Source organism: Phyllobacterium sp. 0TCS1.6A (assembly GCF_026420825.1).
Classification (GTDB): Bacteria; Pseudomonadota; Alphaproteobacteria; order Rhizobiales; family Rhizobiaceae; genus Phyllobacterium.
On record NZ_JAPMAB010000010.1, the window covers coordinates 1 to 55,503 of the forward strand.

The 55,503-nt window shown below is 61.4% G+C and carries 58 protein-coding genes, 1 tRNA gene and 1 riboswitch (1 of these 60 only partly in view); of the genes, 30 read left to right on the plus strand and 29 right to left on the minus strand.

Annotation, left to right across the window (positions count from 1 at the left end; translation table 11 throughout):
- The first annotated feature begins 231 nt into the window (after positions 1–231).
- From OSJ75_RS18910 to OSJ75_RS18925, 4 genes are all read left to right on the plus strand, one after another.
- Complete coding sequence (locus tag OSJ75_RS18910; protein WP_267229106.1) at positions 232–1,422, plus strand: hypothetical protein; 1,191 nt, start codon at positions 232–234, stop codon at positions 1,420–1,422.
- Positions 1,419–2,009, plus strand: coding sequence for a protein-S-isoprenylcysteine O-methyltransferase (locus OSJ75_RS18915; protein WP_267229107.1), 591 nt, complete (start codon positions 1,419–1,421; stop codon positions 2,007–2,009). The genes OSJ75_RS18910 and OSJ75_RS18915 overlap by 4 nt, the downstream gene beginning before the upstream one ends.
- A gap of 24 nt (positions 2,010–2,033) precedes the next feature.
- Positions 2,034–2,708 (plus strand): hypothetical protein, encoded by a 675-nt coding sequence (locus tag OSJ75_RS18920; RefSeq protein ID WP_267229108.1) that lies wholly within the window; start codon positions 2,034–2,036, stop codon positions 2,706–2,708.
- 132 nt (positions 2,709–2,840) lie between these two features.
- A complete protein-coding gene (locus OSJ75_RS18925; RefSeq protein ID WP_250018535.1) occupies positions 2,841–3,227 on the plus strand; it encodes a DUF930 domain-containing protein in 387 nt (128 codons plus the stop codon).
- 80 nt (positions 3,228–3,307) lie between these two features.
- Here the strand turns inward: OSJ75_RS18925 and OSJ75_RS18930 are convergent, their stop codons facing one another.
- Positions 3,308–4,228 carry a cell wall hydrolase gene (locus tag OSJ75_RS18930; RefSeq protein ID WP_267229109.1) on the minus strand — a complete coding sequence of 307 codons (921 nt, stop codon included), beginning with the start codon at positions 4,226–4,228 and terminating at the stop codon, positions 3,308–3,310.
- Positions 4,229–4,510: 282 nt separating this feature from the next.
- On the opposite strand from OSJ75_RS18930, the gene OSJ75_RS18935 reads away from it, so the two are divergent.
- The 3 genes from OSJ75_RS18935 to OSJ75_RS18945 all read left to right on the plus strand — a co-directional run bounded on the left by OSJ75_RS18935 (position 4,511) and on the right by OSJ75_RS18945 (position 6,391).
- Entirely contained in the window at positions 4,511–4,702 is a 192-nt protein-coding gene (locus OSJ75_RS18935) for a hypothetical protein (protein ID WP_250018533.1), read from the plus strand.
- A gap of 94 nt (positions 4,703–4,796) precedes the next feature.
- Positions 4,797–5,576 (plus strand): HugZ family protein, encoded by a 780-nt coding sequence (locus OSJ75_RS18940; RefSeq protein WP_250018532.1) that lies wholly within the window; start codon positions 4,797–4,799, stop codon positions 5,574–5,576.
- A complete protein-coding gene (locus tag OSJ75_RS18945) occupies positions 5,573–6,391 on the plus strand; it encodes a TrmH family RNA methyltransferase (RefSeq protein ID WP_267229110.1) in 819 nt (272 codons plus the stop codon). Before OSJ75_RS18940 ends, OSJ75_RS18945 begins: the two co-directional genes overlap by 4 nt.
- Here OSJ75_RS18945 and OSJ75_RS18950 read toward each other — a convergent pair.
- Positions 6,362–7,402: a hypothetical protein gene (locus OSJ75_RS18950; RefSeq protein ID WP_267229111.1), complete on the minus strand. Its 1,041-nt coding sequence runs from the start codon at positions 7,400–7,402 to the stop codon at positions 6,362–6,364. The genes OSJ75_RS18945 and OSJ75_RS18950 overlap by 30 nt on opposite strands.
- A gap of 125 nt (positions 7,403–7,527) precedes the next feature.
- Positions 7,528–8,109, minus strand: a complete 582-nt coding sequence (locus OSJ75_RS18955; RefSeq protein ID WP_250018529.1) for a DUF1134 domain-containing protein — start codon at positions 8,107–8,109, stop codon at positions 7,528–7,530.
- Between the two features lie 319 nt (positions 8,110–8,428).
- Between OSJ75_RS18955 and chpT the strand changes: the two genes are divergently transcribed.
- The 3 genes from chpT (at position 8,429) to OSJ75_RS18970 (ending at position 10,447) form a co-directional block, all read left to right on the plus strand.
- Positions 8,429–9,058 (plus strand): histidine phosphotransferase ChpT, encoded by a 630-nt coding sequence (chpT, locus tag OSJ75_RS18960; protein WP_250018528.1) that lies wholly within the window; start codon positions 8,429–8,431, stop codon positions 9,056–9,058.
- 131 nt (positions 9,059–9,189) lie between these two features.
- On the plus strand, positions 9,190–10,020 hold the full coding sequence (locus OSJ75_RS18965; RefSeq protein ID WP_267229112.1) for an AraC family transcriptional regulator: 831 nt from the start codon (positions 9,190–9,192) through the stop codon (positions 10,018–10,020).
- A gap of 43 nt (positions 10,021–10,063) precedes the next feature.
- Entirely contained in the window at positions 10,064–10,447 is a 384-nt protein-coding gene (locus OSJ75_RS18970) for a cupin domain-containing protein (protein ID WP_267229113.1), read from the plus strand.
- 56 nt (positions 10,448–10,503) lie between these two features.
- Here the strand turns inward: OSJ75_RS18970 and ctrA are convergent, their stop codons facing one another.
- Entirely contained in the window at positions 10,504–11,205 is a 702-nt protein-coding gene (ctrA, locus tag OSJ75_RS18975) for a response regulator transcription factor CtrA (protein WP_250018525.1), read from the minus strand.
- Between the two features lie 484 nt (positions 11,206–11,689).
- On the opposite strand from ctrA, the gene OSJ75_RS18980 reads away from it, so the two are divergent.
- Complete coding sequence (locus OSJ75_RS18980) at positions 11,690–12,076, plus strand: flagellar export protein FliJ (RefSeq protein WP_267229114.1); 387 nt, start codon at positions 11,690–11,692, stop codon at positions 12,074–12,076.
- Between the two features lie 91 nt (positions 12,077–12,167).
- On the opposite strand, the gene OSJ75_RS18985 is transcribed toward OSJ75_RS18980, so the two are convergent.
- The gene (locus OSJ75_RS18985) at positions 12,168–12,464 is read right to left on the minus strand and encodes a GNAT family N-acetyltransferase (RefSeq protein WP_267229115.1); all 297 of its coding nucleotides are present in this window, start codon (positions 12,462–12,464) and stop codon (positions 12,168–12,170) included.
- Positions 12,465–12,624: 160 nt separating this feature from the next.
- The gene (locus tag OSJ75_RS18990; protein ID WP_091878079.1) at positions 12,625–12,900 is read right to left on the minus strand and encodes a DUF1153 domain-containing protein; all 276 of its coding nucleotides are present in this window, start codon (positions 12,898–12,900) and stop codon (positions 12,625–12,627) included.
- A gap of 292 nt (positions 12,901–13,192) precedes the next feature.
- On the opposite strand from OSJ75_RS18990, the gene mnmA reads away from it, so the two are divergent.
- The gene (gene mnmA, locus OSJ75_RS18995; protein ID WP_267229116.1) at positions 13,193–14,383 is read left to right on the plus strand and encodes a tRNA 2-thiouridine(34) synthase MnmA; all 1,191 of its coding nucleotides are present in this window, start codon (positions 13,193–13,195) and stop codon (positions 14,381–14,383) included.
- Between the two features lie 49 nt (positions 14,384–14,432).
- On the opposite strand, the gene OSJ75_RS19000 is transcribed toward mnmA, so the two are convergent.
- Both OSJ75_RS19000 and OSJ75_RS19005 read right to left on the minus strand, forming a co-directional pair.
- Positions 14,433–15,548 (minus strand): DegT/DnrJ/EryC1/StrS family aminotransferase, encoded by a 1,116-nt coding sequence (locus OSJ75_RS19000; RefSeq protein WP_267229117.1) that lies wholly within the window; start codon positions 15,546–15,548, stop codon positions 14,433–14,435.
- Positions 15,549–15,706: 158 nt separating this feature from the next.
- Complete coding sequence (locus OSJ75_RS19005; protein ID WP_250018572.1) at positions 15,707–16,669, minus strand: Gfo/Idh/MocA family protein; 963 nt, start codon at positions 16,667–16,669, stop codon at positions 15,707–15,709.
- A 298-nt stretch (positions 16,670–16,967) separates the two neighbouring features.
- Between OSJ75_RS19005 and OSJ75_RS19010 the strand changes: the two genes are divergently transcribed.
- Positions 16,968–17,044 (plus strand) — tRNA-Met (locus OSJ75_RS19010).
- A gap of 232 nt (positions 17,045–17,276) precedes the next feature.
- Here the strand turns inward: OSJ75_RS19010 and OSJ75_RS22945 are convergent.
- The gene (locus OSJ75_RS22945; RefSeq protein WP_416362586.1) at positions 17,277–17,519 is read right to left on the minus strand and encodes a phage protease; all 243 of its coding nucleotides are present in this window, start codon (positions 17,517–17,519) and stop codon (positions 17,277–17,279) included.
- Positions 17,520–17,654: 135 nt separating this feature from the next.
- Positions 17,655–17,930, minus strand: coding sequence for a hypothetical protein (locus OSJ75_RS19015; protein ID WP_267229118.1), 276 nt, complete (start codon positions 17,928–17,930; stop codon positions 17,655–17,657).
- A 602-nt stretch (positions 17,931–18,532) separates the two neighbouring features.
- On the opposite strand from OSJ75_RS19015, the gene OSJ75_RS19020 reads away from it, so the two are divergent.
- From OSJ75_RS19020 to OSJ75_RS19030, 3 genes are all read left to right on the plus strand, one after another.
- Positions 18,533–18,709 (plus strand): hypothetical protein, encoded by a 177-nt coding sequence (locus OSJ75_RS19020; RefSeq protein WP_250018521.1) that lies wholly within the window; start codon positions 18,533–18,535, stop codon positions 18,707–18,709.
- Between the two features lie 140 nt (positions 18,710–18,849).
- A complete protein-coding gene (locus tag OSJ75_RS19025; protein ID WP_267229119.1) occupies positions 18,850–18,999 on the plus strand; it encodes a hypothetical protein in 150 nt (49 codons plus the stop codon).
- A 254-nt stretch (positions 19,000–19,253) separates the two neighbouring features.
- Positions 19,254–20,225, plus strand: a complete 972-nt coding sequence (locus OSJ75_RS19030) for a sterol desaturase family protein (protein WP_250018519.1) — start codon at positions 19,254–19,256, stop codon at positions 20,223–20,225.
- Between the two features lie 63 nt (positions 20,226–20,288).
- Here OSJ75_RS19030 and OSJ75_RS19035 read toward each other — a convergent pair whose 3' ends face one another.
- The 5 genes from OSJ75_RS19035 to OSJ75_RS19055 form a co-directional block, all read right to left on the minus strand.
- Positions 20,289–21,320, minus strand: coding sequence for a Tim44 domain-containing protein (locus OSJ75_RS19035; RefSeq protein WP_250018518.1), 1,032 nt, complete (start codon positions 21,318–21,320; stop codon positions 20,289–20,291).
- A gap of 95 nt (positions 21,321–21,415) precedes the next feature.
- Positions 21,416–22,075, minus strand: a complete 660-nt coding sequence (locus tag OSJ75_RS19040) for an HAD family hydrolase (RefSeq protein WP_323748394.1) — start codon at positions 22,073–22,075, stop codon at positions 21,416–21,418.
- A gap of 104 nt (positions 22,076–22,179) precedes the next feature.
- Positions 22,180–22,953: a molybdopterin-binding protein gene (locus tag OSJ75_RS19045; RefSeq protein WP_267229120.1), complete on the minus strand. Its 774-nt coding sequence runs from the start codon at positions 22,951–22,953 to the stop codon at positions 22,180–22,182.
- A complete protein-coding gene (locus tag OSJ75_RS19050) occupies positions 22,943–23,812 on the minus strand; it encodes a cytochrome b/b6 domain-containing protein (protein ID WP_267229121.1) in 870 nt (289 codons plus the stop codon). The genes OSJ75_RS19045 and OSJ75_RS19050 overlap by 11 nt, the downstream gene beginning before the upstream one ends.
- A gap of 65 nt (positions 23,813–23,877) precedes the next feature.
- Complete coding sequence (locus tag OSJ75_RS19055) at positions 23,878–24,171, minus strand: pentapeptide MXKDX repeat protein (protein ID WP_267229122.1); 294 nt, start codon at positions 24,169–24,171, stop codon at positions 23,878–23,880.
- Between the two features lie 247 nt (positions 24,172–24,418).
- Between OSJ75_RS19055 and OSJ75_RS19060 the strand changes: the two genes are divergently transcribed.
- On the plus strand, positions 24,419–24,973 hold the full coding sequence (locus OSJ75_RS19060) for a sigma-70 family RNA polymerase sigma factor (protein ID WP_250018514.1): 555 nt from the start codon (positions 24,419–24,421) through the stop codon (positions 24,971–24,973).
- Positions 24,960–25,601, plus strand: coding sequence for an NrsF family protein (locus OSJ75_RS19065; protein WP_250018513.1), 642 nt, complete (start codon positions 24,960–24,962; stop codon positions 25,599–25,601). Before OSJ75_RS19060 ends, OSJ75_RS19065 begins: the two co-directional genes overlap by 14 nt.
- Before the next feature lie 63 nt (positions 25,602–25,664).
- Here OSJ75_RS19065 and OSJ75_RS19070 read toward each other — a convergent pair whose 3' ends face one another.
- Positions 25,665–26,774 (minus strand): Gfo/Idh/MocA family protein, encoded by a 1,110-nt coding sequence (locus OSJ75_RS19070; protein WP_267229123.1) that lies wholly within the window; start codon positions 26,772–26,774, stop codon positions 25,665–25,667.
- Between the two features lie 125 nt (positions 26,775–26,899).
- On the opposite strand from OSJ75_RS19070, the gene OSJ75_RS19075 reads away from it, so the two are divergent.
- The 6 genes from OSJ75_RS19075 (at position 26,900) to iolB (ending at position 33,736) form a co-directional block, all read left to right on the plus strand.
- Positions 26,900–27,733, plus strand: a complete 834-nt coding sequence (locus tag OSJ75_RS19075) for a MurR/RpiR family transcriptional regulator (protein ID WP_250018511.1) — start codon at positions 26,900–26,902, stop codon at positions 27,731–27,733.
- A gap of 155 nt (positions 27,734–27,888) precedes the next feature.
- On the plus strand, positions 27,889–29,817 hold the full coding sequence (locus tag OSJ75_RS19080; protein ID WP_250018510.1) for a bifunctional 5-dehydro-2-deoxygluconokinase/5-dehydro-2-deoxyphosphogluconate aldolase: 1,929 nt from the start codon (positions 27,889–27,891) through the stop codon (positions 29,815–29,817).
- Between the two features lie 79 nt (positions 29,818–29,896).
- A complete protein-coding gene (gene iolD, locus OSJ75_RS19085; RefSeq protein WP_267229124.1) occupies positions 29,897–31,747 on the plus strand; it encodes a 3D-(3,5/4)-trihydroxycyclohexane-1,2-dione acylhydrolase (decyclizing) in 1,851 nt (616 codons plus the stop codon).
- Between the two features lie 51 nt (positions 31,748–31,798).
- Positions 31,799–32,683, plus strand: coding sequence for a myo-inosose-2 dehydratase (iolE, locus tag OSJ75_RS19090; RefSeq protein ID WP_267229125.1), 885 nt, complete (start codon positions 31,799–31,801; stop codon positions 32,681–32,683).
- 11 nt (positions 32,684–32,694) lie between these two features.
- Positions 32,695–32,937, plus strand: coding sequence for a DUF3329 domain-containing protein (locus OSJ75_RS19095; protein WP_267229126.1), 243 nt, complete (start codon positions 32,695–32,697; stop codon positions 32,935–32,937).
- A 4-nt stretch (positions 32,938–32,941) separates the two neighbouring features.
- Positions 32,942–33,736 (plus strand): 5-deoxy-glucuronate isomerase, encoded by a 795-nt coding sequence (gene iolB / locus OSJ75_RS19100; protein WP_267229127.1) that lies wholly within the window; start codon positions 32,942–32,944, stop codon positions 33,734–33,736.
- 42 nt (positions 33,737–33,778) lie between these two features.
- On the opposite strand, the gene iolG is transcribed toward iolB, so the two are convergent.
- The 9 genes from iolG to OSJ75_RS19145 all read right to left on the minus strand — a co-directional run bounded on the left by iolG (position 33,779) and on the right by OSJ75_RS19145 (position 44,723).
- Positions 33,779–34,768 carry an inositol 2-dehydrogenase gene (gene iolG / locus OSJ75_RS19105; protein ID WP_267229128.1) on the minus strand — a complete coding sequence of 330 codons (990 nt, stop codon included), beginning with the start codon at positions 34,766–34,768 and terminating at the stop codon, positions 33,779–33,781.
- Positions 34,769–34,817: 49 nt separating this feature from the next.
- Entirely contained in the window at positions 34,818–35,831 is a 1,014-nt protein-coding gene (locus OSJ75_RS19110) for an ABC transporter permease (protein ID WP_250018504.1), read from the minus strand.
- Positions 35,832–35,888: 57 nt separating this feature from the next.
- On the minus strand, positions 35,889–37,430 hold the full coding sequence (locus OSJ75_RS19115; protein ID WP_267229129.1) for a sugar ABC transporter ATP-binding protein: 1,542 nt from the start codon (positions 37,428–37,430) through the stop codon (positions 35,889–35,891).
- Positions 37,431–37,486: 56 nt separating this feature from the next.
- Positions 37,487–38,416: a sugar ABC transporter substrate-binding protein gene (locus tag OSJ75_RS19120; protein WP_250018502.1), complete on the minus strand. Its 930-nt coding sequence runs from the start codon at positions 38,414–38,416 to the stop codon at positions 37,487–37,489.
- 357 nt (positions 38,417–38,773) lie between these two features.
- A complete protein-coding gene (locus tag OSJ75_RS19125) occupies positions 38,774–39,874 on the minus strand; it encodes a hybrid-cluster NAD(P)-dependent oxidoreductase (RefSeq protein WP_267229243.1) in 1,101 nt (366 codons plus the stop codon).
- A complete protein-coding gene (locus OSJ75_RS19130; RefSeq protein ID WP_267229130.1) occupies positions 39,874–41,115 on the minus strand; it encodes an aromatic ring-hydroxylating oxygenase subunit alpha in 1,242 nt (413 codons plus the stop codon). Before OSJ75_RS19130 ends, OSJ75_RS19125 begins: the two co-directional genes overlap by 1 nt.
- Positions 41,116–41,225: 110 nt before the next feature.
- Positions 41,226–41,421: riboswitch (cobalamin riboswitch) on the minus strand.
- A 109-nt stretch (positions 41,422–41,530) separates the two neighbouring features.
- Positions 41,531–42,808 carry an L-fuconate dehydratase gene (locus OSJ75_RS19135; protein WP_267229131.1) on the minus strand — a complete coding sequence of 426 codons (1,278 nt, stop codon included), beginning with the start codon at positions 42,806–42,808 and terminating at the stop codon, positions 41,531–41,533.
- Between the two features lie 9 nt (positions 42,809–42,817).
- Complete coding sequence (locus OSJ75_RS19140) at positions 42,818–43,552, minus strand: SDR family oxidoreductase (protein WP_267229132.1); 735 nt, start codon at positions 43,550–43,552, stop codon at positions 42,818–42,820.
- Between the two features lie 61 nt (positions 43,553–43,613).
- On the minus strand, positions 43,614–44,723 hold the full coding sequence (locus OSJ75_RS19145) for a mandelate racemase/muconate lactonizing enzyme family protein (protein WP_267229133.1): 1,110 nt from the start codon (positions 44,721–44,723) through the stop codon (positions 43,614–43,616).
- 172 nt (positions 44,724–44,895) lie between these two features.
- Between OSJ75_RS19145 and OSJ75_RS19150 the strand changes: the two genes are divergently transcribed.
- The 5 genes from OSJ75_RS19150 to OSJ75_RS19170 all read left to right on the plus strand — a co-directional run bounded on the left by OSJ75_RS19150 (position 44,896) and on the right by OSJ75_RS19170 (position 50,903).
- A complete protein-coding gene (locus OSJ75_RS19150) occupies positions 44,896–45,681 on the plus strand; it encodes an IclR family transcriptional regulator (RefSeq protein WP_267229134.1) in 786 nt (261 codons plus the stop codon).
- Between the two features lie 13 nt (positions 45,682–45,694).
- The gene (locus OSJ75_RS19155; RefSeq protein ID WP_267229135.1) at positions 45,695–46,543 is read left to right on the plus strand and encodes an amidohydrolase family protein; all 849 of its coding nucleotides are present in this window, start codon (positions 45,695–45,697) and stop codon (positions 46,541–46,543) included.
- Positions 46,544–46,609: 66 nt separating this feature from the next.
- Complete coding sequence (locus OSJ75_RS19160) at positions 46,610–48,442, plus strand: monovalent cation:proton antiporter-2 (CPA2) family protein (protein WP_250018495.1); 1,833 nt, start codon at positions 46,610–46,612, stop codon at positions 48,440–48,442.
- 8 nt (positions 48,443–48,450) lie between these two features.
- Complete coding sequence (locus tag OSJ75_RS19165) at positions 48,451–49,002, plus strand: DUF924 family protein (protein WP_267229136.1); 552 nt, start codon at positions 48,451–48,453, stop codon at positions 49,000–49,002.
- A 323-nt stretch (positions 49,003–49,325) separates the two neighbouring features.
- Positions 49,326–50,903 (plus strand): TerC family protein, encoded by a 1,578-nt coding sequence (locus OSJ75_RS19170; protein ID WP_267229137.1) that lies wholly within the window; start codon positions 49,326–49,328, stop codon positions 50,901–50,903.
- Positions 50,904–51,087: 184 nt separating this feature from the next.
- On the opposite strand, the gene zigA is transcribed toward OSJ75_RS19170, so the two are convergent.
- From zigA to aztA, 4 genes are all read right to left on the minus strand, one after another.
- The gene (gene zigA, locus OSJ75_RS19175; protein WP_267229244.1) at positions 51,088–52,299 is read right to left on the minus strand and encodes a zinc metallochaperone GTPase ZigA; all 1,212 of its coding nucleotides are present in this window, start codon (positions 52,297–52,299) and stop codon (positions 51,088–51,090) included.
- Between the two features lie 91 nt (positions 52,300–52,390).
- The gene (gene aztC, locus OSJ75_RS19180) at positions 52,391–53,353 is read right to left on the minus strand and encodes a zinc ABC transporter substrate-binding protein AztC (RefSeq protein ID WP_267229138.1); all 963 of its coding nucleotides are present in this window, start codon (positions 53,351–53,353) and stop codon (positions 52,391–52,393) included.
- Positions 53,354–53,376: 23 nt separating this feature from the next.
- On the minus strand, positions 53,377–54,243 hold the full coding sequence (gene aztB, locus OSJ75_RS19185; RefSeq protein ID WP_267229139.1) for a zinc ABC transporter permease AztB: 867 nt from the start codon (positions 54,241–54,243) through the stop codon (positions 53,377–53,379).
- 2 nt (positions 54,244–54,245) lie between these two features.
- A complete protein-coding gene (aztA, locus tag OSJ75_RS19190) occupies positions 54,246–55,073 on the minus strand; it encodes a zinc ABC transporter ATP-binding protein AztA (RefSeq protein WP_267229140.1) in 828 nt (275 codons plus the stop codon).
- Positions 55,074–55,296: 223 nt separating this feature from the next.
- On the opposite strand from aztA, the gene OSJ75_RS19195 reads away from it, so the two are divergent.
- A protein-coding gene (locus OSJ75_RS19195) for a Fur family transcriptional regulator (protein ID WP_250018489.1) crosses the window boundary here: on the plus strand, positions 55,297–55,503 show its 5' portion. The gene runs 192 nt beyond the window's last position; only the first 207 of its 399 coding nucleotides appear in the window; it begins with the start codon at positions 55,297–55,299; its stop codon lies beyond the right edge, outside the window.

Below are 55,503 nucleotides of genomic sequence, written 5' to 3' on the forward strand. Positions count from 1 at the left end.
AGCTCAGGATGAGGGAAATTGGATTGATTGCAAAAAGGGAGGGCGCTGAAATTTGAAACCTCGCAGAACTACCACCCAGCCCCCGGGATTTGCAGGTCACGCGCTCTTTGGGGTAGGAGTGGCGGGAAATCTTGATGGCGTTGGAGTTTTCTATTAACCCAGTTCCACTAAAATCCTCTATAAGGGATTGGATAGGACCTCAACGTCGCCTGGAACTACGGAAGGGATCGGATGTCGACGGTCAAACGCCTGGTGGTACTCTTGCCAGGCTTCGAACATATGCCGGTGGTGGCTCATTATCGCCGCTTCATTCGTGAGGCAGCGAAGACCGCCCCCGTATATGACATGAACCTGAAGGAAACCGCCCCGCTCTCCGTTGCCACGGACGAGGATGGCGTCGCGGTCGGCGACTTCCAGTTCCGGGCCTCCGGCGAAAACTGGGCCGTCGAGACCGATTTCCTGCTCTACGGCCTCGGCGACATCACGCTGTTCTACGCCTCGCGCAACCCGGCGGTCCGCCTGTTCAGCGGCCTGTTCGCCCTCATCGACTTCATCGTCACCGGCACCTTCTTCCGCTTCGTCGCCACGAGCTGGCGCTATGCCCTGTTCTTTCTCTATCCGATCCTGACGATCGCCTGCATCCTGGCGATCAGCCTGTCGCTGGCCTATGCGGGCGCCGTCGTCACCGGCAGCCTGCTTGGCTGGATACTGGCGCCGCTGCTCGCAATATTGCTGTTCCGCCATGCGGCCCGCCACATGCACCTCCTCCTCCTGATGGATGACTGGACTTTCGCGCGGGACATGGCGCGCGGCAAGCGGCCGCAGGTCATGGCGAAGATGGACAAGGTCATTTCCGATGCCGCCGCGCGCATCAGCAGCGCCTCGCCGGAGACGGAGATCATCGTCGCCGCCCATAGTCTCGGCGCCATCTGCGCGCTTCCGATCCTGGCGACGGCGCTGGCAAGGGATCCCCGGCGGCGCTATGGCCTGCTTACCGTCGGCTCAAGCCTGCTGAAGGTCGCTCTCCATCCCGCCGCGTCGAAGCTGCGCGCGGCGGTTGCCGCCGTTGCCTGCAGCAAGTCCGCATGGATCGACGCCCAGTCCCTCACCGACCCGATGAACTTCTATAAATCCGACCCGATACGAAACCTCGCTCTGTCGAGCGGAAAATCGCCGGTGCGCGTCATGGTGCGGTTCCGCAACCAGTTGCGGGAAGAATCCTACCGCACCATTCGCCGCAATTTCTTCCGCGTCCACCGCCAGTTCGTCTTCGGCGTCGACAAGCGCACGCGCTATTCCTGGCATGCGATCCTTTGCGGCCCGCAGCCCTTCGCCGAAATCGCGGCTTGCGGCGGCCTGCCCTGCGACAGCCAGGTCCGGGCCGAACCCGAGATGGAAATCGCGAGAACTGCCGCCACATGATTTCACTTGCACTTGCCGGAAAGACCCTCTGGGTGCTTTTCGTCGTCGGCTGGTATGTGTTGCGGTGGCCATTCGACCGGCGCGCGCGCAAGTCGCGGCTCCAGGTCGATCGCCGCAAGGGTGCCGACACGCTGCGCCTTGCGGTCTCGCTGACCGGACTTGGCATCATCCCGGCGATGTATGTCTTCAGCGGATTTCCCGCCGCCGCCTCCTACCAGCCCAGCCCCGTGGCGCTCGTCCTTGGCGCGGCGACGGGCATCGCCGCCCTCGTCCTGTTCCGCCTCACGCACAAGGCGCTCGGCCGCATGTGGTCGGTTTCGCTGCAGCTGAAGCAGGACCACAAGCTGATCACCACCGGCATCTACCGATATGTGCGCCACCCCATGTATACGGCATTCTGGATGCTGGCATTGACGCAGGCGCTGCTGCTGCCCAATTACATTGCCGGGTTTGCAGGCATCGTGGGTTTCGGTTATCTGTTCTTCGCCCGGATCGGGCCCGAAGAAACAATGATGCAGGAAGCCTTCGCGGACGAATATACGCGTTATCGTGCCCGCACCTGGCGCGTCCTGCCCTATATTTACTGAGTCGAAGACGGAAAGACGGTCAAAGTGTTCAGTTCATCCATCCGTGCCGCTCGCAGCCCGATCGCCATCGCGCTGCTCTCCCTGTCGCTCGCTGCCTGCCAGTCCACCGCGCAGTCGCCGCAGACGGCGGCGATGAACGCCTATGCGCCGGAGATGCCGGACCTCACCTGCGCGCCGCACGGCAATCCGAATGGCGGGGCGGCGAAGCTCACCGCCAATCGTACCAACCCCGGCGACCCGGCCTATATCGAGTTCCGCCAGAGACTGTCGCCGGGCATCCCCAGCGGCCATCTCTACGTCGTGTTCGGGCGGCTGGACGAAAAGGGAAATCCGGTGACGCGCCAGTATAATGGCCTGTTCCCGAAAGGCAGCCTGATCGGCCTTTATGGCGGCGCCATCGTGCCCATGCCCGCCGAATTGAAGCCGAGCTATGCCGATTGTCATTTCACCCCCGGCGCGGCCTATCGCGTGTCGCTGACCGAGAACCAGTACCAGCAATTGCTGGCGAAGGTCCGCGCGAACATGGCCAGGCCGCCGCTGTGGCGCATGTTCGGCTTCAACTGCAACAATTACGCCGCCTCGCTCGGCAGCGTCGCCGGACTGGTCGAGCCTGCAAACACCGCGCAGCCATCCTTCTCCTATATTTACGCCTACATCGCCGCCAATGGCGACAAGGGCCGCAAATCGGCCGGCTCCTGAGCGGCGGGAGCACGGGATTATGCCGACCCTCCATCATTTGGTCCAAATTGAAGCAACATGTGCCGTCGATATCCGGCGAGCGGCTCGCCCCATCCTGAAATACAGCACCTGAAACAGAGCGGAAGTGACGGAATGAAGTTCGCAAGCACTGCAATTCTCTGCCTCGTCCTGACGGGACCGGCTTTCGCCATGGACAATGCCGCCGCGCAGCAATTGCAGAAGCTCGATCCGCAGACGCGGCTTGAGCAACGCTGCGACCTGGAGGCGATGGAGCGCATCCACAAGGACCCGGCCAGGCTCGTGCCGGACGAACTCGTCGCCTACGCCTTCGAGGAACCCAAGATCAAGGGCGACAAGATCCGTTCTCCCGGCGCAGCGTTCCGCAGCAAGGGCGAGTGGTACCATCTCTCCTATAACTGCGCCACCTCGCCGGACCACATGACGATCCTGTCGTTCCAGTATTCGATCGGGTCCGTCGTGCCGCATGACGAATGGCAGCACCATTATCTGGTGCCCTGAAAATCCGGTGTCGTGAAAATCTGCTGCCAAACGAAAACGGCCCGGAAGTCCCGGGCCGTTTTTCATGTCGATAGTCGGGCCTAAAGCGCCGGCCGATCCTGCGCCAGCAGCATCTGCCCTATCGCATCGACGCTTTCGCTGGTTGGGGCCTCATAAGCGAGCATTCCTGCCGGCGCCGATGCGGTCTGGATGTTCTCCTGGCTAGCTTGCGACTGATTGCCAGCCTGCGACTGATTGGCCTGGACTGCCTGGCCCTGTGCCTGCAGCGTATTGGCTTCGGCCGCGCCCTGTGCGGCGGGCCTCTCGGTGGTGAAAGCCATCGGACGCGGATCGATCTCGGCCGAGGCGACCTGCACGGGCTGTTGTTGCTGCTGGACGACCCTTGCGCCTGTCGGCGTCGCTATCGGTCCCGTGTCGGCGCTCGCCACCTGGACGTTCTGCTGGCCGCGCATCCTCAGGCTGGCAATATAGGCATTGGCCACGGCCCGGCTCGCCTCGCGTGATGCGATCACGGCGCTGTGGTTGCGGCTGCGCTTCTCGTAGAAGGCATTGCCGCCGGCGACAACGGTGTAGTGCATGTTCTTGTAGGGAAAGCGCAGGCCCGCAGTATGGAAGAACATGGCGTTCTTGACCTTGGGATTGCGCTGCCCCTTGAGGACCGCATCAGCCGCCGCCTGCACATCCGGCAATGCGGACGACTTCATCTTGCGGGTCAGCACGCCGGGCGCGAACTGGCCCTTCTGGCCGACGACGCCGCAGATCGTATTGCCCCATTTGCCCGAATCGAGCCGGTTCATCACAACCGTGCCGACGGCGATCAGGCCGTCCTTGCTCGAACGGTTGGACTCGAAGAACATTGCCCGCTCAAGGCATTCCTTGTCCCTCGGCGTATAGGCATAGGTCGAAGATCTTGTGCTGGTGGACGCGACGCTCGTACCCGGCTTGCCGCCATTCTGCGCGTTCTGCGTGGTGCAGCCGCTGACGAGGGCCGCCGCCGCCATAATTCCTGCAACAGAGTGGATTTTCCACTTACCGCCGATCACGAAGCAATTCTCATCGCTGTTTTTCCTGCTGGTGAAGTTGAACACAGAATGGTGTGATTTGGGGCCAAACAATGGCAAGATGATCACACTTTAAGACAGCCACACATATCTGGTTGAAATTAAGGCTTTATTTCCGCCCTTGCAACCGCCGAAATTTTCCAATCATGGCGTAATTAAGGATTTGTTTACCCTTATTGGTTAAATTCGGCTGCAATTCAACGAGCTGCGAGGGCGGCAGTGATGCGCATGCAAAACCAGCGTTACGACACCCGCGAATCACTCATGCAGGCGCTGCGTGAGCTCATGGCACTCGAAGTCCCCGCCGAGGATGTGGCGCCGGTCCTTTGCACATTCGGTCCCGTCGATCTCGACCTTCTCGCGGTCTGCATGGACGATGTCGGGCTCAACGAGACCCCGGCGATCGCCGCCTGACGGGCGCCGCAGACAACTCTCCTTCCCTGAGGCCTTGTTCAGCCGCTGCCGAGGCTCTATCAATCATCGACAGAGTGCCGCGGGGTTCAAGGGCTTGACCGACAAAAACGATGTTCTGCGCGATATGGATGACAGCGCCATCCGTCTGGTGCGCCGCCTGATGCGGAGCGCCCGCCACGCGGTCATCGCGACGCTCGAGCCCGGCACGGGCAATCCCATCGCCACGCGCATCGGCATATCCACCGATCATGACGGCACGCCCGTCACCCTCGTCTCGGCGCTGGCGGCGCATACGCCCGCGCTTCGCGCCGATCCCCGCTGCTCCATCCTCGTCGGCGAACTGGGCAAGGGCGATCCGCTGGCCCATCCGCGGATGACCATCAGCGCCCGTGCGCGCGAAATCGCCAGGGACAGCGCCGAACATGCGCGCATCGAATGGCGCTATCTCTCGCACCTGCCCAAGGCGAAGCTCTATTCCGGCCTGAGCGATTTCCGCTTTTTCCGGCTGGAGCCCGGCATCACCAAGCTCAATGGCGGTTTCGGCCGTGCCTACCAGCTCGACGCCGGGGACTGGCTGAGCCTCAGCCCCGTCAACGACGAACTGGCGGCGGCGGAAAAGAACGCGGTGACCCACATGAACGAGGATCATGCCGACGCGATCGCCCTCTACGCCCGCTATTTCGCCCAGGCCCGCGACGGCAACTGGCGCATCACCGGCATAGATTCGGATGGTTTCGATCTCGCCGACGGCGATGAGGTGCTGCGGATATTCTTCGGCGAACCGCTCGCATCGGCCAAGGACATGCACCTCACGCTGGTCCGCATGGCGGGGGAAGCCCGCGAGGGCCTCAACATGGCCAAGCCGGCATCTTGAACGGCTCCGACCGCATCATTCGCATCGATGATCCGCAGGACGAGCGGCTCGCACCCTACAGGGCCGTGCGCGAGCGCGACCTCGTCGGCCGCGACAAGCGTTTCATAGCGGAAGGCAAGGTCGTCCTGAACGTACTGCTTGCCAGCCGCGCCTTCTCGGTGGAATCGCTGCTGATACTGGAAAACAGGCTTGCCGGGCTCGATGAGCAGATCGGCCTCTGCCCGCCCGATGTGCCGGTCTACTGCGTGACGCGCGCAGTGATGGACGCGGTCGCGGGTTTTCCCATCCATCGCGGCATATTGGCGGTGGGTTCGAGACGCGCCCCGCCCTCGCTGCAGACCCTGCTGGAAAACTGCGGCGAAAGCGCCCTCGCCGTCATTCTCTGCGGCATTTCCAACCACGACAATATGGGCTCCATCTTTCGCAACGCCGCCGCCTTCGAGGCGGATTTCGTCGCCATGGACGAAACCAGCTGCGATCCGCTCTACCGCAAGGCCATCCGCGTTTCGGTGGGCGCGGCGCTCAAGGTGCCATGCGCGCGCGAAGGCTCCATCGATGCGATCATCGCTGCGATGCAGGCGGCCGGCTTCGGGATATATGCGCTCAGCCCATCGGGTACGGCGAGCATCAACGCCGTTGAGCCGCAACGGCGAACGGCGCTGCTGCTCGGCACCGAGGGCGCCGGCCTGCCGAAGGCGCTGATGGAGAAGCTCCATACCGTCCGCATCCCGATGTCGGACGGCTTCGACAGCCTGAACGTCGCGACCGCTTCCGGTATCGCCCTGTCAAGGCTTGGCCGTTTTTCCCGCCTTTGACGCCGCCTCCTGCAGCGCGCGTATGCGGTCGGCAAGGCTTGAACCCGCCGCGGCATCGGCAGCGCCATCGGCGCCATTGCCCGCCGCCAGCAAGGCGTTGATCTGCGACTGCGGCCCTTCGAGCGCAGCCACCATCGCCACCACCTGCGAGGCCAGTGTGTTCATCTGCTCGCGCAGCAATTCGTTTTCTTCCGCCTTGGCCATCGCAGCGCGCCCGCGCGCCGGCTGTTCCGCGTTGCCTCCCGCCTTGCGCGCATCGGCAAGCACCTTGCGCAACCTTTCATTGGTCCGCTCGAGATCCTTCTCCCGGCGCGCCAGCCGCGCTTCGGCGTCGGTGAGCTTTCGCAACAACTCGCTGGATTGCTGCTCGGCTTCGGCGCTTCGCTTCGTCTCCTGGTCGAGCTGGTGCTTGAGCGCGGCGAGTTCGGCTTCGGCCTTTCGCCGCGCCTCCTCGCTGTTGCGCCTTTCCTGCCGGGCCGTCTTCAGGTCGTCGGTGAGATTGTCGATGCGCGCCGATTGCGCGACGACCTCGATCTTGAGCCCGTCGGCATTGGTGGCGACGCTCGCCAGGCGCCGGTGCAGAAGTTCGAGCTCGGAGGCCCGCTGTTCCAGCAGCCGCTCGTGGCCATTATTGGTGGCGGAAGATTTCTCGATGCGCTCGTTGAGCGTCGCGAGCTGCCCCTGCAACTCCTCTATCGTCCTGTCGCGCGCCTCGATGTCGCCGGCAAGCCGCTCCAGTTCGCGCTCCTTGTCGCTGAGACCGGCAAGCTGCTGCGCCAGCTTCTGCTTCTGACGATCGATATCCAGTTCGAGACGCCGTTCGGCCATCGCATGTTCGGCGCGAAGACCGTCGCGCTGGGCCTGGATCTCGTTGAGGGTAAGCGGCGTCTCGGCTTCCACCCGCTTGCGCGTCAGATAGGCGGCACGCCGCCATACCGGCGGTGCTATCAGCAGCACCAGAAGCGTGGCGGCCAGAAATCCCAGGGCAAAATATAGCGCAGACTGGATCACACTCGGGTCCTGTTACAAAACATGCGGCACCAACTCTATTACCAGCGAGCGCAGAATATACAAAGACGCGAACATTCACGTTCGCGTCTTGGAAACCGCGATTCGATCGGCTTCAGCCCGATCGATCAGAAAGGATTCCAGGTCGGGGATGTCGTCAGCTTGAGATAGCCCACATTGACGCCCAGCCGCGCGCCGACACCGGTCCTGATCGGCACGATGAGAACCTGGTTGCGCTTCAGGACGTTGAATCCGACGCCCGCGAAGAGATAGGCGGAGCCGGCCACGCCGACGAAACGGCCATAGAGGTTCTGCACGTCGTCGAGATTATAGACCAGCATCATGACCCTGGAGCCCTGGCCGCCGAAGTCCCATCCGATCGACGGCCCCTGCCAGAAAGTCTTGTGATCGCCGGCATTCTTGGTGTAGAGCGAGCCCTCTCCATAGGTCAGGCCACCGATGATCGCACCCGAACCTTCTTCGCCAAGAACGTAGCCATTGGGAAGACCGTAGCTCTGGAATACTTTTTCGACTGCCGTTGCCAGTCCGCCCGAAGTCGAACCGAAAAATCTCTGACCGGAATTTACGATCTCTTCCATCGAATAGGTCTGTTGCTGGGCATGCGCCGACTGCACCTGCAGCAGGGCGAGACAGACGATACTGACGATGAGAAGAAAGCTACGGTTCAAAGACAAGAGTAGAGACGCCATCATAATTCCTTTTGGCTGTTCGCCTCTTCGCTTGACGCCCTGTGTCGCAGATCTGCGTCTGCTTTGTGCGCATATTTAAAACTGGAAACATTGATAAAAGTTTATGAATCGATCTTGGCATTTCAATGGCTTGCGGCGCAGCGGCAAAATACACGCATTTTCAATGCCCTCGCGCCGCCGCCAGCGGCTTCTTGCCGAGGCGCGTCCGTCTCTATATCCAAAAGGGCATCCAGACGAAGTGATTCGCGGCGTTGATTCGCGGATGCTTCATTCGACCAACACAGGGCGACAGCGCCCTGATTTCTTCAGGGAGACCCCAATGACATTGCCCGTCATTCTTTCGGCAGCTGACCTTGGAGCGCTCCTTTCGAGCCGAATCTGCCACGACATCATTTCCCCCGTCGGCGCGATCAACAATGGCCTCGAACTGCTCGAGGAAGGCGGCGCCGACGAAGACGCGATGAACCTCATCAAGTCCAGCGCGCGCAGCGCCTCGGCCCGGCTGCAATTCGCCCGCATCGCCTTCGGCGCGGCCGGTTCCGCCGGCGTCCAGATCGACACGGGCGATGCGCTCAATGTCGCCGAGCAATATATGAAGGGCGAGAAGGCCGAACTGAGCTGGCAGGGTACGCGCGTTCTCCTGCCGAAGAACAAGGTGAAGCTGCTGCTGAACCTCGTGCTGATCGGCAATGCCACGCTGCCGCGCGGCGGCACGCTGGCGGTTGCGCTGGAGACGCCGGAGACGGAACCGCGCTTCGTCGTCACGGCGCGCGGACCGATGCTGCGCGTACCGCCGAAATTCCTCGAACTGCACAGCGGCCAGGCGCCGGAAGAGGCGATCGACGCCCACGCCGTGCAACCCTATTATACGCTGCTGCTCGCACAGGAATCCGGCATGACCATCACGGTCCACGCCACGCCGGAAGAGGTCGTCTTCACCGCGGCCTGAGCCTTCGCACCGGCCTGAAGCGGCTGGCAATTCGCCACGCGCTGCCCTATCTCTCGTCCATGACACAGGGTGCAGGCAGCGCGGGCCATGGGGCCATCCGGCGCCGGACGGACGGCGGCGACTGGATAAGGATGGCCAGCGACACCGGTCCGTTCGAGCGGATGGAAGCCTTTTTCACCGCCCGCGGCTACGAAACCCACCGCCACGACACCTATGCCATCGGCATCACGCTCAATGGCGCGCAGAGCTTTCACTATCGCGGCGCGCTCCGCACCAGCCTGCCGGGCAATGGCACAATGGTGCTGCATCCGGACGAGCCGCATGACGGCCAGGCCGGCGCGGAGGACGGATTTCACTACCGGATGATCTATGTCGAGCCTTCCGCCATCCAGGATGTGCTGCGCGGCCGGCCCCTGCCCTTCATCGACGGCGGGATAAGCGCCGATCCGCGCCTGCGCGCCGCCACCAGCGCCCTCCTGCCCGACACCGGCGACCGGATTGAACGCCTCGAATATGAGGACGGCATTTTCGACCTGGCGCAGGCTCTGGCCACGGCCGGCGCGGCGGTATCGCCGGAGCATCGGCGGCGTTTCATCGATTACACCGCCTGCGAACGGGCCCGCCAATGGCTCGACGCCTATCCGGCGACCAATGTGAGCCTCGAAGAACTGGAGCTTGCGGCGGGCAAGGATCGCTGGGCCCTGTCGCGGGATTTCCGCCGCCTCTACGGCACCAGCCCGCATCGCTATCTGGTGATGCGGCGGCTGGCGCGGGTGCGGCAATCGCTGCGCTGCGGGCATTCGCTTGCGGCTGCGGCGATCGATGCCGGCTTTACCGACCAGAGCCACATGACGCGCCACTTCAAGAAGACCTTCGGCATTTCCCCCGGCCGCTGGCTTGCGACATTGCAGGCGGCGGGCCGCGCACAATCGTACAATACTTCGGCGGCCATTGGTCGTTAGCTTCCTTCTCGCATGCAAGCCCCGCATACCGAAGGAGAAGCCGATGCCCGACACCAATCCGCAAACCTATCGCCCGATCAACTTCGCCGAGAAATACCAGCTGTTCGACGACCGGTGGGCGCCGCGCGTCATCGCGGAACTCAATGACTATCAGTTCAAGATCGTCCGCATCGAAGGCGATTTCGTCTGGCATCACCACGCCGATACGGATGAGGCCTTCATCGTCCTCGACGGTACGCTGCGCATCGATTTTCGCGATGGCGCGGTGACGATCGAGGCTGGCGAGATGTTCGTCGTGCCCAAGGGGGTCGAGCACAAGCCCTTCGCGGCGGAAGAGGTGAAACTGATGCTGATCGAGCCGCGCGGGGTGTTGAACACCGGCGAGGAGCAGAATGAGCGCACCGCCCGGAACGATCTCTGGATATGACCCGAAACGAAAGGCCCCGCGCGAGCGGGGCCGATGATCGACGGAAGCGGGATCGCTCAGGCGATTTCGCGAAGATCCGTCGCGTCCGGTTCGCGCAGCACATAGCCGCGGCCCCAAACCGTCTCGATGTAATTGATGCCGCCCGAAGCATTGTCGAGCTTCTTGCGCAGCTTGCAGATGAACACGTCGATGATCTTGAGCTCGGGCTCGTCCATGCCGCCATAGAGATGGTTGAGGAACATTTCCTTGGTCAGCGTCGTGCCCTTGCGCAGCGAGAGCAGCTCGAGCATCTGGTATTCCTTGCCCGTCAGATGAACCCGCTGGCCGCTGACTTCGACGGTCTTGGCATCGAGATTGACGATGAGGTCGCCCGTGGTGATGACCGACTGGGCGTGACCCTTGGAGCGGCGGACGATCGCATGGATGCGCGCCACCAGCTCGTCCTTGTGGAAGGGCTTCGTCATGTAGTCGTCGGCGCCGAAGCCGAGGCCGCGCACCTTGTCCTCGATGCCGGCCATGCCGGAAAGGATGAGGATCGGCGTCTTGACCTTCGACAGGCGCAATGTCCTCAGCACTTCATAGCCCGACATGTCCGGGAGATTGAGGTCGAGGAGAATAATGTCGTAGTCGTAGAGCTTGCCGAGATCGACACCCTCTTCGCCCAGATCAGTCGTATAGACATTGAAGCTTTCGGATTTCAGCATCAGTTCGATGCTCTGTGCCGTCGCGCTGTCGTCTTCGATTAAAAGAACCCGCATATCATTCCCCTTTTCCCGCCGCTCGATCGGGTTGCCCACCCTGTCGGCAATCCCGAAGCCAGGCCGCGAAACAAGCCGTTTCCATAACGTTAAGATTGCCACCGAATGGTTAACAAAATCTGATTCCGCTTTGCAAGTGCCTTTGACTCTTGCCTTAAAAGTCGCAGGCACCACCTTGATTCAAAACATGAACTCGCCCTTAAAAATCATCAGCTTTCGCCTCAGGATTTCGCCGTAAGCGATTCATTCGACTCATTAAATCCATGACCGCAAAACTTGCCGCCACAATTTACCGAGCTTTAAGTCTTAAGGCGTATGATTAATGCTGAACGTAAAGGAAAGGTTACCAACAGGGCCTGTCCTTAAGTTTTTGTTTCATTTTCCCGAAGTGATTCGGGGGTGAGACGCGCCGGATGGACGCTTTTCTCCCGGGAAAACGCGCCCAGCGTACCGGTTTTGTGCAGCGTGAAGGGGGTTGTGAGCAATGAAGTCGCATGAAGGTTTGGTCCGGTTGAAGCTGTTCCAAGTCAAGGAAAAGCGCCGCCAGCTCGGACAGCTTGATTTGATGATGGGCGAATTCGAACGCATGGCCGCCGAGCTCGATGCACAGATCGTGTCCGAGGAAACCAAGGCCGGCATCACCGACGTCACGCATTTCGCCTATCCGACCTTTGCCAAGGCGGCACGCCAGCGTCGCGACAATCTCTTCGTTTCGATCCGCGACCTGAAGAGCCAGAAGGACGAGGCCGAGGCCGCGCTGGCGGAATCCGAAGCCGAACTTGCAAAGGCGGAAGCGCTGGAACAGCGCGACGGCAAGCCGCGCGATGCGGACGAGGCACCGGCCTTCGACCGCCGCGCCATGATCGGCTGACGCTACGGAGTCCATCGGCTCCGCGACGCATTTCAATCGCCCGGCTCAACCGGGCATTCCTTGTGGTGGGGCCCTCGCGGGACCTGCCCTTTCAGCGCTGCTGGATCACATCCGCCCATTCCTCATGCCGCAGCGATTGCGCCCGCATGAAGGGGCAAAGCGGGATGATCTTCCATCCGCCCTGGCGCGCATCCTCCACCGCATGCAGCGCCAGCGCCTGGCCGACGCCCTTACCGCGCAACGCCTCCGGCACGGCCGTATGGTCGACGATGACGAGCCGCGGGCTGGTGCGCGAGAACGTCATCTCCGCCTCGTGTCCATCGGCCAGCGCGGAATAACGCCCGCCCTTCTCGTCTTCCTGCTTGGTGATCTTGATATTGTCGTTCATCGGCTTCGATTTTCCCTGTCGCTGATTGGCCCGCTGTAACTCGGTCGCTGTGATTTGCCCAATAGATCAGCTTCCGGCCAGGGACGAAACTTCCATTCGCCGCCGAAAAAGGAAAAGGCCGGTCTTTCGACCAGCCTTTCGCCATTCACGGCACCATCATCTAATGACGATATTGCTGTATCCGGGTCGTTCTGAGACCTGCAAGCCCATGATCGGAGATCGAGGACTGCCAGGAAAGGAACTCTTCCACCGTCAATGTATAGCGATGGCAAGCCTCCTCAAGGCTAAGAAGACCACCGCGAACAGCGGCGACCACCTCAGCCTTGCGGCGAATTACCCAGCGCCGCGTATTTGCGGGTGGAAGATCGGCGATGGTCAGCGGGCTGCCATCCGGGCCGATAACGTATTTTACTCTCGGTCGAACAAGATCGGTCATTGTACTCTCTATACTAAACTTCAAGACCTATCGTCGCTGACGTTACATGCAGGGCTTTAATAATTGCCTAAGCGCCCGGTCATTCTCTGGTAACTTCGGTTAATTCTTCCGCGTTGATTTTATTAAACTTAATCGCTTTATCGCGCTGACGCCAAAAACCCCGCGCCAGCCGCCCCGGGATCAAAATAACCGGCTTCGGCCGAGTTCCTGTTGGCAAGGACGGCCAATTTGACCTATATAGGTCGAAAGACAGCCATGCGCCCTTATGTCGCTGGTCAAACGGATATAGCAAATGACACTCAACAGCCTCGATCTGCCGGCCCGGCCGGAAGAGACCCGCATCGTCGTCGCCATGTCGGGCGGCGTGGATTCCTCCGTCGTCGCGGGCATTCTGAAGCAGCAAGGCTATGATGTCGTTGGCGTAACGCTGCAGCTTTACGACCATGGCGCCTCCACCCACCGCGCCGGTTCCTGCTGTGCCGGACAGGACATCGAGGATGCCCGCCGCGTCTCCGAGCGCCTCGGCATTCCGCATTATGTCCTCGATTACGAAGCCCGCTTCCGCGAGGCCGTCATCGATCCGTTCGCCGCGAGCTATGTCAGCGGCGAGACGCCGATCCCCTGCGTTTCCTGCAATCAGACGGTGAAGTTTGCCGATCTGCTGCAGACGGCGCGCGATCTCGGCGCGGACGCACTGGCGACGGGCCATTATATTCGCAGCCGCGCCAATGGCGCGCATCGTGCGCTTTATCGCCCGGTCGATACGGACAAGGACCAGAGCTATTTCCTCTTTGCGACGACGCAGGAGCAGATCGACTATCTGCGCTTCCCGCTCGGCGGAATGACCAAGACCGAGACGCGCGCCATCGCCGAGGAGCTCGGGCTTTCGGTCGCCACCAAGCAGGACAGCCAGGACATCTGCTTCGTGCCGCAGGGCAAATATTCGGACATCATATCGAAATTGAAGCCCGAGGCCGCCAATCCCGGCGATATCGTCCATATAGACGGGCGCATTCTCGGCCGGCATGAGGGCATCGTGCATTATACGATCGGCCAGCGGCGCGGCATCGGCGTCGCCACCGGCGATCCGCTCTATGTCGTGCATCTCGATGCCGGCAATGCGCGCGTCGTCGTCGGCCCGCGTGAAGCGCTCGAAACGCGGAAGGTCTTCCTGCGCGATATCAACTGGCTGGGCGACCAGGCACTGGCAGAGCTGCCGGAAGGCGGCGTCGAAGTCTATGCCAAGGTCCGCTCGACACGGCCGCCTCGCCCGGCGACGCTTCATCACGAAGATGGCGAGACATGGGTGGAACTGGCCGATGGCGAAAGCGGCATAGCGCCGGGCCAGGCCTGCGTGCTCTATTCCGACGACAGCAATACGGCACGCGTCTTCGGTGGCGGCTTCATCGGCCGTTCGGAGCGCGCGCCACAGGCGGAAGCCATGTTGAAGCGCCTCGCCAAGCAGGGCCACGCGGCGGCCTGAACCGCCGCCCCCGGTACTCAGTCAAAGCACCACTCAGTCAACGATGCTGTCAGGCCAGGAAGTTGCGGATCGTATCGACGATGCGGTCCTGGTCGTCCTTGCCGAGATAGGCGTGCATCGGCAGGCACAGAATATCCTTCGGCAGCGCCTCGGACACCGGCAGGCCGCCCGGCGCGCGCATGTAATGCTTGTAGGCATCCTGCAGATGCAGCGGCTTCACATAATAAATCACCGATGGAATGCCGTTTTCCTGCAGATGCGCCTTCAATTCGTCGCGCCGTTCCGTCTGGATGGCATATTGCGCCCAGGCCGAGCGATGCCCGTCCGGAATTGTCGCAACCTTGACCACGTCGCGCAGCCCCTCGGCATAGCGCCTGGCGACGACCTGGCGCGCCTCCATCTCATCCTCGAGAATGGCGAGTTTTTCGATGAGGATCGCCGCCTGGATCGTATCGAGGCGTGAATTCAGGCCGATGCGCACATTGTCATATTGCGTGGCGCCCTTGCCGTGGAACAGCACCGAGCGCAGAATTTCCGCCAGCTCGCCATTATTGGTGAACATCGCGCCGCCATCGCCATAGCAGCCGAGCGGCTTGGCCGGATAGAAGCTGGTGCCGGCGACATCGCCAAAGGCGCCGCACATCGCATTGTCGCGCTTGCCGCCGATCGACTGCGCCGCATCCTCGATGACGAACAGTCCTTCCTGCGCCGCGATGCTGCCGATGGAGGTGTAATCGGCCGCCAGGCCGAACAGGTCGACCGGGATGATCGCCTTCGGCTGCAGCCGGCCCTCGGCGCGCACGGCCTTCACAGCCGCCTTCAACTGCTCCACGTCGATATTGTAGGTGACCGGATCGACATCGACGAATACCGGCTCGGCGCCGACCAGCGCAACGACCTCGGCCGTGGCGGCAAAGGTGAAGCTCGGCACGAAGACCGCATCGCCCGGCCCGATGTTCTTGGCCATCAGCGGAATGAGCAGCGCATCCGTGCCATTGGCGCAGGCCACCACATGTTCGACGCCGGCATATTCGGCCAGCCGCTTTTCGAACTCGGTGACTTCCGGTCCGAGGATATATTTGCCCTCGCGCACGACCTTGGCGATTGCCGCGTCGAGTTTGTCGCTAATCCGTTCACGCTGTGCGCCGAGATCGATGAACTGCATCATTGCTCCGTAATCAAAGCCCCCGCGAATACCGCGAGGCGTCAAGGCAACACTTAGAAGGGCGGAGGAAATGCCGCCAGATGCTGCCGTTCAAAGTTTGTCCGGCCTTGTAACAACGCTTGAAGCCGAGGGCAACAGAAGAGCCGGGGCAAGAGCGATCACTTCACCTTGTTATGCACGACGGTACCGGCGGTCAGGATGCGCAGGACGCGGATCGCCTCCTCGCCATCCGTGCGCGGCTCGTTGCGCGAGCCGATGCAATCGATGAAGTTCTGCAATTCGCGCGTGAGAGGCATGCCATGCGCAACCTTCACATAGCTGGGCTCCTCGGTCGTCGATGCCCATTGGCCTTCATCCTGCCAGATCGAATGCTTGTAGACGGCAAGTTTCCGGTCCCATTGCTCCATGTCGTCGAAGACCGCCATGGCCTTGTTGCCGACGACCGTCAGCCGGCGCTCGCGATAGGGATTGAGGCGTGAGGCGAAAAGATGCCCGCGCACATTATTGGGGAAGCGCAGATGCAGATGGGCGAAATCGCTGAGATGGTCGAGCACCGCCGCCCCCTCGCCGCGCACTTCGAGCGGTTCCGTGCCGGTGATGGCGAGGATCATCGACAGGTCATGCGGCGCAAGATCCCACAGCGCATCGTTCTCCGTATGAAACTTGCCGAGCCCGAGCCGGTGCGAATGGATATAGCTGACATCGCCGAGATCGCCGGCCTTGATCAGTTCAAGCAGCTTCTCGAAGGCCGGATGAAAGCGCAGCACATGCCCGACCATGAAGATGCGGCCATGATCATGGGCAGCCTTGACCGCAGCCTCGGCATCGGGAACCGTCAGCGCGATCGGCTTTTCGACGAGCACGTCCTTGCCGTTGCTCACCGCCCGGATGGCGGATTGCGCATGGAACTGCGGCGGCAGGGCCATGACGATGGCATCGACATCCGGACGGGTGAAAAGATCATCGACGGCAATGGCTTCGACGCCCTGATCGGCCGCGAAGCCGGCAGCGCGATCGCTGTTCTGGTCCGACACGGCATAAAGCGCGCCGAGGCTCTTCAATGTGCGAATGTGATTGCTGCCCCAGTAACCGCAACCCAAGACTGCAATTCGCGGAGGCATCTTTTCAGCTGTGCTCATGGTCGCATGCAATATCTGGACGGCGAAACGAACACAAGAGTTCGCGTTGACCTTTTGGTAATTCCCCCGCACGGGCAGGTGCCATAAACGCCCGCCGCAAGCCGGGCTTCGCAGCATGGCCCCGCCGCCAAAAAGAGGCATGGATTGGCCGCTTTATGCCCAGAAGATTGCTTGACAGCTTCCTGTCATGCACCTATACCCCGCCACGTCCCAGTTGCAATTGGCAAATGGCGCCGCGTTCCGGCCTGACTTTTCACAGGCACACCGGGCGCGCATGTGGGGCGAAGTAGCTCAGTAGGTTAGAGCAGAGGAATCATAATCCTTGTGTCGGGGGTTCGAATCCCTCCTTCGCTACCATTTTTCTTGTCAGTCTGATCTTTGCAGCGCTTCGGGCCTCTCACGGCACCCTGACGCAGCATATCTGCCGTCAGTTTCATGAGAATTCCTACATTTTGTAGACATGGATGTAGCTGGACGCGGGGTTTTGATTTTTTGCCACCAGGTTTTAGAATTTTTGCTTTGATCTTGGGCGGACTTTGAAGAGCGTTTGAAGGCCTTTTATAGCTCGATTATTGAGGCCCCTCCGAACTCACCGCAAGCTTCTGAATGGTCCTCCGCCTCGCGCGTTCAGGCGTGTAATCAGACCGTCTGTTCCGTGCCGAAAATCCGGCGATACGAAGCGGTATTCGCGATCGATGATCTGCCGGGCGGGACGAGCCACCCAGCGGACGCGGCCCCAGACGGCGCCGGCGCGGTCTTCGACGGCTTCGAGCAACCCGGCCGACGGCGCTTCTTTGCCTCGGGAGCGAGATGGGACTGGGCATGTTCCCAATCGCTGGCCCGTCGGGCATTGTTGACGGCGAATGAAGCGATGGGCGGCTTTTCCTTGTCGTCATGCCTGCCAAGCGCCTTGCCGCGCCAGCGATGCCCTGTTTGCGAAGTGTCGGCTGGACTTATCAGCGGCAGATCAATGGCCCAACGCCGCTTCACATTCCTCGAGCCTGGCCATGAAAGTTTCAGCATAGACAGGCTCAATTTTCCTGGGCTCGATTCCCCTCAGGTAGCGGCTGACGCGGGCTGCATATTGATGCAGTTCGGTGCCCGCTTCCACGCAGCTGGCATAGGGCCGATACGGCTCTGAATTGCCTGCAAAGGCGATGTCCATCCAATGTTGGGTTGCCTGGTCCACCGGCTTGACGATCTGTTGGTCGATTGCGGCCAAAGCCGCGTCCGCATCCTTCATCGCAAAGACATCGGCAAAGACGGCGCCGCGCTCGACAAGCGCCGTGTAAAGTTCCCTGCTGTCCTCCCTGGGACCGGCAAGAGCGGGAAATGCGACAAGGCTTGCCGAAACGGCCACAATTAATGAAATACGCACAATATATCCTCATGTTGCAATAGGGATTGTTATGCACCATAATGGGCCGTGGTGCGAGCCAGGTTTCACCAGGACGGTTCGCCGGACCTGTGAGGGGATGACGTCCCTCCGTGCCATACTTTCTCTCCAGCTGACCATCCCGCAGCGCCCGACCGACGGTCCGCAGCGCGTCCCTTTCGGTTTTTCTGTGAAAGCTCACCAGCCACAGGAGAGCAGCTTCAGCCGATCCCCAAGTTCGCGTTGACCTGGCGGGTGCCCCCGTTCAGCTCTTGAGGCCCGACACGCAGGGAAATTCATGCCCAGCCGACCTCCGCAATATTTTGCAACATTCTATTGATTCAAATTTTGAAATATTTCTGAAATACATCTAGGCGCGGCCATAACTTGCTGATAACCATCTTCGTTGGCAAATCTTCGCGGCTCTCTGTGCGGAGGCTGGCCTTTCTCAATTTCACCAGAGCAAAATCATGAACGACTATGAGCAGGGTTACTCTACCCCTACGGAAGACAAGGAAAAGTCGAGCAAATCGGGGAAAATGAAGCGCCTTGAAGAAGAACTAGGCGCCGTCGAGTCCAAAGTATTCAATCTATCAATCATTGTTTTAATGCTGGCGATATTCCTGGCAATCATTGCATTCACATAGTCAGGCCGCCGCGCTAGGCTTCACGGAACACGCCTCGCCTGCAATCTCGTCTTTTCCGAATCTCGAAGTCAAACTACAATCGGCCGCGCTGGCGTTCCGGTTAGTGGAGCGGCGCGGGAATCGATCATGAGGCTGGATAAATGAAAAGACGTATTCTGGGGTTCGTCCTTGTCACCTTGAGCCTGTCGGCTTGCGGAACCTACAATAACTGGACGCCCGACGAGAAACAGCCGCAATCGACCAGACCGTCCTGCACCAATGGCATGCTTGACTGCCACGACCGGAACTAGCTTTCGCACGCGCATCCGACGCAGCACCGACTGGGGTCGCACCGACTGGGACCCCACCGACTGGGCCGCCCCGGCTGGGGCCGCACCGACTGGGGCCGCACCGTCTGTCTGGGGCCGCCCACACTGGGCCGCAAGACAGAATTGATTTGCGCTCGCAGCGGCAAGTGGGTGATATGTCGAGCCTCCCGAAGATGCGGCCGCAATATCCATTGCCACGGGCCGGCGCATCCCCGCTGCAAGAGAGAGTGCCGCCCTTGAGCCAGTCAAGCGATTCCAATGCGATCCGGGTCCTGCAATACCTGTTGTGGCCGGCCATCTTCTTTGGCGGCCTCACCGCCGCTGGCATGGCTTTCGAGGCCGCGCATCCCGTGTTCTGGTTCAATGTGGTCTATCTGACGACGGTGGCGATCATCGCGCTTTTCGAACGCTTGCTGCCCTATGAGACCAGCTGGCTCGAGCCGGATGGCGAGACCTTCAACAATCTGGCCCATACGCTGCTGACGAAGGGACTGGTTCAGGTCGCCGCGAGTCTCGCAGCCTCCGGCCCGATGTTGATCGCCGCCCATGTGCAGCCGATTTCCGCGCGTTTCAGCACTCTATGGCCGGATTTCCTGCCTTTGCCCGTCCAGGTCGTGCTGGCCTTGATCATCGCCGAACTCGGGCTCTATGCGGCGCACAGGATCGCCCATGAGCGCCTTTATTTCTGGCGCTTCCACGCGCTCCACCACAGCGTGACGCGGCTTTGGGTGATCAATACCGGGCGGTTTCATCTCTTCGATTCGCTGTTCAAGATCGCGCTCAGCCAGATACCGCTCTATCTCCTCGGCGCGCCGCTGCCGGTCTTTCTCTGGGTCGCGGCCATCACAGCGATCGCCGGCCTGCTGACCCATTGCAATATCGCCATGCGCACCGGGCTCCTGGACTATATATTCGTGACGCCGCGGTTGCACCGCTGGCACCATTCGCGCAACAGACGCGAGGGCAATACCAATTATTGCGAGAATATCGTGCTGTGGGACCAGGTCTTCGGCAGCTACCATAATCCGGACAGGCCATCGCCCGTCGATATCGGCATCAATGGCAGGGTCGCGCCCGGTTTCCTCGGCCAGCTATTGCAGCCATTTTCCCGGCGCGGGCGGCAGGAACTGATGGGACGCAAACCAGCGCCGCTGCCACCAGTGACGCAGGCTGCGGCGCCGGTCGAGGATCAGGCGGCCCAGATGTAAGGCCGGGAAGGCCTGAGGCCGGGGCGACGCCGGAACCAGGTCCGGCGGCGCCTCTCATGCTGGTCAGGCTGCGTCCTGGATGGCCGCGAGTTTCCACTCCGAGCCGTTTTCGCGGACGAAGGTCCAGACTTCGGTGGTCTGCGACGGCTCGCCCTCATCGCCCTGCACGACGCGGCCGGTCGTGCGGTCGAGCATGGCATCGATGCTGGAATAGCGCATCGCGGTCGTCGCATATTCCTGTGCGCCTTCCGCCCAGGCTTCAGCGATATCCGCCTGCAGCAGCTTGACGTCGGACACGCTGTTGCGCAGCCCGTCCGTGGCGTTCTGGCCGAGCTCCTCGGCGAGATAGGACATGGCTTCCGGCGTCGTCAGCCGCCGCAATGTCGCATAATCCTCCTTGCCATAGGCCGTCTGCACTTCGGTGAGCAGCTGCTCGAACCGGTCGAGATCGGCCTGCGTCAGGCCGATTTCATCGCCGCCCTGGGACGGTGCTGCTGACTGACCGCCGGCGAAGCCGGGCTTCTGCCCACTCTGGGGCTGGCCGGAACCGATTGTCGGTACGCGCAGCGGCGAAGCCTGGTTGTTGGTGTCGCCAGCCATATCGCGCCGGGCGAAGCCGTCACGGCCAAAGCCCTGACCGCCGGCTGTTGCCGTTGCCGGCTGGCGCGAGCGGAAGAAGCGCAAGGCGAGCATTGCGAGGCCGGCAATCAGCGCGATCTGGATCAGCATGCCGAACAGGCCGGCGATACCGCCAAATCCATGGCCGAGCATGGCGCCGATCAGGCCGCCGACGAGAAGACCGCCGAGCAGCGAGCGGCCCATGCCGCCGAACAGACCCGGACGCTGCTGCGCGGCCTGTGGCTGTGCCGTCGTCTGCTGGTTCTGCGGACGCGGCGACATGCTGCGCTCGATAGGAGCAGCATTGTTCGGCGCGGTGCGCGTCGGTGCCGGCGCCTGGAAGGTCCGGGTGCCTCGGCTGCCAAAGCCACCGCCGCCGCGACGGGCGTCGGCCTCGTAGACTGCGCTGAACGTCACCGCCAATCCGATGAGGACAACGGCGGAAATTCGGCTCAAGGCGGAAAAAATGAACGGCATGCAATGCTCCTGTGCGTAGAATTCCCCTTGCATATGGGAAAAGCGCTGGCGGATTAAAAGAAATATCTCGATTTATTTCCTGCCGGAAACCTCGCTCAGGCGAATTCGAGCACGGAAAGCGCACCATCTTCGCCGGTCTCGGCCCGCACCCCCTCATAATCCCGAATGGTCGGGTGCGCCGTCTCGATCGGATGTTGATGGGTTGCGGTGATGACCAGCACGTCGGCGCCCGCGGCATCACCGGCGAGGATTCCCGGCACGGCATCCTCGAAGACGAGGCAGCGGCTTGCGGGCACGCCAAGCCGGGCGGCGCCGATGAGATAGCAATCGGGATTGGGCTTGCCGACCTCGACGTCTTCGGCCGTCACCTGCACGTCCGGCACGGGAATGCCCGCGGCGGCAAGGCGGCGCTTCGCAAGTTCGAGCGGCGAGGACGTCACGATCGCCCATTTGTCCCGGGGCAGGCCGGCAAGAAATTCGAGGGCGCCGGGCAAGGCCACGATACCTTCGACATCGTCTATCTCCGCCCTCGTGATCTTGTCTGCCTCCGCCTGCGGATCGACATCGAGGCCGAGCCTGCGGATCGTATCGACGGCGCGCACGCCATGCATCGTCGGCAGGAAGGTCCTGGCGTCGAGCCCATGCGCCTCGGCCCACCGCCCCCACACCCGTTCGGCGGCCGCCGTCGAGTTCATCAATGTTCCGTCCATGTCGAACAGAAAGCCCGCATAGGTCTTGCCTTGTATCGAAGCCAATTTATCTCTCCTGCCAGTTCTGCCTTCTTATGGCAGAGGATAGCAGCCGGACAAAGACCTATCGTGACACCTTGTGCGTACCGGGCCTGTATGCCCGCATACCGCTATATGCCCGCATACCATTGATAGCCGCGATCTTCCCAGAATCCGCCGCGGCCAGAACCGATATGGGCGAAAGAGTCCACCAGTTCGATCCGCATGAGATATTTCGCGTGCTTGTAGCCGAGCTGGCGCTCGACCCGCAGGCGCAGGGGCGCGCCATGGGCAATTTCGAGATCCCTGCCGTTCATGCTGTAGGAGAGGATGGTCTGCGGATGCCAGGCATCCACGAGATCGATGCTTTCATAATAGCGCCCGCTGCCGTCGAGCGTTTGTTCGTAATCGTCGGCGCAATGGAATACGGCGTAGCGCGCGCCGGGGGCAAGACCGGCCTTCTCCAATACGGCGCCAAGCTGCACGCCCGTCCATTTGCCGATTGCGCTCCATCCCTCGACGCAATCATGGCGGGTAATCTGCGTGCGGGCAGGCATGGCTTTGAGGTCGGCCAGCGACAGGCTGAGGGGGGTGCGCACCCGGCCGTCGACGATCAGGCGCCAATCGGCGAATTGCCCGTCCATCAGCCGCTTATACTCGTCCGTCTCCGGCAATTGCGTGCCATTGGCCTTGAATACGGGCGAAAGGTCCGCCTCCGTATATTCCCGCGCCAGTTGCTGGCCGGACAATAGCAGGCGCTGGGCCTTCAACGACAGCCACTCGCCGGCCTGCAGCACATTGTCGATCGACTTGTTCTCGACCAGCGCATCGCAGCCCGCCAGGAGACTGGTGGAAGCCAGAGTGCCGCCGATGAGAAAGCGGCGCCGTGTCAGATCAATGCTCATCGCCAGTCCTCCTGCCGCCCTCAAGATGCAGCGTGTAATAGCCGGTTATCATCGAGCGCAGATTGTTCCAGACGCCCGACAGCAGCACCATCGCCAGATGAATGACGACGAAGCCGACGGTGAGCGCAGCGACGATGAAATGCAGCGTCCGCGCCGACTGGCGGCCGCCGAACAGGTCGAGCAGCCAGGGAAAGATGGCGTTGAAGCCCGGCGACATGGTCAATCCCGTCAGCACCATCAGCGGCAGCAGCACGAAGCCCACGCCGAGATAGGCCAGTTTCTGCAGCGAATTATAGCGTCGGGCCGCCTCGCCCCTCGGGAATCTCAGCCGCGCATGCTGCGCTATTTCGTGGCCGAGGTGGCGCGGCGTCAGTTCCTCCGCCGCCGGCAGCAGGTCGCGGCGAAAATGACGCGAAACCAGGCCATAAACCAGGTAGACGAGGCCATTGATGACGAAGAACCAGGCAAAGAAGAAGTGCCAACGCCGCCCGGTTCCGAGATCCTGGTAAGACGGGATGGTGAGCCAGGCCGGAAAGGCGCGCGGCGTCAGTTCGCCGCCGCTGTAGGATGCGCCGAGCACGCCGGTCGTCGTCATCGCTATCGGCCCGACACGGGTCACGCCCTTCATGCTGTCGCCATCCGCATAGGCTTCGATGGCGACAAAGGATGCGTCCGGCAGCGCGTCGGAACCATATTCGCCCCAATAGAGGTAGGGATGGGCGTTGAATATCTGCAGCCCGCTCATCAACAGGAAGGTCAGGCAAAGCACATTGAGCCAATGGGTGATGCGCACGGCGAGCGAATGGCGATAGACCTTCACCCATGCCGGCTTGTCGGAACTTGTAGCAACCTGCGTCATCGGCATCTCCATGGCCCCGCCCCGCATGGCGTGATCAGGCGCAGCGCCCGATCACGCCGGATATCCTATTGCTTGGCGGGCGCCATTGCATCCGGCTTCTTCTTCATGGCATCCGCCTTCATCGGGTCTGCCTTCATGGCGTCGGATTTCATGGCATCGGATTTCATGGCGTCCTTTTTCATCGCATCCGGTTTCGCTGGCTTCATCGCATCAGTCTTCATGGCATCGGTCTTCATCGCGTCATGCTTCTTCATCGGATCCGCCTTCATGGCGTCCTCGGCAGCAGCCAGATTGACAGCCGAAAGGCCCGCCGCGGCCACAAATGCCGACAGGATGATCTTCTTGGCCAGGATATTCATATCTGTTCTCCTATGTTGGAGCCGATGGCTTCCAGTTAAAACCTTCGCCTGTGCTCGGGTCACTCTGGCAATACGCGTTGCAGGCGGCGTTGGTTACAATCATCACGCATTGGTGATGAGAAAGGCTGAGAAAAGGCTGGGATGATGAGGAGCGGCTGCCGCATTGACCTTGCACCGCATTCGGGGCCATGTGTAACCCCATGTGTAACCTTTTCCGCCGCTGCTTCGAATAAGATCGAGAACCGGAGTGAATTCAGTCGAACCGCGCTTGAAGGAATTGATGCTGGCGAGCCTTGCGGGCGATGCACGCAGCTATGCCGTGCTGCTGGACGAGGTAGCCCGCCATCTGCGGTCGTATTTCCTGCGCCGCCTCGCGGACGGCCACAGGGGCGATGCCGACGATCTGGTGCAGGATACGCTGATGGCCTTGCATACGCGGCGCGCGACCTACGAGGTGGATCGTCCCTTCACGTCCTGGCTGCATGCCATCGCAAGGTACAAGCTTATCGACCATTTCAGGCGGCACAGGATCCGGGCCACCGTCCCGCTGGACGATGCGCATGATCTGATCGCCTCCGATGATGGCGAAGGGATCGCGGACCGGATGGATGTCGAAAGACTGCTGCAGATTGCGCCGGAGAAGTCACGCGATCTCATCTACCGCACGCGGATCGAAGGTCAATCCATAGCAGAAGTGGCACAAAGCACTGGTCTTTCGGAGTCGTCGGTGAAGGTTACGGTCCATAGAGGGTTAAAGGCGATTGCCGCCCGGCTGAAGGGAGATGGTCATGGCGACAGATGATTTGATCGCTCGCCTCGCCGGCGACCTGAAGCCTGTCCAGCCCGATCAGGTGGGGCGGCGCGTCGCCATTGGCTTCGGCGCGAGCCTGGCCGTATCGTCACTGCTGATGTATTTCTGGCTTGGTCTGCGGCCCGACATGATGTCGGCGGTCTGGACATGGCCGTTCTGGGTCAAGCTCGGCTACACGTTCGCGCTCTCCCTTGCCGGGATATGGGCGGTCAAGCGCATCGCCTATCCCCTCGGGCGCATCCGCCCGCATCTGGTGGCGATCGCAATGGCGGTCACCGCGCTCGTTGCGCTGGCGATCGGCCAATTGTCGATGATGCCGCCGGAGAGCCACATGCCGCTGCTGATGGGAAAGTCCGTCGCCGTCTGCACGCTTTACATCACCACCCTGGCCATGCCGTTCCTCGTCGGGGCATTCTGGATTCTCCGCGGCCTCGCGCCGACGCGCCTGACGCTGGCCGGCGCCGCTGCGGGGCTGGCGGCGGGTGGCCTCGGCTCCCTCGTCTATTCCTTTCATTGCACCGAGGGCGGCATGCCCTTCATAGCGATCTGGTACACGCTCGGCGTCATGGGACCGGCGTTGATCGGCGCGCTCGCCGGGCGCTATCTGCTACGCTGGTAGGCGCGAGAGCTAGTGTGGTGGAATTGAAATACGCCTGACTATAGCGACAGGGGCCGGAGCGTGCTAGCGCACTTCGACCCATCGCTGTTCGGAGAACGAGCGGGCCATGGCATGAACGGTGCGCTCTATCTCGATTCCGTCCGCGAACTCGATGAGCCGGGCCGGCTCGCCCCCGATGCGCTTGATCAGCTCGTGGCATTCGATGATCTTCAGATCATTGAAGCCCAGACCATGACCGGGCGCCGGAATGAACCGGTCATAGGGCTCATGATGCGGCGCCGTGAGGATGGTGCGGTAACCCTGTTCGGTCGGGCGATCCGAAGTCAGATAGATCTGGAATTCATTGGCGCGCTCCTGGTCGAAAAGGATCGAACCGGCGGAGCCGAATATCTGCAATGCGATCCGCCCCTTGCGGCCCCAGGCTGAACGATTGACCTGCAGCGTTCCCGCGACGCCATTCTCCATATGCATCAGCACGCTGGCGCTGTCATGGGTCTCGACGACACGGTCCGACCCCGTTTCCGTCCGGCGCGTGGCGTAGGGCTTGGACATGTCGCACATGACGCGCGCCACGCGGCCGAAAAGTATGAACAGCAACGATAGCGGATGCACCGCAAAATCGTCCAGCGCGCCATAGCCCGACGTGGCGGCATGTTTCCAGTTGAAGGGCGCAGCAGGGTCGGCCATGAAATCCTCATCCATCTCGATGCGCAGATGGTTGATGTCGCCAATGGCATTTTCCGCCAGAAGCCGGCCAATATGGCGAATTGCCGGGCCCTGGATGTAATTATAGCCCAATGCCGCGACACGCCCGACCTTGCCCGCGGCCGCCGCCATAGCCTCGGCATCGGCAAAGGCAGGCGCCATCGGCTTTTCGCACCAGACATGCTTGCCGGCTTCGAGCGCGGCGATCGCCATCTCGGGATGGAACTGGTTGGGCGTGGTGATCGACACGATTTGCACGTCCGGGTCGTCGATCACCGCCCGCCAATCGCCCGAGGCCTTCTCGAAGCCGAATTCGGCAGCACGGCGCTCGGCCAGATCGATATTTGCTTCGCCAAGATGAACGAGGCGGATGGCAGGCACATCGCCGAACACGGCCCGGACCGAGTTCCATGCCAGCGCGTGGCACTTGCCCATGAAGCCGGTGCCGATCAATCCTACTCCGATCATGATGTTCCTCCCGATGGACCGTTGATCGAAGAAGTAGTCGATGAAAACAAAAAATGGAATAAGTAATCCGTTTTGATATAAATATTTTATTCTATGCTATGGCGCAGGCGACGATTCGGGAAAACATGATGGATAATGACGCAAATTTGCCGCGGGATTTCGAAGCATTGCGGGCGCTGATACTGGAACGGCGCGAGCAGTTTCCAAAGCGGCTGGCGCAGGTTGCCGCCTATGCGCTGAGCAATCCCGACGAGATCGCCTTCGGCACCGCGGCCAGCATCGCCCAGACCGCCGATGTGCAGCCCTCGACGCTGATCCGCTTCGCGCAGCATCTGGGCTTCGACGGCTTCACCAGCCTTCAGGCCGTTTTCCGCGAGCGCCTGCGCGAACGCCAGATTTCCTATGAGGAGCGCCTGTCGGCATTGCGCGGCGGCACGCTCGGCCTGTCGAAGAACCGGGCGATTCTCGATGGCTTCCTCACCGCGGCGAGCCATTCCATCGACACGATCTCGCGGCAGGTGGAGGAAGACGTCCTGGAACGGGCGGTCGATATATTGGCGAAGGCGGAAACGATCTACCTCGTGGCGCGCCGCCGGTCCTATCCGATCACCGCCTACATGGCCTATGCTTTCGGCAAGCTCAAGGTGCGTAACCAGCTGGTGGAATCGACATCCGGCATCGACCCGGAAATCCTGTCATTCGCCGGCCCGCGCGATGCGGCAATCGCCATCAGCTTCTCGCCCTATGCCTCGGCGACCATCGAACATGCGGCCCTGCTCGCGGCGCGCGAGGTGCCTGTCATTGCCATCACCGACAGCGCCTTTTCGCCGCTGGCGCAGTCCGCCAAGGTCTGGTTCGAGGCTGCGGAAGGAGATTTCTCCGGCTTTCGCTCTCTTTCCGGCACCATGGCGCTCGCCATGGCGCTGACCGTGAGCGTCGCGGAAAGGCGCCGGAGCTGACGCGAAAACCCATCGATTTCGTGCCTCCTGCGTCAAAAAAGAATATACATTCCATATTGACGATACTGTAGAATTATTATTTCATATGACCCATGCCTGCCCCGTCATTGGCAGAACAGCCTCGGTCGCAGACGCAGGCTCAGGGAGAGGAAGACATGAACGAGACTGCTACCGGCGCGGCGCTTGACGTGATTACGATTGGCCGGTCTTCCGTCGATCTCTATGGCCAGCAGATCGGCTCCCGCCTGGAAGATATTGCCTCATTTGCCAAGTCGGTCGGCGGCTGCCCCGCGAATATTGCCATCGGAACGGCCCGTCTCGGGCTGAAATCGGCGCTGCTGTCGCGTGTCGGCGACGAGCAGCTGGGCCGGTTCATCCGCGAGCAGATGGTTCGCGAGGGCGTGTCCACGCGCGGGCTCATCACCGACCCGGACCGCCTTTCGGCGCTGGTCATCCTCTCCGTCGAGAACGACAGGAGCTTTCCGCTCATCTTCTACCGGGAAAACTGTGCCGATATGGCGCTGGAGGAAGATGATATCGATCCGGAGTTCATCCGCTCCGCCCGCGCCGTGGTGGTGACGGGCACGCATTTTTCGCGCCCCAATACGGATGCGGCCCAGCGCAAGGCCATCCGCCTCATGAAGGAGGCCGGCGGCAAGGTCGTGTTCGACATCGACTACCGCCCCAATCTCTGGGGTCTCGCCGGCCATGCCGCCGGCGACAGCCGCTATATCGCTTCGGAAGCGGTATCCAATCAGCTGAAGACGGTGCTTCCCGACTGCGATCTCATTGTCGGCACCGAAGAGGAAGTGCTGATAGCATCGGGGAAGAGTGAACTCCTTTCCGCACTCAGGACCATTCGTTCCCTGTCCAGCGGAACGATCGTGCTGAAGCGCGGCCCCATGGGCTGCATCGTCTATGACGGCGACATACCGGACGATCTGGAGGACGGCATTGTCGGCAAGGGCTTCCCGATCGAGGTCTTCAACGTGCTTGGTGCCGGTGATGCCTTCATGTCGGGCCTGCTGCGCGGCTGGCTGAGCGGAGAAACGCTGGGCACGGCGGCGACCTGGGCCAATGCCTGCGGCGCCTTCGCCGTGTCGCGCCTGCTATGCGCGCCGGAGATCCCGACCTTCGCGGAGCTTCAGCATTTCCTCGAACATGGCAGCCCGCATCGCGCCCTGCGCAAGGACGAGGCGATCAACCATGTGCATTGGGCGACCACGAGGCGGCGCGACATCCCGTCGATGATGACGTTTGCGATCGATCATCGCGTGCAGCTGGAGGAGCTTGCGAAACGCCTCGGCGCGGATCTGGAACGGGTTGCCGCCTTCAAGATACTGGCCGTCAGGGCTGCGGCGAAAGTCGCGGACGGCCGCCCGGGCTATGGCATGCTCCTCGACGAGAGGTTCGGCCGCGAAGCGATGTTCGAATTGGCGCGCCATCCGTTCGATTGGCTCGGACGGCCGGTGGAACTGCCCGGATCGCGCCCGCTGCGGTTCGAATTCTCGCAGGATATCGGCTCGCAACTGGTCGAATGGCCGGTGGACCACTGCATCAAATGCCTGTGCTTCTACCATCCGGACGATCCGGCGGAACTGAAGCGCGAGCAGCAGGAGAAATTGCGCACGCTGTTCGAAGCCGCGCGCAAGGTGGGGCGCGAACTCCTGCTCGAGATCATCGCCGGCAAGCATGGCGAACTCGGCGACGACACCATTGCCCGTGCCTTGGAGGAACTGTACGCGCTGGGCATAAAGCCCGATTGGTGGAAGCTGGAGCCGCAGGCTTCGGCAACGGCGTGGCAGAAGATCGAAGCCGTGATCGACCGCAACGACCCCTGGTGCCGCGGCGTGGTGCTCCTCGGCCTGGAGGCCCCGCATGACGAGCTGGAGGCGGCCTTCACCGCTTCCGCCGCGACGCCCGTCGTGAAGGGTTTTGCCGTCGGGCGGACGATCTTCATGGATGCGGCGGAGAACTGGCTTGCGGGCAGGATCGGTGACGAAGCGGCCATCGACCAGATGGCGGAACGTTTCGAAAAATTGACCGCCGCGTGGCTTGCCAGCCGCAACCGCCGCGCAGCATAGAATAGATGGCGCCGACAATTCCGGCAGCTTGTGCCTGTTCGCCAAGCGCCGCCGGGTGGGACGCCGGGAGGAGACCGATATGACCAAGACCATCCGCCTGACCATGGCGCAGGCGCTGACGCGCTTTCTTGCCGCCCAGATGACCATGTTCGAGGGCCGCAAGACACCGATCTTCGCCGGCGTATGGGCGATATTCGGCCATGGCAACGTGGCCGCGCTGGGCGAGGCGCTCTATCAGGTGCGCGACGAGCTTCCGACCTATCGCGCCCATAATGAGCAGGCCATGGCCCACGCCGCCATCGCTTTTGCCAAGGCGAGCTTTCGCCAGCGCATGATGGCGGTCACGAGTTCGGTCGGCCCCGGCGCGACGAACATGGTGACGGCCGCGGCGCTTGCCCATGTCAACCGCCTGCCGCTGCTGCTGCTGCCCGGCGACGTGTTCGCCAATCGCGTGCCGGACCCGGTCCTGCAGCAGGTGGAATCATTCGCCGATGGCACCATCTCGGCCAATGACTGCTTCCGCCCCGTTTCGCGCTATTTCGACCGCATCACGCGTCCCGAACAGATCATACCGGCGCTTGCGCGGGCGATGGCGGTTTTGACCGATCCGGCGGAATGCGGTCCCGTCACACTGGCGCTCTGCCAGGATGTTCAGGCCGAAGCATATGATTACCCCGAGACGTTCTTCGAGGAACGCATCTGGACGCAGCGCCGTCCCCGGCCCGACCGGCAGGAACTGTCGGCCGCCGTCGAGGCAATCAAGGGTGCCAGAAAGCCGCTCATCATCGCGGGCGGCGGCGTCATCTATTCGCAGGCCTCGGAGGAACTCGCCAGATTCGCAGAGACGCACGGAATACCGGTCAGCGAGACGCAGGGCGGCAAGTCCTCCCTGCCCGACGATCATCCGCTCAACATGGCGGCCATCGGCGTGACCGGCACCTCGGCTGCGAATCGACTTGCCAGCGAAGCCGATGTCATCATCGCCGTCGGCACGCGCCTGCAGGATTTCACCACCGGTTCCTGGGCATTGTTCCAGGGCGAAGGCAAGACTTTTGTCGGATTGAACGTTCAGCCTTTCGACGCGGCGAAACACAAGGCGCTGCCGCTCGTTGCCGATGCGCGGGAAGGACTTGCCGAGCTTGCGGCCGCCTTGCCGTCATATCGAGCGCCGCAAGGCTGGACCGAGAACGCCAGATCCGGCAAGGGCGAATGGCAACGGGCCGCCGCGAAGGTGACGGCCGCAACCAATGCCCCCCTGCCCTCGGACGCGCAGGTCATCGGCGCCGTCCAGCGCAGCATGGGCAGCGATGCTACGGTGCTCCACGCGGCCGGCGGCCTGCCGGGCGAAATGCACAAATTGTGGCAGGCGGGCAAGCCGGGCTCCTATCACGCCGAATATGGCTTCTCCTGCATGGGATATGAGATAGCCGGCGGCCTTGGCGCCAAGATGGCTCGCCCTGACGACGAGATCGTGGTGATGGTCGGCGATGGATCGTATCTCATGCTCAATTCGGAGATCGCCACATCGGTCATGCTGGGCAAGCGCCTCACGATCGTGCTGCTCGACAACAGGGGCTATGGCTGTATCAACCGGCTGCAGATGAGCACGGGCGGCGCCAGCTTCAACAATCTCCTGAAGGATGCGCGCCACGAGGTTCTCCCCGATATCGACTTTGCCGCCCATGCCCGCAGCCTCGGCGCACTCGCCGAGAAAGTGTCTTCCATTGCCGAGCTGGAGACCGCGCTGGAGCGCGCCAGGACGAATGACAGGACGACCGTCGTCGTCATCGACACCGACCCGCTGGCTTCCACCGAAGAGGGCGGCCATTGGTGGGATGTCGCGGTGCCGCAGGTGAGTTCCCGCCCCCAGGTGGAGGCGGCACGAAAGAATTACGAGCAACAGATCAAGCGCCAGCGCGTCGGAGACTGACACCGTCGCCCGAGCCTGAAACCACGCAAATCGCGAGCTGAGGAAATAGAAATGATCCGTATAGGGGCAAACCCAATCGGCTGGTCCAATGACGACATGCTGGAGATCGGCGGCGATATTTCGCTGGAAACCTGCCTGGAACAGGCAAGGGCGGCGGGATTCACCGGCATGGAGCTTGGCAACAAGTTTCCCCGCCAGGCGGCGCAGTTGCGTCCCATATTGCAGCAATACGGGCATGAGCTGGTGTCGGGCTGGTACTCGACCGAACTGCTGCTGCGCGATGCGGAAGCGGAACTTGCGGCCGTGGCCGGCCATGCGACGCTCCTGAAGGAAATGGGCTGCTCGGTGCTGATCGCCGCCGAGACCTCAAACGCCATCCATTCGCAGAAGGAAACACCGCTTTCGGCGCGCCCTGTCCTGCAGAAGGCGGCATGGAACGTATTCGGTGAGCGCTATACGAAGTTCGCGGAACTTGTGATGGCGCAATACGGTCTTCGGCTGGTCTACCACCATCACATGGGCACGGTCGTGCAATCCGAGGCCGAAATCGACCGTTTCATGGATGTCACCGGCGAAGCGGTGCAATTGCTGCTCGATACCGGCCATGCGACCTGGGGCGGCGGAGATCCCGCCCGCATCGCCCGCCATTACAAGGCGCGCATCGGCCATGTCCACTGCAAGGACATCCGCGAAGATGTGATGTGGCGATCCAACCGGGAAGACTGGTCTTTCCTCGACTCCGTGCTCGCCGGCGTCTACACGGTTCCTGGCGATGGGCTGATCGACTATGTTCGCGTCTTGAAGGAACTGCGCGGCTATAGCGGCTGGATCGTCGTCGAGGCCGAACAGGACCCTGAAAAGGCCGATCCGGCGGTCTATTCCAGCCTGGGACACGCAAATCTGAGCCGTTTCATCGAGGAAGCCGGCCTGAAATAAGGAGAATGCCATTGGCGAGGGACTCGAACCACCCGTTTTTTCGGCCGCTCTGGCGCCGTATCGCCGTGGTCGCCGCCTGCCTGATCTGGGCGATCGTCGAGTTCGTCACCGGCGAGCCGTTCTGGGGTGTCATCGCGCTCGGCTTCGGCGGCTATGGCATCTGGCAATTCTTCGTCATCTACGATCCGTCAGAGCCTGCAGCGCCGGCGACGGCCGATACCACCGACACCACCGACACCACCGATAAGGAGTAACTTCATGTCGAAGCTCTTGCTGAAGGCGATTTCCGGCAATGGCCACGTGGTCGATGTTACGCCCGAAAGCGCCGGCTGGTCCTATGTCGGCTTTGGCCTTCACCGCCTGGAAGCCGGCCAATCCGTCTGCGGCACGGCTGGCGAGCGGGAATTGTGCCTCGTATTCGTCACCGGCAAGGGCAAAGTGAAGGCCAATGGCGAGGAACTCGGCCTACTCGGACAGCGGATGTCGCCTTTCGACGGCAAACCCTGGTCGGTGTACCTGCCGCAGGGTTCCGAATGGTCGTTGACGGCGGAGACGGATGTGGAACTGGCCGTGTGCTCGGCGCCGGGTCTCGGCGGCGGCCTGCCGGTACGCGTCATTGCGCCGGATGAGCTTGGACAGGAAGTGCGCGGCGCGGGAACCAACACGCGCTATGTCACCAACATACTGCCCGAGAACGAGCCTGCGGATTCGCTGCTGGTGGTCGAGGTGATCACGCCGGGCGGCCATACGTCGAGCTATCCGCCGCACAAGCACGACCAGGACAATCTACCGGCCGAATCCTATCTCGAAGAGACCTATTACCATCGCCTGAACCCGCCGCAGGGCTTCGGTTTCCAGCGGGTCTATACCGATGACCGGTCGCTGGACGAGGCGATGGCGATCGAGGATGGCGACGTCGTTCTCGTGCCCAAGGGCTATCATCCCTGCGCCGCCTGCCATGGCTATGACCTCTATTACCTCAACGTCATGGCCGGACCGAAGCGCACATGGAAGTTCCACAATGCCGCTGAACATGAATGGCTGGTGAAATAGCGGAACCGGGGCAAACGCCCCGGCAACATTCCGGCCTGTCGATCAGAGCGTGATCGTCCTGCCCTCTTTCACGGACCGCAGCGCGGCATCGGCAAGGGCAAGCGCCGCGAGACCATCTTCACCGCTCGGCGATGCCCTGGTGCCCTTGGCAATGGTCTCGATGAAGGCAGCGATCTCGTTGGCATAGGCCTCGGTATAGCGCGTCATGAAGAAATCATGCAGCGGCGGGCGCGTATAGCCCTGGCCGTTGGCGATCTCTATGGAAACGGCGCGCTGGTTCTCCGCCGCGACCAGCCCCTTCGAACCGTGCACCTCGATCCTCTGGTCATAACCATAGGTTGCGCGGCGCGAATTCGAGATGAGGCATTGCCTGCCGGATGCTGTCGAAAGGATGACGCTGACGCTGTCATAGTCGCCGAGTTCGCCGATTTTCTTGTCGACCAGCACGGAGGCGTGCGCGGTCACCGCGACCGGCTCTTCTCCGAGGAGGAACCGCGCCATGTCGAAATCATGGATCGTCATGTCGCGGAATATGCCGCCCGAGCGGGTGATGTATTCCGCCGGCGGCGCGCCCGGATCGCGCGAGATGATCGTCACCATCTCGACGTCGCCGACAGCGCCGTCATCGACAGCCTTGCGCACCGCGGCGAAATGCGGGTCGAACCGGCGGTTGAAGCCCACCATGAGCACGGCATTCGTCTCGCTGACGACATTCAGGCAGGCCTTCACCCGCGACAGGTCGAGATCGATCGGCTTTTCGCAGAAGATCGCCTTCCCGGCCCGTGCGAAGCGCTCGATCAGGTCCGCATGCGTATCGGTCGGCGTGCAGATGACCACCGCGTCGATGTCGGACGCCTTCTCGATCTCGTCGATGCTGCGTATCTCGCAGCCATAGTCTGCCGCCAGACTGCTCGCCGCCTGTTCGAAGGCATCGGCAACGGCCACCAGCCTCGCCTGTGCATTGCCGGCGATAGCCTTGGCATGAACCTTGCCGATGCGGCCAGCGCCCAGCAGGCCAAAACGTACTGTCATTTCATTTCCTCTTGAACGAAGCCGGGGCGCAATCCCGGCGCTGCCAACTCTATACCTTGCGCTTTTTCTGGCGGTAGACGTCGACGACCACGGCGGCGACGATGATCGCTCCCTTGATGATCTCCTGATAGTAGGCATCGACACGCAGGAACGTAAAGCCGGAGATCATCACGCCGAGAATGATCGCACCGATGACCGTGCCGGTGATGCGGCCGACGCCGCCCGCAAGCGACGTACCACCGATGACGGCTGCCGCGATGGCGTCGAGTTCATAGGTGACGCCCATGCCGGCCTGGGCCGTCTGCGCACGCGCCGCGGTAACGATGCCGGCAAGCCCCGCCAGCAGGCCGGCAATGGCGTAGACCTTGATCAGGTGGCGCTCGATATCGATGCCGGAGACGCGCGCCGCCTGGGCATTGGCGCCGATCGCATAGGTGAATTTGCCGTAGCGCGTATAGCGCAGCGCAATGTGGAAGATCAGCGCCACGACAAGGAAGATGACCACCGGCCAGATGCTGGAGCCGATGAAGGTGAATTGATCGGAAAGGCCCGAGATAGGCGAGCCTTTCGTATACCATTTGGCGACGCCACGGGCCGAGACCATCATGCCGAGCGTCGCGATGAAAGGCGGAATCCTGGTGCGGGCGATCAGCCAGCCATTGATGAAACCGGCCAGAAGCCCGATGCCCAGTCCGACAAGGATGGGGATGATGAACGGCAGATCGGTGAGGCCCGGATAGATCGGCCTGGCCCATGCGGACGTCTGCGCGAAACTTGCCGCCACCATTGCCGTCATGCCGACCACGGAGCCTGAAGAGAGATCGACGCCGCCGGTGATGATCACCTGTGTGACCCCCACGGCGATAATGCCGATCACCGACACCTGGAGGATGATGATGCGCAGCCGCTGCGTATTCGCCAGGAAGCTCTGGCCGGCCAGTATCCAGCCAAGGATTTCGAAGACGAGCGCGATCCCTATCAGGACCAGCAGGATGTTCACCTCCGGTGGCATCCGGCGGCTCCGCCGGGCCGCGGCAGGTATGGTGGCCTGTTCGCTTGTCATATCAATTCCTCCCGTGAATCGCCTCGGCTATATTTCGGCCGCCGCATCGATTCATCTTCATTTCGACGCCAGTTCCATGACCTTGACCTGCGTCGCGTCCTTGCGATCGAGAAAGCCGGTCACGCGCCCCTCATGCATCACCATGATCCTGTCGCTCATCCCCAGCACTTCGGGCATCTCCGACGAGATCATGACGACCGCCACTCCCTGCCGCGCCAGCTGCGTGACGAGGCGGTGGATTTCCGCCTTCGCGCCGACGTCGATGCCGCGGGTGGGTTCGTCGAGGATCAGTATCTTCGGATTTGTCAGCAGCCAGCGTCCGATCAGGACCTTCTGCTGGTTGCCGCCGGACAGGTTTTCGATCTTCTCCTCAAGCCCGGGAGTCTTGACCCGGAGCTTGTCGCTCATTTCCTGGCACGCTGCCATGAGCTGCTTCTCGGCGACGAAGCCGAATTTCACGAAGCGCTCCTGCAAGACCGCGATCTGCATGTTTTCGAGGACATCGAGAATGAGAAGACATCCCGTATCCTTGCGATCCTCCGTCAGGAAGGCCATGCCATGCCCGATGGCCTCATTCGGCGAAGCGATGGCAACCGTCCTGCCATTGATGGCGATCGTCCCGGTGGTGGCAGGCGTGACGCCGAATATGGTCTCCGCCACATTGGAGCGTCCCGATCCGACCAGGCCGGCAATGCCTAGGATCTCGCCCGCCCGCACCTCGAACGAGACGTCCCTGAACACGTTCCTGAGCGAAAGGTCCTTCACCGACAGCACCACGTCGCCGATCGGCACTTCTTCCTTCGGAAACATCTGCGTGATTTCGCGCCCGACCATCATCTTGATGATGTCGTCGCGCGTGACGTCGCTCGATGCGTGGGTGGCGATATATCGTCCGTCGCGAAACACCGAAAACTCGTCGGCGATCTCGAAAAGCTCGTTCATCTTGTGGGTGATGTAGACGATGCCTATGCCCTGCGCGCGCAGATCACGGATGATGGCGAACAGATGTTCCACCTCGCGCTCGGTCAGCGCCGATGTCGGCTCATCCATGATCAGCACGTCGGACTCGTAGGAGACCGCCTTCGCGATTTCCACCATCTGCCGGTTGGCAACGCTGAGATCGCGCACCTCGGCGTCGGGATCGAGCCTTATGTTGAGCCGCTCGAACAGCTTCGCCGTCATGTCATACATCCTGCCATGGTCGACCAGCCCGAACGAATTGGTCGGCTCGCGCCGGATCCAGATATTCTCCGCCACGGTCATGAATGGCATCAGGTTCAATTCCTGATGGATCATGGCGATGCCGTTTTCGAGCGCATCGAGCGGCGATTTGAGCCGGATCGGCAGCCCCTTGAGATAGACCTCGCCTTGATCCGGAACGTATATTCCGGCGAGTATCTTCATTAGCGTCGATTTTCCGGCACCGTTCTCGCCCATCAGGGCATGAACGGTGCCGCGCTTCAGCCGGAACCTCACATCGTCGAGCGCCAGCACGCCGGGAAACTCCTTGCGGATATTCTCGGCGTTCAGGAGATATTCCGCCTGCGGAACAGCGCCGCTGGCGCGCACCGCAGCCATGGTAGAAGGGCTGATTGCCATGATCATCTCCTCCCCGGGAAGCTCAGTTCATTCCGGCCATGCGGACCATTCGGTCCTCAGTTCTTCGACTGGTAGTTCGACAGATTGTCCGGCGTCACGAGTTCGAATGGAACATAGACCTTGCTTTCGACCTTTTCGCCCTTCGAAAGCTTCAGCGCGGCGTCGACCGCTCCCTGGCCCTGCCCGGCCGCATTCTGGAACACCGTGACGTCGAGATCGCCGGCACCCATGGCCGCCAGTGCGTCCTGTGTCGCGTCGACACCCGCGACGACGACGCTGTCCATCGAACGGCCCGCGGCCTTGAGCGCCTGGATCGCCCCGATGGCCATCTCGTCATTGTTGGACACGACCGCATCGAACTCGATGCCGGCGGACAGCCAGTTGGTCATGAGATCGACGCCCTGCGTGCGCTGCCAGTTCGCGGTCTGCTCTTCGACGATGGTCAGGCCCTTGCACTCGTCCGTGGCGATGACATCGTGCACATCCTGTGTGCGCTGGCGGGCCGCCTGGTTCGACAATTCGCCCATCATGACGACAAGCTTGCCCTGCCCCTTGAGCAGGCGGCAGACTTCCTTGGTCTGAAGCGTGCCGGACTCGACCTCGTTGGAAGCGACGAAAGCCTGTTTCTCCGGCAGTTCATTGACATTGGCAGGCTCGCGATTGACGTAAACCAGCGGAATGCCCGCCTCGGCGGCGATCTTCGACATGGCCGCCGTTGCATCGGTATCGACCGCGTTGACGATGATCGCGTCGACCTTCGAAGCGATGAAATTCTGTATCTGGCTCTGCTGCTTGGCGACGTCGTTCTGCGCGTCCTCGACCTGCAGCGTCACGCCGTCCAGCGTCTTGGCATATTCCTGCATGCCATTGCGCAGGACCGTGAGGAAATTGTCATCGAACTGCGCCATGCTGACGCCGATATTGGCCGCCATCGCCGACCCTGACATAAGGGCCGAAACCGCGATCCCCAAAAGAAGCTTTTTCATTGTTGTTCCTCCACATGGTGCCCGGCCACACCTTTTATCCGGTTGCAGCTCTCATCCACCCCGCGGCCCATTCTCCTGCCCAAGCCCCGAGGTCGAATGGAAGACCGTCGGAGCGGCCTTCCTCGAAGCTGCTCAATACGGAATATCCAGACCATATTGACCAGCTACTGAAATATTTATTCCATTTTATGATGAGAGCGTCAAGCCGGATTCCGTCTTCGGCTCGCGCCTGTGGCGGGCGGAGTGACCGCGGACCTGTTCAACTGGAGATGCCGGAGACTACATTATTGCCGCGCCACGCATGGTGGTGCGGACAGGAGCCATCAGCGCCGTTCGCCTGCAGGCAGGGCAGCCGTCTCAGGCTTCGACTTCGACGTTGCCGAGCGGCTTGGAACAACAGGCGAGAATGTAGCCTTCGTCGATTTCCTCATCGAGGATACCACCATTGTGATCCATCGCGACCTCGCCGGAGAGCTTCAGGATCCTGCAGGTGCCGCAGAGGCCGGATTCACAAGCCGCGGCAATACGGATACCGGCCCCGCGCGCGGCCTTGAGGATCGTTTCGCCGGCGGCGCAAGGCACTTCCTTGCCGGACATGGAAAACGTCACCATGGATGTCGCAGCCGGCTGCTCCCCGGGTTCCAGATCGTCCATGAGCGGCAACACCGGCTCCGCGGCGGGCCCGAAGCTCTCCTGGTGGTAGTGCGCCATGTCGAAGCCGGAGGCTTCGAGCATTTCCCGCACATCGCGCATGAAGCCCTCGGGCCCGCAGCAGAAGATGACGCGATCCTTGAAATCAGGGGCCAGCAGCGGGAGTTTCGGAGCCTCGAGGCGGCCCCTGATCCCCGTCCATAATTGCCCCATCTCATGTTCCTTGATCAGGAACGATACTTTCAGATTGGGCATTGAACTCGTCAGATATTCCAGTTCTCGCCGGAAGATTATATCGCTGGGGCGGCGCGCGCAGGCAACGAAGCTGACATCGCTCTGCGGCGCGCAATCCTGCAGCCACCGCGTCATGGACATCATGGGGGTGACACCCGAGCCCGCGGAGATGAAGAGATATTTGTCGCCCGGATACCTGGCGATCGAAAAATCCCCCAGCGGCCCGAAAGCCTTCAGCCGCATTCCCGGCAGGAGGTTGTCCAGCATCCACCGGGCGCCGATGCTTTCCTCCTGCGCCTTCACCGTCACGGCGATCGTGAACGGACGCGAGGGGCTGGACGAAAGCGTGAAGGTCCGCAGGATGGATTCGGGCTGCGTCCCGAGTTCGAAGGTCATGAACTGGCCCGGCTCATACCGGAACCAGTTCTGATTGTCGGAGCGAAAGGTGAAGGTCTTGACGTTGGGCGCTTCCTCGACGACCGACAGGCACTCCAGGAGGTGCAGCCTGTCGCTCCACGGCTGCATCTGGTCGAGATGTTTGTAACCGTGGCCCTGGGGAACGCCCATGTTCATCATGCCACCCTGCTGAGCTTCGCGTCGCCGCCGAGACGGCTTTCCATCATGTTGCCGTACCATTCGAGGAATTGCAGGACGCCACCCTCATGCTCGGGCGAATAGGGTCCCGGCTCGTAGGCAGGCGAGCGAATGCCGAATGCATTCTCCTCGACGATCCTGCGATCCTGGTCGTTGGTCTCGAGCCAGACATGGGTGAGCTCGTCGATCGTATAATCGACGCCTTCGACCGCATCCTTGTGCACCAGCCACTTCGTCGTCACCTGCGTTTCGTTCGGACCGAGCGGCAATACCCGGAACGAGATGGCATGATCGGCGAGAATGTGGTTCCAGGTACCGGGATAATGATAAAGCAGCAGCGAGCCGATCCGGCGCGCATTGACATCGTCGCTCAACTGGCGGCCGACGGCGCGCCTGCCCGACAACGTATAGCTTTCCGCCTCGCCCAGCAGCGGCACCCGCGTTGCACGGTATTGGCCATTGTCGGAGATGCGGAATATGCTCGGCAGGCCCTCGGATTCGCACTTGTCCCAGTGGGCGACGATCTCCGGATCGCTCTTCGATCCCTGAATGCCGGTTGCGCTCGGCGCTTCGGGGAACGTCTTGCACAATTCAGGATGGTTGCCTGCGCAGTGATAGCACTCGCGGTTGTTCTCCCATACCAGCTTCCAATTGCCCTTCTCGACAATCGTGCTCTGATAGGCGATCTTCGTTTCCGTCAGGCGGTGCGGGGCCAGATACGGCTCTAGCAGCGCGCGTGCAGGCCCAAAATCCGGCGCCACCTGGGCAAGGCAGATGAAGACATATCCGCCGACGCTCTCGCAATGCACCGGCTTCAGGCTGAACTGGCTCGCATCGAAATCATCGCCCATCTGCCGCGCGAACAGCAGCCGGCCGTCGAGTTCATAGGTCCATTGATGGTAGGGGCACACAAGCTTGGCCGAGCTTCCGCGCTCGCCCGCGCAAATGCGCGAACCGCGATGGCGGCAGGAATTGTGGAATGCCCGAATGTTCTTCTCCCGGTCGCGCACGATGACGATGGGATAGTCGCCGACCTGCACGGTGAAGTAGTTGCCGGGGCGCGCCACCTCGCAATCATGGCCCACGAACAGCCAGTCGCGGTAGAAGATCGTCTCCATGTCCAGCCGGAAGTAATCCGGATCGGAATAGAAGGGCTGCTCCAGCCCGTAGCCCTGTTTGCGCTGCCTGAGGCTTCTCAGTAGTTCCGCTTGAATATCCATGTCGTGTCCTCGCCTGCCAATATTGCGAAAGAACTGACTGGTGGTGATGGAGAAGATGCCTGCACGGGCATACCGGGCATTATCATACTCCTTGATCGCCCACCGCGATCAGTCGGTTTATGGCCTGGGGCTGGTTTCCGGGCTCTGGAGCTCCCTCGCAGGACGCCGCGACGCCTTCCCGGGAATTCCCCAGTGGCTCTTTTGCCGCGTTTTACTCCACCACCGTTGCGGGGGCAGCGCCGGGTTCAGACCGGCTTCCCAATTCTCCGCTCCCCTAGAAGCGGCACCTCAAGCAGCTCCATATGAGCACTAGGCAAGATAAAAGGATAGGTGCGGAAACGACATGGCATTTACGCAAGACGACACGGCCCGCCTCATGGCCGGCCGTGCCGCAGATACGCGGTTTTCGCAGGTGCTAGCCGCGATATCGATATTGCTCGATGGACTGGGGCTTCATCTCGATGGAGAAGCCGGGAAGCGAGGGTGGCATATAGGCCGCATCGCGTATGACGCATGGATCGACGAAATGCTCGTGCAGATGGTCGACATACTCGATCACCCTGCCCTCCTTGGTGCCGGAGACGGCGACATAATCGAGCATCGACAGATGCTGGACATATTCGCAAAGGCCGACGCCGCCCGCATGGGGCCAGACCGGAAGTTGATACTTGGCCGCAATCAGCAGGACGGCGAGCACCTCGTTTAGGCCGCCCATGCGGCATGAATCGATCTGCACCACGTCGATCGCGCCTTCGGCGATGAACTGCTTGAACATGATGCGGTTCTGGCACATCTCGCCGGTCGCCACCTTGACCGGGTGGATCGCCTCGCGGATCTTCCTGTGGCCGGCAACGTCGTCCGGGCTCGTCGGCTCTTCGATGAAGAACGGCTTCACGAAGGAAAGCTTCTTCACCCAGTCGATGGCTTCGCCCACTTCCCAGACCTGGTTGGCGTCGATCATCAGGATGCGGTCCGGTCCGATGACCTCGCGCGCGATCGTAAGACGGCGGATGTCGTCCTCCAGATCGCGTCCGACCTTCATCTTCACATGATTGAAGCCCGCATCCACCGCTTCCTGGCACAGGCGGCGCAGCTTCTCGTCGGAATAGCCGAGCCAGCCGGCGGATGTCGTATAGCAGGGATAGCCTTCGCGCTTCAGCGTTTCGATGCGTTCCGCCTTGCTCTGCTCTGCCTTGCGCAGAATTTCCAAAGCCTCGTCCCGCGTCAGCACGTCGGTCAGGTAGCGGAAATCGACGATATCGACGATCTCCTCGGCGGTCATCTCGCCGACGAGCTGCCAGACCGGCTTGCCGGCCTGCTTGGCCAGCAGATCCCAGACGGCATTGACGACGGCCCCGGTAGCAAGATGCATCGCCCCCTTGTCCGGCCCGATCCAGCGCAATTGACTGTCGCCGGTGATGAAACGCCAGAACCGCCCCGGGTTCTCCTTCACCCAGGCAAGATCGAGGCCGATGACAAGATGCTTCATCGCTTCGATGGCAAGGCAGCAGATTTCATTGCCGCGCCCGATGGTGAAGGTCAGGCCGTGCCCCGAGAGGCCGTCAGTATCCGTATCAAGCACCACATAGGCTGCGGAATAGTCCGGATCGGGGTTCATCGCATCCGATCCGTCCAGGCTTTGGGAGGTTGGAAAACGGATATCGAAGACGCGAAGGTCGGTAATGCGGGTCATGTTCTTTCCTCAGACGGTCCAGCCGCCGTCGATATTGTAGGCCTGGCCGGTCGTATAGGTTGCGCCGGCGAGGTAGACGGCGAGGTCGGCAATCTCCTCGGGCATGCCGAGCCGCCCCATCGGCTGGCGGGCGATGAACGCCGCGCGTGTCGCCTCATAGTCGCCACCCGCGCGCATGCGCTGCTCCAGCGACGGGCTTTCGACCGTGCCGGGGCAGATGGCGTTGCAGCGTATGCCTTGCGTGATGAAATCCGCCGCTACCGACTTGGTGAGGCCGAGAACCGCCGCCTTGGTGACCCCATAGGCGAAGCGGTTGCCAACGCCCTTCACGCTGCTGGCAACGGAAGACATGTTGATGATGGCCCCGTCCTTGCGCTCGATCATGCCCGGCAACACGGCCTTGATGGTGCGGATCATCGCCCGCACATTGAGGTCCAGCGCGAATTCCAGATCGGCATCCGGCATTTCGAGAACGGTACCGCCATGGACGAACCCGGCGCAATTGAACAGGACATCGACCTGTCCGATCTCGCCGACGACCCGCGTGACCTCGTCGCCATTGAGCACATCGAGCTTGCGCGGCTTGATATTGTCCTGCTTTGGCAGGGCATCGAGCAGGCCCTGGTTGATATCGGTCGCGTGCACGATTGCCCCGGCTGCGGCGAAAGCCAGCACCGAGGCCCGCCCGATACCCTGTCCCGCCGCTGTTATCAGCACGCGCTTGCCTTCAAGTTTCGAAATCATATCCATTCTCCATTGGGCCCGCGGCGCAGGCCTGGTGATCAAATCGCTCGCTACGATATTATCAGCTTATCTCAGTTGTGAACTCTTCCACGCTTCGCTGCTTCACGGCATCCCAGTCCCAGTCGATGCCGATGCCGGGTTCGGAGGGCGCCAGCGCATATCCATCCTCGATGCGCATCTGCGTGTGGGTAAGGTCGTCGAGCTGCGGAATATACTCGACATATTTGCCATTCTGCACGGCGCAGGTCAGGCTGACATGCAGTTCCATGAGAAAATGCGGGCAGACGGGAATATTGAATGCCTCGGCGGCATGCGCGACCTTCAGCCATGGCGTGATTCCACCGATGCGCCCGACATCCACCTGCACGATGGAACAGGCGCCGCGCTGCATGTATTCGCGGAAATGCCTGATCGAATAGAGCGATTCGCCAATGGCGACCGGCGTCTGCGTCGCCGCCGAAAGCCGGACGTGGCCGTCGATATCGTCGGCCGCCAGCGGCTCCTCCAGCCAGGCGAGATCGATATCGCCGAGGACGCGCGACCGCCGGATGGCCTCGTCGAGCGAAAATCCCTGGTTGGCATCGGTCATTATCTCGAATCCGCCGCCGACAGCGTCGCGAACGGCCGAAAGCCGATCGAGATCCTCCGAACCGTGCGGCCGCCCTATCTTCACCTTGGCGCCCTTGAAGCCCTTGGCCTTGGCGGCCAACGCGTCATCCACCAGAGCCTGCTTCTCGATATGGAGCCAACCGCCTTCGGTCGTGTAGAGCGGACAGCGGTCCTTGGCGCCGCCGGCAAGCTTCCACAATGGCAGGCCGACCTTCTTTGCCCGCAGGTCCCACAGAGCGACGTCGACGGCCGCCAGCGCTATCGCCGTGATCGCGCCGATCGTCGTCGCATGGGTGGCGAATTCGAGTTCACGCCAGATGCCCTCGATCTGGTCGGCATCCTTGCCCAGCAGCCTCGGGACCAGATGATCCGACAGAAGCCGCATAACGGACGAACCGCCGGTGCCGATCGTATAGCTGTAGCCGGTGCCGGTAGCGCCATCACTGTCGGTAATCGTGACTATGGGCGTTTCCTGGCTGACAAAGCTCTGTATGGCATCCGTTCGGCGAACTTTCGGCGGCAGATCCACCATGCGAAGTTCAACCCGTTCAATTTTTGCCAAAGTGACCTCCCGGCGGCGTTTCGGCCTTGCTAATTCAGCGATCTTGTACCCATATATGGGAAGATCATTCATATACAAACATTTATGATGGCGGCGGTCAAGTTGCCGCCGGGCCTTTCGCACAGTGATGCACTTCGTATATGGCTAGAGTCAGCGAATCCGGGATCAGCCGATGACAGATGAAGACGACAGCGACCGCTACAGGGCACCAGCGCTCGATAAGGGGTTGGATATATTGGAACTATTGGCAGGGATCGATGGCGGCGTCACCCAGGCGGAAATTGCCAAGCGGCTCGGCCGCAGCCCCAACGAATTCTACAGGATGCTCGACCGGCTGGTCCGCCGCGGCTATGTGACGAGGCTGGAAGGCGATCGCTATTCGCTGACGCTCAAGCTCTTCGGCCTGGCGCAGTTGCATGCTCCCGTGCGGCGGCTGGCGGCCTATGCGGCGCCCTTCATGCGGGAGCTTGCCGTGACGTCGAAGCAGGCCAATCATCTTTGCGTCTTCGATCGGGGCGCAGTGGTCGTCGTCGCGCAGCAGGAAGCGCCGGAATATTGGGGCATCTCGATAAGGGTCGGTTCACATATGAGCCTGTTCAATACCGGCTCCGGCCATGTGCTTCTGGCGTTCCGTTCCGACAAGGAACGCGAGCTGATGATCGCCGAATATGAGCATCATCTCGATGACAGGCTGGTGCTTGACGATCATCAGGACAGGCTGGAACGCATCCGCGAGCACGGCTACGAGATCATGCCCAGCGCGCAGACTGCCGGTGTGTTCAACGTCTCGGCGCCCGTCCTCGGCCCTGACGGCCGCGCCATAGCGGCGCTGACATGCCCCTATATCTCGGTCCTCAACGTGGCGGATGCGCCGGATGTCGAGGCTGTGGGACGAATGGTCGTTGCGACCGCAGGAAAGCTTTCGGAACTGTCCGGCGCGGACATCCGCCAGAACTGAACGAGGAGGAGCCATGCCCGCTGCACCAATCATCGACACCCACCTCCATCTGATCGATCAGGGGGCCCTGAACTATCCCTGGCTGGCGGAGGCCGGCTCGCTCAACCGCAGCTTTCTCTATGACGAATATGCCCGGCAGGCGCATCGGGCCGGCATCGGCGCTGCCCTGCATATGGAGGTGGATGTCGCACCTTCCGATATCGAGGCCGAAACGGCCTTCATCGAAGGTCTTTCGCGGCAGGACGGCAGCCTCATCCGGGGCGCCATTTCCTCCTGCCGCCCTGAAAGCCAGGATTTTGCCGCCTTCCTCGAGCGGCAGTCGGGCAACCATTTCATCAAGGGGTTTCGCCGCGTCCTGCATGTCATGCCTGACGAACTTTCCGAGAGCGGCCTGTTCCGCGACAATCTTCGGCGGTTGACCGGCACCGGGCTGACGTTCGACCTTTGTGTATTGCCGCGGCAAATGGAAAGGGCGATCGCGCTGGTCGATCTCGCGCCCGAGGTGCAGTTCATCCTCGACCATTGCGGCGTGCCGGATATCAAGGGCGAGGATTTCGACGGATGGAGCAAAAATCTCGCCGAGATCGCCCGCAGACCGAACGTGGTGGCCAAGATATCCGGCGTCGTTGCCTATGCCGATGCCGATAGCTGGAGCGTGGCGACGCTCGAGCCCTATGTGCATCACGTCATTGCGAGTTTCGGCTTCGATCGGCTGGTCTGGGGTAGCGATTGGCCCGTCTGCACCCTCGGCGGCGGGCTTGCCACCTGGGTCGCCGCGACCCATGCGCTGCTTTCCGGATGCAGCGACAGCGAGAAAGCACGGCTGTTTTCCGAAAACGCCCGGCGCATCTGGAAGCTCTGATAGCGGCGATTGGGCTTGCCTCATCCCGGCGACCGCTTTACCTAGTTAAAAAACAAAGGAGCATCGATGGCGGCGGAAGCGAGCGGACCAGACCTGATCAGCGTAGTGGTGCTTCTGGGCGCCGGCGTCGTGGCAGTCCCCATTTTCAAGCGCCTCGGACTTGGATCGGTGCTCGGCTACCTGGCAGCGGGATTGGTCATCGGCCCGTTCGGGCTGCGGCTCTTTTCCGACCCCATGACGATCCTCCATGTCGCCGAGCTCGGCGTCGTCATGTTCCTGTTCATCATAGGACTGGAAATGCAGCCATCGCGCCTCTGGGGGATGCGCAAGGAGATTTTCGGCCTCGGTGCATTGCAGGTTGCGGGGTGCGCCCTCGTCCTCACGGCGATCGGCGTTGCCACGGGCTTTCCGGTCGCGACATCCTTCGTCTCCGGCGCCGGCTTCGTCCTGACCTCCACCGCCATCGTCATGCAGATTCTCGAAGAGCGCGGCGACATGGCGAGCCCCGCCGGCCAGAAGATGGTCTCGATCCTCCTGTTCGAAGACCTTGCGATCGTGCCGCTTCTTGCGCTGGTCGCCTTTCTCGCGCCCATCAGCACGGAGGAAGCCGGCGGACTGCGCTGGATGGATATTGGCATAGGGCTCGGCGCGGTCGCAGGGCTGATCATTGCCGGCCGCTACCTCCTCAACCCGCTTTTCAGCATTCTTGCCGTTTCGCGCGCCCGTGAAGTCATGACGGCCGCTGCGCTTCTCGTCGTATTGGGCGCAGCGCTGCTCATGCAGGTCAGCGGTCTTTCCATGGCCATGGGAGCGTTTCTCGCAGGCGTTCTTCTCTCAGAATCGACGTTCCGCCATCAGCTGGAAGCAGATATCGAGCCGTTTCGCGGAATTCTGCTCGGTCTTTTCTTTCTCGCGGTCGGCATGTCGCTCGATCTCGCGGTGGTCGCGGCCAATTGGCAGATGGTGATCTTCTATGTCATCGCGTTCATGCTGTTCAAGGCGGCCGCCATCTATGTGGTGGCCCGCCTGCTCAAGACACCGCATCGCGAATCCGTCGAAAGAGCCGTGATCATGGCGCAAGGCGGCGAATTCGCCTTCGTGCTTTACGCCACCGCGACCAATGTCGGCATATTGGATGGGCAGGAAAATGCGATCCTGACCGCCATCATCATCATTTCCATGGTCCTTACCCCATTGGCCATCATCGCCATGCGTGCGTTCCTGGGCACGCAGAAACAGTCGCTCGACGGCGTCGATGTGGCCGAGAACCTCTCGGGGCGCGTCCTCGTCATCGGTTTCGGCCGGTTCGGGCAGATTGCCAGCCAACCGCTGCTTCTGCGCGGAGTCGATGTCTCGATCATCGACAATGACGTCGAGATGATACAGGCGGCGGCGCAATTCGGCTTCAAGGTCTATTATGGTGACGGCACACGCCTCGACATACTGCACGCCGCTGGCGCAGGGCGCGCGCAGGCAGTGCTTGTCTGCGTGGACAAGCCGGAAACGATCCTGACCGTCGTGCGGCTGATCAAGTCGGAATTCCCGTTGCTGCAGATCTATGCGCGGTCCTACGACCGCGGCAATACGCTCGAACTCATCAATGCCGGCGTCGAATACCAGGTTCGCGAGACCTTCGAATCGGCATTGACCTTTGGCGAAAGAACGCTGGTCGGTCTTGGCGTCGATCCTGACGAAGCCGCCGAGGTCATTGCCGATATTCGCAGGCGCGACGATGAACGCCTGGACCTGCAGCTGGCGGGCGGCATCTATGCGGGCGGGGATCTGATGAAGGGCAACGCCCCCGTCCCCGGCCCGCTGATCAAGCCGAAACAAACGGGGCGGGCGCTGAGCGAAGAGACGGCCAGCGTCTTGCCGCTTGCACTGGATACGGATCGATAGGAGCGGGCATGACGGACATGAACGATTCCGCCATCACGGAAATCACTGGGTTCTGGCGCGAAGCCGGCCCTGCGAAGTGGTTCGAGAAGGACGATGCGTTCGACGATGATTTCCGCGCCCGGTTCTTCGACCGGCATTTTGCCGCCGCACGCCGGGAATACGAGAACTGGGTGGAAACGCCGGAAGGCGCGCTGGCGCTGATGGTGCTGCTCGACCAATATCCGCGCAACGCCTTCCGCGGCACTGGACATATGTACGCCACCGATCATCTGGCACGCCACTACGCCCGGATCGCACTGGAGCGTGGCCATGACCTGACCCTGGAACAGGAGGTGCGCGGATTTCTCTATCTGCCCTTCATGCACTCCGAAGACGTGGATGACCAGCGGCGCTGCGTCGAACTGTGCCGCGGCGGTTCGCCTTCGAACCTCGAATATGCGCATGATCACTATGATATCATCCAGCGCTTCGGGCGGTTTCCTCACCGCAACGCAATATTGGGGCGCCAGACGACGCCGGCAGAACAGGCTTTTCTCGACGAGGGCGGCTTCGCCGGCTGATCGCCCGTTGGCCTTTCTGGCCGCAGCCTCTTGAACCATGGGCACGAGACTGCCATTATATGTCGATCTGGCGCTGTAGCCTCATATATACACATTGCCAGCCAAACAGGGACGACTGACCGCGCATCGATGCCGGACGAACAATCTGAAGAACCGCCGAGTCCGGACTTGCGAAGCAAGCTGACCCCGCAACCGCGGCGTCAGCATGTCCACCGATCCACGTCTAAGTCACATTCCCTGCCGGTTGATGCCAGCGGCATGGTCCTGCTCGCCCATATGCCAGCGCCCCCTTTTCAAATTTCCCACAAGGACCCGTTTTTCCAATGGATCTGACTTTAGAGTGGCTTGCCGACCCCAATGCCTGGATTGGTCTCGCGACGCTTGTCGTGCTTGAGATCGTCCTTGGCATCGACAACCTCGTATTCATCGCCATTCTCGCCGACAAGCTTCCCCCGGATCAACGCAACCGCGCCCGCGTCGTCGGCCTGTCGCTGGCATTGCTGATGCGGCTTCTGCTGCTTGCGTCGATTTCATGGGTGGTAACGCTGACGCAGCCGCTCTTCACGATTGCCGGTTTTGGCTTCTCCGGCCGCGACATCATCCTCATCCTCGGCGGCATATTCCTGCTGTTCAAGGGCACGATGGAGCTGCATGAGCGCCTCGAGGGCGATCTTTCGGCCAAGGAGACCAATGTCGTCCATGCCGTCTTCTGGCAGGTCATCGCCCAGATCGTCGTCCTCGATGCGATCTTCTCGCTCGACAGCGTGATCACGGCAGTCGGCATGGTGAAACATCTCGAAGTGATGATGATCGCAGTCGTCATCGCGGTCGGCGTCATGATGCTGGCGTCCAAGCCCCTGATGACCTTCGTCAACCGCCACCCCACGGTCGTCATCCTGTGTCTCGGCTTCCTTATGATGATCGGCTTCAGCCTCATCATTGAAGGCTTCGGCTTCCATATACCGAAGGGCTATCTCTACGCGGCAATCGGCTTCTCGGTGCTGATCGAGGCCGCCAATCAGGTCGGCCGCCATAATCGCGAGAAGCGCATCACGACGATGGATCTGCGAGACCGTACCGCCGGCGCGGTGCTGCGCCTCCTCGGCGGCGGCAGGAACGGCGAGACGCCCCACGCCGATACGCTCGACGTCATCGCCGAACATAGCGCGGCGGGCGATGTCTTCCATCCGGAAGAGAAGGAGATGATCCGCGGCGTGCTCGATCTGGTGGAACGGCCCGTGCGGTCGATCATGTCGCCGCGCAACGAAGTTGAATGGCTCGACCTCGACGAGTCCAATGAGGAGCTTCTGGCGGAAATCCGCACGCTTGCGCATAGCCGCGTGGTGCTTGCGCGTGGACGTGTCGAGGATTTCGTCGGCGTCGCCCTGACCAAGGACCTGCTCTTCGCCATTCTCGATGGCGGCAAGATCGACTGGGAGAAGGTCACCCGCCAGCCTCTCATCCTGCATGAGAACGCCAATGTCCTGCGGGTGATGGAGCAACTGCGCGGTTCATCGGTGCAAATGGGTATTGTTCTCGACGAACATGGCTCCTTCGAAGGCGTGGTGACGCCGACGGACATTCTTGAAGCCATTGCCGGCGATTTCCCGGAAGAGGGCGAGGAAAGCCCTATCCTGGAACGCTCCGAAGACGGAAGCATGATCGTCGATGCCTATATCGATATTCGCCGCCTCGGCGGGCTTATCGACAGGGACCTCGTGGATGAAGGCGACCGCTACACCACGCTTGCCGGTTATATCTTGTGGAATCTCGGCCACATACCGGTGCAAGGCGAGAAGCTGACGGTCGATGATTACGAGTATGAGATCGTCGAGATGGAAGGACGCAACATAGGCAAGGTCCGCATCACCTCGACGAACGCATCAGCCATGTTTATCTGACGGATGCGGCAACAGACAGGAACATTGTTCCTGACTGTTTTCGTTCTTGGCCCGGGTCCCTTCGCCGACCGGGCTGTCGCAGGCGAAGCCGTTGGCGCCTGCCTGCGACGGCGCACTCCCGGACGATGAAACGCGTATCAATGATGATGCCTTCCTGATGAGGTTTGCGAGCTGGCCCTGCATGTCATCCGGCCTTTCGCAGCCAGCTCGGGAATGGGTCCACCAGGTCTTGCCAGAGGTGCGGTGTGAAATCCGTGGCATCCACCAGGCATTCATCGAGTTCTGCCCGCAGTTGCGCCTCATCCATCGTATCGACCCCAATGAAGACAAGCTCCTGCCGCCTGTCGCCCCATACGGGATCGAGGTATGACCGCATGGCCGCATGCCATTCCGGCGCGTCAGGCCAACGGTTGCGGGCGATCGACGACCACCACAATCCCCTCCGTTCGGTGCGGACCAGCGCACCCGCCTGGCTCAGTTCACCGACATGGTCTGGCCGTGTCGCGAGCCAGAAAAAGCCTTTCGAGCGGATGACACCCGGCCATTGACGGTTCATGAAACCGTGAAATTTCGCCGGGTCGAATGGACGCCGTTCGCGGTAGACGAAGGAACGGACGCCATATTCCTCGGTCTCGGGGACATGCTCGGCAAAACCGTGCAGTTCCTTGAACCATAATGGATGCTGATGCGCCTTGTCGAAGTCGAACAGGTTCGTATCAAGCACTGCTTGCAGGGGTGCTCTCGCAAAGTCCGTCTCGATCAGCCGAGCATCGGGATTGAGCGCCCGGATGATCTTGCGGGCGGATGCGCGATCCTCGGGGCTGGCCGAAGACAGTTTGTTCAAGACCACCACGTCGGCGAACTCGATCTGATCGACCAGGAGGTCGATCAGCGTCCTGTTATCGTCATCGCCGAGCGACTCTCCGCGGTCGCGCAGAAAGTCGCTCGAAGCATAATCCTTCAGGAGGTTGGCAGCGTCGACCACTGTCACCATGGCGTCGAGCCTGGCAATGTCGGAAAGGCTGTTGCCATCCTCGTCCCTGAACTCGAACGTCGATGCAACGGGCAGCGGCTCCGATATGCCGGTCGATTCGATGATCAGATTGTCAAACCGGTGCTGGCTCGCGAGCTGCCTTACTTCCGCCAGCAGATCGTCGCGCAAGGTGCAGCAGATGCAGCCATTGGTGAGCTCGACCAATTGCTCCTCGGTTCGAGAAAGGTTGGCGCCGCCATCGCGCAGCAGCGCCGCGTCTATATTCACCTCGCTCATATCATTGACGATCACGGCGACACGCCGGCCTTCGCGATTGTGCAGGATATGATTGAGCAGTGTCGTCTTTCCTGCGCCAAGGAAGCCTGACAGCACCGTCACGGGCAATTTTCGCTTATACTCCATCATCCCAGTTCTCTTTCTCATATGTAATAACATTACATTCTCAGGCAAAAAGAGAGCGGAGTCCTGTCGGAACTCCGCTCGTCCTGCCTTGTCAGCTCTTGTCGACGATAGCCCGTTTGAAGGCCTCGGCATTGTGTTCCATCATCTCGATATAGGTGCCAGCACCCTCGCCCGGCTTGGACAACGCGTCCGAAAACAGCTCGTCGCCCATGGCGAGCCCGGTTTCCGACGCAATCTGCTCGATCAGGCGCGGATTGGTGATATTCTCCACGAAAATGGCCGATGCCTTGTCTTCCCGGACCTGTTCGATGAGCTTTGCGATATCTGCTGCCGAAGCTTCCGAATCCGTGGAAATGCCTTCAGGTGCCAGAAATTTCAGCCCATAGGCACGCTCGAAATAGCCGAAGGCATCATGCGAGGTGATGACCAGCCGCTTTTCCTGCGGGATGGCATTGATGGCCGCCTTTACATCCGCCTCGGTCGCTTCCAGCTGTTTGTCATAGGCCGTTCCATTGGCTTTGTAGGTTTCGCAGCCTTTCGCATCCGCGGCGCAGAAGGCGTCGACGATGTTCCTGACATAGATTCTCGCATTGGCGATCGATTGGAACGCGTGCGGATCATAGGCCCCGTGATCGTGGCCCGCATGCTCTTCCTTGTGCTCGGCATGCTCGCCTTCCGCATGGCCATGCTCATGCTCTTCCGCTTCGGACTTGAGCGGCTCGATCCCCTTGGTGAGTTCGACGATGGGCGCCTTTGTCGCGCTGGCCTCGACCAGACGCGGCAGAAACCCTTCGAAATGCAGGCCATTCACCAGGATCACATCGGCAGAGCTTAAAGCTGCCGCATCCGCAGGCCGGGGCTCATAGACATGGGCGTCGCCGTTCGGCCCCACGAGGGTGGTTAGTTCGATCCTGTCACCACCGACATTCCTGGCGAAATCCGCGATGATCGAGAAACTTGCGACTACCTTCAGATTGTCCGCATGGGCGGCAGTATAGCCGCCAAGTAATGCTATAACGTTCAATAACGCGGCGAGTTTGATGGATTTTTTCATATCGAGCTTCCTTATGCAGGTCGTTAGGCAGTCTTGTGACGATGGGGGCGGATGCGGCTTCGAAGGACCCCGCCGGAGCCGGCGAGGAACGAGACGACATATGCCCCGCCGGCGGAGAGGATGATCGCCGGTCCTGAAGGAGCGGCAAAATGATAGGAGATGAGCAACCCGACGATGCAGGAGCAAATGCCCAGTGCGATGCCGAGAAGGCACATCGGGCCGACACGCGTCGTCCAGAACCGCGCCGCGGCAGCCGGCAGCATCATCAGGCCGACCGCCAGCAATGTGCCCAGTGCCTGGAACCCGGCAACGAGATTGAGGACGACCAGAGCCAGGAAGATGAAGTGCACCGGCGTGCCGATGCGGCTGACCGAACGCAGAAACAGGGGATCGAGACACTCGGCGACGAGTCCGCGCCAGAAGAACATCAATGTCACCACGCTCAACAGCGACACCGTGCCGATCAGCGTCAAGGCGTCATTGTTCAGCGCAAGCACCGAACCGAACAGAACGTGCATCAGATCGACGTTCGACCCTCGCAGCGAGACGATCATCACGCCAAGCGCCAGTGAAATCAGATAGAACGCCGCGAGTGAAGCATCCTCCTTCTGGATAGTGAAACGCGAGACCGCGCCTGCGCCGAGTGCGACGACAATGCCCGCTGCGAGACCGCCGAGGGTCATCGGCACGATCTGCAGGCCGTAAAGCAAGAAGCCGACTGCTGCGCCCGGAAGGATGGCGTGGGCCATGGCATCGCCTGTCAGGCTCATCCGCCTGAGCATCAGGAACACGCCGACCGGACAGGAACCCAGCGCGAGCGCCAGCGATCCAAGCAGAGCACGCTGCATGAAGCTGTATCTGACGAAGGGCTCGATCAAGGTTTCATACATGATCATGCTGCCTTCGACCCGTCATCATGTCCGCCATCATGGACGTGGCCCGAGCGGTCATGCCCCGGGTGGTCATGCCCCGGGTGGTCATGCACCGGATCGTCATGGCACCAATCGGCATTCTCCTCCCATGCCTCGTGAAACTGCCGCGCCTGCAGCAGATTTGCCGGCATCAGCGTCTCGCGCGACGCGCCCCATGCGACCGGCTTGCGCGCCAGCAGAAGCGTTTCCGGGAAATGCTGCCGCACCAGATCCAGATCATGGACGACCACCATCACCGTGCGGTTTTCGCCATGCCAATGCTTGATGAGCCCGATCAGGTCGGAAACCGTCTTCGCATCGATCGCGTTGAATGGTTCGTCAAGCAGGATGATATCGGCATCCTGCAGCAAGACGCGCGCGAACAGCGCCCTTTGCAATTGCCCGCCCGAAAGCGTGTCGATGGGCCGTTTCTCGAAACCGCCCAGCCCCACGGCCAGCAACGCACGCGAGACATTCGCCTGGTCCTCGCCCGTATGCCGTCCAAGAAGACCGCGCTTCGGCCAGAGGCCCAGCGACACGAGATCCACCACCCGTGCCGGGAAGGAGCGGTCGAGTTCCGACTGCTGTGGCAGGTAGGCGATCTTCTGTCCGCTTGCCACGATGCAGCTGCCGGCCATCGGCTTAAGAACGCCGACGATACCCTTCATCAGCGTCGATTTCCCCGAGCCGTTCGAGCCGACGACGGCCGTCAGGGAACCTCGCCGCACGGTGCCACTGAGGTGATGCACCGCAGGATGGCTATTATAACCCAGCGTCAGATCGCGGAATATCAGGCTTGTCTCGTTCATTTAAAATTCGGCTCGCCAGCACATGTTGAGGCCACAGGCCATGGCTCCGGGGGAGCATCCTTGACCGTTCCTATGTGATGTTATTACATTAGTCAACCTTGAAGGCTCTCAACCATGTGGAGAGTGAAACAAAATTGCCATTGACGCCGATCCGCGCAATAACCCGCTGGCGGCACGGAAAAATATTTCCTATCTCATTGATTGCATATCGGAGAGAACTGTTATGACAACGACGCATGAGCTGACCAAGAACCAGTCGCTGGTGCTGAATGCGCTCACGCGCGCCGATGGCCCCCTCAGCGCCTATACGATACTGGACCAGCTCCGGCCGGAAGGGTTCCGGGCACCGCTGCAGGTCTATCGTGCGCTCGACAAGCTGCTGGACTACGGCATGGTCCACCGGCTGGAGAGCATCAACGCCTTCGTCGCC

Bases quoted from the DNA above. Each gene is read 5' to 3' on its own strand.
- OSJ75_RS18910 (WP_267229106.1), top strand. From the start codon at position 232: ATGTCGACGGTCAAACGCCTGGTGGTACTCTTGCCAGGCTTCGAACAT.
- OSJ75_RS18915 (WP_267229107.1), top strand. From the start codon at position 1,419: ATGATTTCACTTGCACTTGCCGGAAAGACCCTCTGGGTGCTTTTCGTC.
- OSJ75_RS18925 (WP_250018535.1), top strand. From the start codon at position 2,841: ATGAAGTTCGCAAGCACTGCAATTCTCTGCCTCGTCCTGACGGGACCG.
- OSJ75_RS18930 (WP_267229109.1), bottom strand. From the start codon at position 4,228: ATGGCGGCGGCGGCCCTCGTCAGCGGCTGCACCACGCAGAACGCGCAG.
- OSJ75_RS18935 (WP_250018533.1), top strand. From the start codon at position 4,511: ATGCGCATGCAAAACCAGCGTTACGACACCCGCGAATCACTCATGCAG.
- OSJ75_RS18955 (WP_250018529.1), bottom strand. From the start codon at position 8,109: ATGGCGTCTCTACTCTTGTCTTTGAACCGTAGCTTTCTTCTCATCGTC.
- chpT (WP_250018528.1), top strand. From the start codon at position 8,429: ATGACATTGCCCGTCATTCTTTCGGCAGCTGACCTTGGAGCGCTCCTT.
- OSJ75_RS18965 (WP_267229112.1), top strand. From the start codon at position 9,190: ATGGCCAGCGACACCGGTCCGTTCGAGCGGATGGAAGCCTTTTTCACC.
- OSJ75_RS18970 (WP_267229113.1), top strand. From the start codon at position 10,064: ATGCCCGACACCAATCCGCAAACCTATCGCCCGATCAACTTCGCCGAG.
- ctrA (WP_250018525.1), bottom strand. From the start codon at position 11,205: ATGCGGGTTCTTTTAATCGAAGACGACAGCGCGACGGCACAGAGCATC.
- OSJ75_RS18980 (WP_267229114.1), top strand. From the start codon at position 11,690: ATGAAGTCGCATGAAGGTTTGGTCCGGTTGAAGCTGTTCCAAGTCAAG.
- OSJ75_RS18985 (WP_267229115.1), bottom strand. From the start codon at position 12,464: ATGAACGACAATATCAAGATCACCAAGCAGGAAGACGAGAAGGGCGGG.
- OSJ75_RS18990 (WP_091878079.1), bottom strand. From the start codon at position 12,900: ATGACCGATCTTGTTCGACCGAGAGTAAAATACGTTATCGGCCCGGAT.
- mnmA (WP_267229116.1), top strand. From the start codon at position 13,193: ATGACACTCAACAGCCTCGATCTGCCGGCCCGGCCGGAAGAGACCCGC.
- OSJ75_RS19000 (WP_267229117.1), bottom strand. From the start codon at position 15,548: ATGCAGTTCATCGATCTCGGCGCACAGCGTGAACGGATTAGCGACAAA.
- OSJ75_RS19005 (WP_250018572.1), bottom strand. From the start codon at position 16,669: ATGCCTCCGCGAATTGCAGTCTTGGGTTGCGGTTACTGGGGCAGCAAT.
- OSJ75_RS19015 (WP_267229118.1), bottom strand. From the start codon at position 17,930: ATGAAGGATGCGGACGCGGCTTTGGCCGCAATCGACCAACAGATCGTC.
- OSJ75_RS19020 (WP_250018521.1), top strand. From the start codon at position 18,533: ATGAACGACTATGAGCAGGGTTACTCTACCCCTACGGAAGACAAGGAA.
- OSJ75_RS19025 (WP_267229119.1), top strand. From the start codon at position 18,850: ATGAAAAGACGTATTCTGGGGTTCGTCCTTGTCACCTTGAGCCTGTCG.
- OSJ75_RS19035 (WP_250018518.1), bottom strand. From the start codon at position 21,320: ATGCCGTTCATTTTTTCCGCCTTGAGCCGAATTTCCGCCGTTGTCCTC.
- OSJ75_RS19045 (WP_267229120.1), bottom strand. From the start codon at position 22,953: ATGAGCATTGATCTGACACGGCGCCGCTTTCTCATCGGCGGCACTCTG.
- OSJ75_RS19050 (WP_267229121.1), bottom strand. From the start codon at position 23,812: ATGACGCAGGTTGCTACAAGTTCCGACAAGCCGGCATGGGTGAAGGTC.
- OSJ75_RS19055 (WP_267229122.1), bottom strand. From the start codon at position 24,171: ATGAATATCCTGGCCAAGAAGATCATCCTGTCGGCATTTGTGGCCGCG.
- OSJ75_RS19065 (WP_250018513.1), top strand. From the start codon at position 24,960: ATGGCGACAGATGATTTGATCGCTCGCCTCGCCGGCGACCTGAAGCCT.
- OSJ75_RS19070 (WP_267229123.1), bottom strand. From the start codon at position 26,774: ATGATCGGAGTAGGATTGATCGGCACCGGCTTCATGGGCAAGTGCCAC.
- OSJ75_RS19075 (WP_250018511.1), top strand. From the start codon at position 26,900: ATGATGGATAATGACGCAAATTTGCCGCGGGATTTCGAAGCATTGCGG.
- OSJ75_RS19080 (WP_250018510.1), top strand. From the start codon at position 27,889: ATGAACGAGACTGCTACCGGCGCGGCGCTTGACGTGATTACGATTGGC.
- iolD (WP_267229124.1), top strand. From the start codon at position 29,897: ATGACCAAGACCATCCGCCTGACCATGGCGCAGGCGCTGACGCGCTTT.
- iolE (WP_267229125.1), top strand. From the start codon at position 31,799: ATGATCCGTATAGGGGCAAACCCAATCGGCTGGTCCAATGACGACATG.
- iolB (WP_267229127.1), top strand. From the start codon at position 32,942: ATGTCGAAGCTCTTGCTGAAGGCGATTTCCGGCAATGGCCACGTGGTC.
- iolG (WP_267229128.1), bottom strand. From the start codon at position 34,768: ATGACAGTACGTTTTGGCCTGCTGGGCGCTGGCCGCATCGGCAAGGTT.
- OSJ75_RS19110 (WP_250018504.1), bottom strand. From the start codon at position 35,831: ATGACAAGCGAACAGGCCACCATACCTGCCGCGGCCCGGCGGAGCCGC.
- OSJ75_RS19115 (WP_267229129.1), bottom strand. From the start codon at position 37,430: ATGGCAATCAGCCCTTCTACCATGGCTGCGGTGCGCGCCAGCGGCGCT.
- OSJ75_RS19120 (WP_250018502.1), bottom strand. From the start codon at position 38,416: ATGAAAAAGCTTCTTTTGGGGATCGCGGTTTCGGCCCTTATGTCAGGG.
- OSJ75_RS19125 (WP_267229243.1), bottom strand. From the start codon at position 39,874: ATGAACATGGGCGTTCCCCAGGGCCACGGTTACAAACATCTCGACCAG.
- OSJ75_RS19130 (WP_267229130.1), bottom strand. From the start codon at position 41,115: ATGGATATTCAAGCGGAACTACTGAGAAGCCTCAGGCAGCGCAAACAG.
- OSJ75_RS19135 (WP_267229131.1), bottom strand. From the start codon at position 42,808: ATGACCCGCATTACCGACCTTCGCGTCTTCGATATCCGTTTTCCAACC.
- OSJ75_RS19140 (WP_267229132.1), bottom strand. From the start codon at position 43,552: ATGATTTCGAAACTTGAAGGCAAGCGCGTGCTGATAACAGCGGCGGGA.
- OSJ75_RS19150 (WP_267229134.1), top strand. From the start codon at position 44,896: ATGACAGATGAAGACGACAGCGACCGCTACAGGGCACCAGCGCTCGAT.
- OSJ75_RS19155 (WP_267229135.1), top strand. From the start codon at position 45,695: ATGCCCGCTGCACCAATCATCGACACCCACCTCCATCTGATCGATCAG.
- OSJ75_RS19160 (WP_250018495.1), top strand. From the start codon at position 46,610: ATGGCGGCGGAAGCGAGCGGACCAGACCTGATCAGCGTAGTGGTGCTT.
- OSJ75_RS19165 (WP_267229136.1), top strand. From the start codon at position 48,451: ATGACGGACATGAACGATTCCGCCATCACGGAAATCACTGGGTTCTGG.
- OSJ75_RS19170 (WP_267229137.1), top strand. From the start codon at position 49,326: ATGGATCTGACTTTAGAGTGGCTTGCCGACCCCAATGCCTGGATTGGT.
- zigA (WP_267229244.1), bottom strand. From the start codon at position 52,299: ATGGAGTATAAGCGAAAATTGCCCGTGACGGTGCTGTCAGGCTTCCTT.
- aztC (WP_267229138.1), bottom strand. From the start codon at position 53,353: ATGAAAAAATCCATCAAACTCGCCGCGTTATTGAACGTTATAGCATTA.
- aztB (WP_267229139.1), bottom strand. From the start codon at position 54,243: ATGTATGAAACCTTGATCGAGCCCTTCGTCAGATACAGCTTCATGCAG.
- aztA (WP_267229140.1), bottom strand. From the start codon at position 55,073: ATGAACGAGACAAGCCTGATATTCCGCGATCTGACGCTGGGTTATAAT.